The sequence below is a fragment of the Serratia sp. DD3 genome (assembly GCF_000496755.2).
This window is the reverse complement of the sequence record NZ_AYKS02000063.1, coordinates 1-57,671: the sequence shown is the minus strand read 5'-3', so window position 1 is coordinate 57,671 and position 57,671 is coordinate 1. Positions and strand designations below refer to the sequence as shown.

The following is a 57,671-nucleotide window of genomic DNA, read 5'->3' as shown; positions in this document are numbered from 1 at the left end:
TTGGGCGAAAGCGTAAAGTCGGCAAAAGGCCCTGCTTTAGTTTCAACGGCGGCTTTAGCCAACATATTGGTAATCACCGGTACCCGTTGGCAATGGCCGCCGGTATAGGCACTTTTGGCGTCAATCGCCCCGGCGATCAGCTCAATAAAGGCGGCCAACAGATTTTTCTGCTCTTGCAACAGATATTGGGTTTCTATCGCCACCGACAAACTCCCTACCAGGGCGTTGACCAGCTGTATTTTGCTGCTCTCTTCTTCGTTGCTTAATTCATAGGGGCAAAATAGCAGTAAGAAACCCATCAACTGTTGTTCATGCGTTTGCATCGGCACCGCGATATAGCGCAGGGGTAAATGGGGTTGCATAAAATTGAGCAATTGACTGGGGAGGTTATCATTATCAAATACCCCAGCCACGGTTTGGCCAGACAATATCTGCCCAAGCGGGCCTGAATGCTGCTGATCAAGTTGTAGCGGCGCGATGGCTGATATATGCGGGTTTTCACCTGCCCAGTTGAACGCAATAGGGGAAAAATAGCCCAGCTCCTTGTCAGATAAAAAAACAATTCCCCCATTCATTGCGGCGATTTTACTGGTTTCATTAAGCAGCCCTTGCATCTGCTGCGGAAAGTCATCTTTAACCGACAACAGGCTACCCATCGAGATAAACTGTTTTAGTGTCAGCTTCATTTTTGACATGGCGTTATGTAAATCGTCAACTTCTTCAATTACTGACGGCTTTTCTGGCTGATCGTCGAAATGCAGATTACTGATCGCGTCGGCATCTTGGCGCAAACGGATCAGTGGCCTGGAGATATGTAATGAAAAATACCAGACCAGTAGCAGGCTGAGCAGCAGCAAAGTCAGGGCAATTAACGTTGAGCGGTTACGGATAGCGTTAGCATCTGCGGTCAGATAGGCCGATGGGGTAGAGGTGACCAGCATGTAGTGTTTATCGTGCTCATCAAGTTTGATCACCGAGCCATACCAGCTTTGACCTTGGGCAGTAAACAGGATGCTGTTACCGCTATGTTCATCCTGCTGCGTGCTGAGCAACGTTTGTAACACCGGGATCTTGGCAATATCGCGTAATTGTTCACTACTGCTCGCGGCCAACTGTTTCAATGGTGGCTGGCTGGCGAGAATTTCATTGGCAAAATTGATCACCGCCGCTTGGCTATTGGGTGGCAGATTGCGTTCAAGAAACAGGGAAAGTGACGCCAGTGAAACGTCCAGGCCGATAACAGCACCGCTATGTTTATCCTGTATGCTGTAAGTAAAGCCGGTTTCACCGCTAGCTTTAAAGGTGTACAGAGGGGAGGTCACCAGGTTTTGTGTCTGGGCAGCAAGTTGATACCAAGGCCGTTCCCGGGGGTCAAAATGGTTAAACGGCAGGTTTTTCGTCATGATAACCTGCTGCTTGCTATCTAAAAATATTGCCTTGGTTTCCGGCTCACTGTCTAAAAAACGGTTACTCTGCGCCAGCCATTTAGCATTATCTGGTGCCTGGAATAACGTGCGGTTACCGTCATTAAGACGGCGCAGAATAAAAAAGTCCCCATTGGGATAAGCGCTATAAATGGCATAGGCATAATCATTCTGTTGCAGCACCGAGAGCATCAAAGGAATGGTATTGATTCGTTGCTCAAGTGTCGTCGCTTGCATGATGCGAGTACCAGCAAGAATATTGACTGACATCCTCATGCTGCCAGTAATGGAATTTAATTCCGTCGCAATGATCTCACTGGCTTTCTGGTTCTGTCTGTTGGTGCTGGCTTCAGTGAGTTTAGTCAGTTGCTGATGGCTGAAGAAAACGATTGCACTGCCGATTGAGACAATTAGCAAAGTAAAAAGAGCAGCAATTTGGATATGCAAAGGGTAGCGTTTGCTGAATCCGCGCTTCTGTTCTGCCATGGTGCTCGCCTTGGGTGTCAACGTGTATATTGTTTAATCATAGACCAGACAAGGGGAGTTCTGTGAATGGCAATTGAATAACAGGGTATTCGTGCAATATGTCACTTCCATTGAGGTGATATGTCATTTTCATGCGAAATGTCATGGAATCTCACCAAATATGACTATTAAATTAACAAGGTTATAATCTTACTGATACCTGCCTACGCCAGCCATATAAGAGTATAACGTCAATCACTAAGATTGTGACTCAATCACTTTTTAGCCCGGGTCCTCTGTGCCAGGTGCCCCGTTAGCACCCTCTGGTTAATCAACGTTATTGGTCACCAGCCTGAACAAATGATGTTTGTTCCCAATCAGCTTGTTTGGAAGGGATGTCTATGAATCAATTTATCGTTGCAGAATCTGAAGCTTGCATTGGTTGCCGAAGCTGTGAAGTCGCTTGTGTCACAGCACACAACCAGGGGGAATACCCCAGTAAACGGGAGTACTTTACCCCACGGGTGAAAGTTATTCGCGGGGCAAGTGCCAATACCGCGGTGTTTTGTCATAACTGCGAAGATGCACCTTGTGCCAATGTGTGCCCGACCGGGGCGATTGTACAAAGCAACAGCAGCATACTGGTCAGCCAGGAAAAATGCATTGGCTGTAAATCCTGTGCGGTGGCTTGCCCGTTTGGCATGATGACGGTGGTCACTGAAACCGTGCAACCGCCTAATCATCGGCTTGCGGACAGCTATCAAAAAATCGAGGCGCAGAAGTGCGACCTCTGTAATGAACTCAATCATGGCCCGTCCTGTGTGCAAGCCTGCCCGACCCACGCATTACGCTTGGTTGATCAGCAAATGCTGGCGGATCAGCAGCAGGAAAAGCGCTTGCGTGCTGCGGGCTGTAATACGCCAGGCCAACCGTTTGGCAGCAGTGCCAAACAGCAGGGGGGCAGTGCCCAGCCAAAACCGATCCTCGATTTATTGCAACAACCGCGTGCTCCACGCCTGGAAGCCAGCAAAATCCCCCTTGAAGCGCGTAAAACCACCTTTGCCGAGATCTATAAGCCATTTAATGAACAGCAGGTTGAGCAGCAGGCGGAGCGTTGTTTGAGTTGTGGCAAACAGAGCATTTGCTCCTGGACTTGTCCTTTACATAACCAGATCCCGCAATGGATCAAACTGGCGGAGCAAGGGCGCATTTGGGAAGCGGCAGAGTTGTCGCACCAGACCAGTAGTTTGCCAGAGGTCTGTGGCCGTGTTTGTCCACAAGATAGGTTGTGTGAACAATCCTGTACCCTCAATGACCATGGGGGTGCCGTCACCATTGGTAATATCGAACGCTATATTACCGAAACCGCCTTTGAATTGGGCTGGCGGCCAGATATGTCCGCAGTAAAACAGAGCGGCAAGCGGGTGGCGATTATTGGCGCCGGCCCTGCGGGTTTAGGGTGTGCCGATATTCTGGTACGCAATGGCATCAAGCCAGTGGTGTTTGATCGCTACCCGGAAATTGGTGGCCTGCTGACCTTTGGTATTCCGGCGTTTAAGCTGAGCAAAGATGTGATGGTCAGACGGCGTGAAATTTTCAGCTCAATGGGGGTGGAATTCCGGCTGAATACCGAAATCGGTAAAGACATCTCGATGGAAACATTACTCAATGATTACGATGCCCTGTTCCTTGGCGTAGGCACTTATAAGTCAATGCGTTCCGGCCTGGAAAACGAAGACGCGCCGGGGGTTTATGAAGCATTACCTTTCCTGATTGCCAATACCCAACACTTAATGGGCTATGACGACAACCCGAAGAGCCCCTACATCAATATGGCGGGTAAACGGGTGGTAGTGCTGGGTGGTGGTGACACCGCGATGGACTGCGTGCGTACCTCGTTGCGCCATGGTGCGGAGCAGGTGATTTGTGCTTATCGCCGTGATGAAAAGAGTATGCCCGGTTCGAAGAAGGAGGTGAAAAATGCCCGCGAAGAGGGTGCGGAATTTATGTTTAACCTGCAACCGCTGAGTATTGTGGTTGATAAAGAAGGCAACGTGAGCGGTATTCAGATGCGCCGTACCGAAATGGGGGCCCCAGACAGTCAAGGCCGTCGGCAGGCGGTACCTGTGGCAGGGTCTGAGCATATCGTCCCTGCGGATGCAGTGATCATGGCCTTTGGCTTTAGTCCACACCGCATGGGCTGGCTGGCGGAGCATAATGTGCAACTGGACCGGCAAGGGCGGGTGGTTGCGCCAACGGTGGCTGGCTATCCATACCAAACCAGTAATCACAAAATATTTGCAGGTGGCGACATTGTGCGCGGGGCAGACTTGATTGTGACCGCTATTGCTGAAGGGCGCAAAGCTGCGGAAAGCATTGGTTATTATCTTAATGTGCTGTAATGCAGCCCAAGGAGTGACGGGATGAATCAATTTGTTATCGCCGATATGAAGCTCTGTATTGGTTGTCGCACTTGTGAGATCGCTTGCGTTATGGCTCATAGCGATGAGGATTCACTGCCAATGACAGCAGAGAATTTTAATCCTCGCTTGAAGGTAATCAAAACGCATAATGTCAGTGTGCCGATATTGTGCCGCCAGTGTGAGGCGGCGCCTTGTTTGAATGCTTGCCCTAATAGTGCGATTTACCATCAGGATGACAGTGTTCAGGTGCAGCAATTACGTTGTATTGGCTGCAAAAGCTGTGTATCGGTCTGCCCTTATGGTGCGATGGAGGTGGTGGTCTGCGCTACCGCTAACGGTCAGCAACAGGTACAGGCGAATAAATGTGATCTGTGCAAAGACCGCAGTGGTGGCCCGGCGTGCGTCGAAGTGTGCCCAACCGAGGCATTAACCTTGGTCCGCCCGGCAGATTTGCAAGCACTACAGCAGGAAAGGCAATTGCGCGCAGCGCGCGGCGCAACACCAGACCTGCGTTAATAACAGTGAGTGATCGATCCCACTCGGTGACATGCTGAGTGGGATTTTTATTGCCGTAAGGTCAACCGAATCGCGTTTTTTTGTATGTACTCGCGAAGTATGAAAGGCATAATTGAATCTTCGCTGATAACAAGCTTGCGTAAGCAAAGTGAAGTATTTTGGGAGGAGAATTAAAATGAAATAGAATTGAAACAAAAAGAGATTATGATTTCTTTTTTTAAGTGAAATTATTCTATTTTTGTTATTGCAAAGCCCTTATCAAGTTATGATATTATCAGCAGCCAGGGGTAATTCATCACCCTGATAGCAAAACTAATTTAAATTCCAAGACCCCTTAATAATTCGATTTGCCTATAGGCGGCAAGTCCGAGGGGCGCCAAGAGCATAGTCAACTATGGGACTGGTGCGCAAGGATGCAGCCAACAACCAAGCAATTTGAAGTATGACGGGTATAGCTTATTAAGCGAGTGAGACATGAACATACTGAAAAAAATGACTGTTTTCGCCTTTATTATTTCAACTTTGTCAGCTTGTGATTCAGACGGTGGTTCAAGAACAATTTCTGTGGCAGAAGAAGAAAAGACGTCTGAAGAAAAAACAAACCCCGAAGAGAAAGAAAAGACCGATCCGGAAGAGAAAGAAAAGACCGATCCGGAAGAGAAAGAAAAGACTGACCCGGAAGAGAAAGAAAAGACTGATCCGGAAGAGAAAGAAAAGACTGATCCGGAAGAGAAAGAAAAGACTGATCCGGAAGAGAAAGAAAAAAAAGAACCTGTCGTTATATCAACTTATACTGCCGCATCTGAATTTGGTAGTTCTGATGCATCTGGCGCAGTAGCATTAGACAGTAACTATATGATAGTGGCTGACGATGAAGCTAATGTCTTGAGAGTTTATCCGCGTTCTACCACGGAATCTACTCAAGCAATTAATGCTGTTAACGAGTGGGATTACAGTGTATTGACTGGGTTGACTAAAGAGTTAGATGTCGAAGCATTAACTTGGTATCAGCCTGGGAAATTATTGGTTATTGGTTCACATAGTAACAAGCAAGATGGTGGAGAGGCAGTAGCGGATCGTGGGCATCTGTTTGCCGTTAATGTAAAAGGTACGGGCTCAGAAACAACATTTGAATACATTAATAAATACTCAGGATTAGAACAAGATCTTATAAGTTGGGATAACAATAATATACATGGTAAAGGTGTAGGCTATTTTGGCTTTAATCGCTCAGCTGCTGCGGGTAGTGTACCTGAGAGTGTCAGTGGCTTTTCGATTGAAGGTGCGACTATCAATGGAGATACATTGTTATTAGGATTTCGAGCTCCACAGATGGATCAGCGAGCACGTAATAAAGCACTAATATTACCTGTGACCAACTACATGGATTTAATAAATGGTACGGCATCAACAGCGCAATTTGGTGAGCCTTTTGAATTAAATCTGGGTGGTCGAGGGGTACGAGATATTATACGTTGGGATGACTACTATCTTATTGTTAGTGGTCCTTCAGGTATATCCACTACTGAAGTGAAGCAAAACTTTGTCTTATTCAAATGGTATGGTGGTACTGATCAACCCATTATGCTTGATAATGACTTGGAACAGTTAAGGGCGATAAATAAAGGAAGCATTGAGTCTATCGTACAGCCGGTTAGTAAAGAGGATAATTTACAGTTTCTATTAGATAATGGTGATACTATTTGGCCAGGCCGAACAGCTATTTCTAAAGATTTACCTGCCAATGAACAACAGTTTCAAGGGGCATATATGCAGGTAGGCCAACAGTTAGAGGACCAACAAGCACCTAACTTAGTCAAGCAATTCCCAGCCGATGGGTTTGTTGGCGTCAATACCGATACTCGTATTGAGCTCATTTTTGACGAAGGGGTCACTCTAGGCAAGGGTAAATTAGCAATCTACCAAGGCAATCAGTTATTTTCTTCTTACAATAATGAAAGCTCTGAAGTTTCAGTGGTATTTAATCGTTTAGTCATTCGGCCAACAACAAAGCTTGAAAACTCTAAATCGTACTCATTACGTATTGAAGATACATTAGTTAAAGATAGTGCAGGTAATGATTTTAACGGTAAGGAGCTTGGTACTTTCGTTACGGCAGGTGAACCAACAAAACTTGAGGTTGGCGATATTCAGTTTGTAGCAGCCAATGCTGAAGCACCAGATGCGATTGCATTTATGTTGATGAAAGATATCAACGGTGGTACCGAAATTAATTTTACAGATCGTGATTATTATGATGTTAAAAATGCATTTTGGGATAGAAAAAAAGCCAAGCCTGCATTAAATGAAGGTGTGTTCAAGTGGACCGCAGATCGCAATTTAAAAGCAGGGGACATTGTTACTATTCAAACTGATACAGCTTTAAGCCCAATAGCCGATGTAGGCCAGGTGATAGGTTCACCCTCTGGTCTTGGTAAGGAAGAAACTATTTATGCTATGCAAAGCACTGTTGTTGAAGGCTTGGCAGATGGATTTTCTGGTGAAATTAAAGAACCAGGGAAGTTTCTTGCGGCTATAACATTAGGTGGTCAATCAGGCAGTGATATTCCATCTGATTTAACCGGTAAAAACCTAATTTTCATCCCTCAAAGTGGACCGGCTGATCAAACAAATGCCATCTTTGATGTGGAAAAATGTGGTCGTGACCCTATAGATGTACAAGCTAATATTTATAATCAAGGCTGCTGGAAAGTTACCTTTAAAAGTGAAGGGGCTACTGGATTCCCTTTATTTGATAATAACAGTCTCTTTGCAATCCCATTTAAATAGAGCTCAGCCTGGCGTCCAAAAACACGCTATACCAAGCTTTTTTATCAGGCGGATATCGACAGCGCGTAACGGTCGGTATTCTTGGTAAGCAGTTTTTGGGCACAGCGGAACAGTAACAGCGTTAAGTGCCTGTTGAAAACGGCGAGGTGGGCCTACCCGGCCCCTCGCCAGTCCATACCCGGGAAGAAAGCATGGCATAGCAGAAGTGTAGCGGGATCAGGACAGCTATTCCGCTAATCTGCACCCATAGCGTTTTATGGCCCTTCTGATTTATCACATTTGATGTGGTAGAGCGCGCTTGTTTACATCATGATATGCCAATAAAAATAGTTATGCGCAGGCCGTTATCGTCCGGTAATCCTCCCTCGGCTTTACTCCACAACGCTGGAGATCAAATTTTCATTATCTTCTCGCATGAGTTGTTCCAATTCGAAACATAAAAAAGCGCAGGGGTGTTTCATATTGAACACCGGATGCCTGAGTTGCCGCGAATAAAAATACCCGAATAATCATCAGTCAATAACCACTTAATTAAAGTATTACCGTGCATCGGCCTGATCTCGCTTAGCCGAGATCTGGCTCAGCCCTGATCTAGCCAGGGCGGTGGCGGGTATTAACACCTGGAGACTGAAAATGGCAAGAATGAGAGCAACTGAAGCAGCAGTACAAATTTTGAAAAAAGAGGGGATTAGTGTCGCTTTTGGCGTCCCTGGGGCTGCCATCAACCCACTTTATGCCGCACTTAAAAAATTGGGCGGTATTGACCATATTCTGGCGCGCCATGTTGAAGGGGCCTCCCATATGGCGGAGGGCTACACCCGCGCTGCACCAGACAATATTGGGCTCTGCATCGGCACTTCCGGGCCAGCGGGAACCGATATGATCACCGGGTTGTACTCGGCCTCGGCGGACTCTATTCCTATCCTGTGTATTACCGGCCAGGCCCCCGTCGCCAAGCTCCATAAAGAAGATTTCCAATCCGTTGATATTGAATCAATTGCTAAACCCGTTACCAAAATGGCGGTGACGGTGCTGGAAGCGGGGCAACTGCCAGGGACTTTACAGAAAGCCTTTTTTGAAATGCGTTCAGGCCGCCCAGGCCCAGTACTGATTGACCTGCCGTTTGATGTACAAATGACCGAGATTGAGTTTGATATCGATCTCTACCAGCCGATGGTGCCACACCGTCCACAAGCTACCCGTGCCCAGGCAGTTCGTGCCTTGGAGATGATGAACGACGCGGAGAAGCCGGTAGTGATTGCTGGCGGCGGCATCATCAACGCGGAGGCGTCTGATTTACTGCAACAATTGGCGGAAGTGACTGGGGTGCCGGTGATCCAGACTTTACGTGGCTGGGGTTCTATTCCGGACGATCATCCATTAATGGCGGGCCGCATGGGGTGCCAGGCAAACCACCGCTATGGTAATGCCAACTTCCTTGAGTCTGATTTTGTCTTTGGCATTGGTAACCGCTGGGCAAATCGTAATACCGGGGCACTGGATACTTACACCAAAGGGCGCAAGTTTATCCATGTTGATATCGAACCCACGCAGATTGGCCGCGTATTCAGCCCGGACTTAGGGATTGTTTCTGATGCCAAAGCCGCGCTGATACAGTTGGTTGAAGTGGCTAAAGAGATGCAGGCCGCCGGTAAACTGAAAGATCGCAGTGCTTGGGCGGAGTCTTGTCTGCTACGTAAGCGCTCCATGCAGCGCCGTGATGACTTTGATTGCACCCCGATCAAGCCACAGCGTATCTATCATGAAATGAACAAAGCCTTTGGCAAAGAGACGCGTTATATCGCAACCATTGGCCTGGCCCAGATTGCTGCCAACCAGTTCCTGCATGTTTATAAACCACGCAACTGGATTAATGCCTGCCAAGCTGGCCCATTAGGCTGGACATTACCGGCAGCGTTGGGGGTGGTGAAAGCCGATCCTCAGGCGCAAGTGGTGGCCATTTCTGGCGATTATGACTTCCAGTTCCTGGTGGAAGAGTTAGCGGTTGGGGCACAGTTTAACCTGCCTTATATCCATGTGCTGATCAACAACGCCTATCTCGGGCTGATTCGTCAGGCGCAACGGGCATTTGATATCGACTACTGTGTCCAACTGGCGTTTGAGAATATCAATGCACCGGAGCTCAATGGCTATGGTGTCGACCACCTGAAAGTGGTTGAAGGATTAGGCTGTAAAGCACTGCGGGTGTTTGATCCCGCCATGATTGGGCCTGCATTGGAAGAAGCCAAACAACTGCGTGACCGTTATCGGGTACCGGTGGTGGTAGAGGTGATCACTGAAAGGGTCACTAACATTGCGATGGGGCCAGATATCGACAAAGTCACTGAGTTTGAAGAAATCATCGACCTATAAGCGGTTTATTGAGAGGGAAGAACACATGCCTAAATTTGCTGCCAATCTGTCAATGCTATTTACCGAATACCCGTTTATGGCGCGTTTTGCTGCGGCTAAAAAAGCCGGGTTCGACGGAGTGGAATATCTGTTCCCGTATGACTTTTCAGCACAAGAGATTGCTCAGGAGCTGGAAAAACATCAATTGACTCAGGTGTTGTTCAATTTACCTGCGGGTGATTGGGGGCAAGGAGAACGGGGTATCGCCTGCTTGCCTGAAAGGGTTGAAGAATTTCGTAGCGGTGTTGAGCAAGCGATTGTTTACGCCAAAGCGTTGGGTTGCCGCAAAGTGAACTGCCTGGCGGGTAAAAAGCCTGAAGGTTTAAGTGATGAACAGGCCAATACCACCTTGATCAACAACCTGACCTATGCCGCCAATCGTCTGACTGAGCATGACATTGAACTGGTGATTGAAGCGATCAATACCCGGGATATTCCAGGTTTCTTTGTCAACAACAGCAAGCAGGCTGTGGAGCTGATCAAACAGGTGGGTAGAAGCAATCTGCGCTATCAGTATGACATTTACCATATGCAAATTATGGAAGGCGATCTGGCCAAAACCATCGAACGTTATTTCCAGTTTATTGGTCATTTGCAGTTGGCGGATAACCCGGGTCGTCACGAACCGGGTACTGGGGAAATCAACTATCCGTTCCTGTTTAAATTTATTGATGCACAGGGTTATGACGGATGGATTGGTTGTGAATATGTTCCTGCCAATGGCACCGAGGCAGGACTGGGCTGGATGAATAAATAACGCTTCCTGATGGCATAAAGAACAAGGATTGATTATGAAAAATATTGGTTTTATTGGCACGGGCATTATGGGTAAACCGATGGCCCAAAATCTGCAAAATGCTGGCTATACACTGCATTTTTCCGAGCACTTTGAGCCAGCACCCGCTGACATATTGGGTGAGAAGGGCATTGCTTGCCCATCGCTAGCGGCAGTCGCCCAGGCTTGTGATGTTATTTTCATCATGGTGCCAGATACGCCGCAAGTGGAAGATGTGCTGTTCAATGATGAGTATGGCTTAGATAAAGGGCTATCGGCTGGCAAAACAGTGGTGGATATGAGCTCAATCTCCCCGATGGCAACCAAGCGTTTTGCTGCCCGGATAGAGAAAATGGGTGCACATTACATGGATGCCCCGGTTTCAGGGGGAGAAGTGGGTGCTAAAGCAGGCACACTTTCCATTATGGTGGGTGGCGATCAAGCGGTTTTTGATCGCATTAATCCACTGTTCCAGATCCTTGGCAAAAACATCACGCTAGTGGGTGGGCATGGTGATGGGCAGACTTGTAAAGTAGCGAACCAGATCATTGTGGCGCTAAACATTGAAGCGGTTTCTGAAGCGCTACTGTTTGCCGCCAAAGCTGGGGCTGATCCAGCTCGGGTACGTCAGGCGTTGATGGGGGGCTTCGCCTCTTCGAAAATTCTTGAAGTGCATGGTGAGCGGATGGTCAAAGGGACCTTTGACCCAGGTTTCCGTATTGCACTGCACCAGAAGGATTTGAATCTGGCGTTGGAAGGGGCACGGGAACTGCAATTGAACCTGCCTAATACCGCTATCGCGCAGCAACTTTTCAGTACCTGTGCCGCGTTAGGTGGCAGCCAGTGGGATCACTCAGCTATGATCCGCGCCCTTGAGCATATGAGTAACTTCTCTATCCGTGATTAACGGATTTAGCGACACAATCCAGGAGGGGGAAATAACTTTCCTGGATTGTTATCAGTAGCAGAAATAATAAAGATTGTCATAAAGTGGGTGTCGTTAGGTATTATTTAACTCATGGCACCTTGTTAATTCAGTAATAAATAGCATAGTGTGATTACTCATACATTAACTTAAATAAAGTTAGCGCTGGCGTTGGCGCATAGTGTGAACAAACTCGCAAGTTTAACATTTTCTTTCCTATCACCTGTGGTAATAGCAGTTATTAATACGATTGGCTAACGGGAGTATACTCACTAAAACTCACTGATCTAACAAATAAAAAATGAAATTTAAGATGACTGAAAAAATATTAATAGTCTATAAACCCCTACTTTGCAAATCTGGTGGGTGATTTTTGTGCAGGCCATCAAATTTCATGAAATTAATTTGTGTAATATCAGTAGAGACTCCCACAAAAAATATAAAAAATGAAAAGGATTTTAATATAAGCACTTCTTATTAATAAGACAGACCAGAGGTAATAATGGAAACGCAAATAGAACTTAAAAAACGGTGGGACTTTTTTCAAAAACATCATTGGGTTGCACCGGAGTTTTTATCTTCACCGATACTTAAATCCTGGGAACGTTGTTGTAAGCAATCCAGCCCCTATAAGTGGATGAAACCGCATATTGTTTCTGGATATACCTTGAACTCGCTATTGCACCGCCATCGCACCACCATCCTGGTGGCTGGAATCGTGATTGAAGATATCTATGCGTTGGCGGAGCCTGAAGAGATGATCCTGGCGGTAACTGACGACAATGGCTGCATGTTATCACTGGTTGGGCATCCCAATCTGCTTAATGAACTTGCCCAGTTAGGGTTGAAAAAAGGCTGTTTTTGGAATGAGGGGATTATTGGTACCAATGCGGTTAGCCTTTGCCTCGACCAGAATGAGCCAGTAGAAGTGCTAACCGCAGAGCATTACAACAAACATCTGCACCCTTACGCCTGTGCCGCTTCGCCATTTTTCGATTTAAATGGCAAAAAGTGTGGGGCGATCCTGCTACTTAGACGCGCAGAGTGTCACAGTAAACAAAGTTTGATGATCTCTCACGCTTGCGCCCGAGAGGTTGAACTCCGGCTGCATCTTACCAGTGAGCAACTGAGCACGAATAATGTGTTATGTCAGCGCAATGCGGTGCTGGAATGTATGGATGATGGTTTGCTGGCTTGGGATGAAAACATGATTATCACCATGATTAATCCTCAGGCGGCCAAGGCGTTCAATTTACCGGTCAATGACATTATTGGCAAAAATATACATCATGTGATCCGTTTTTCGCCAGTGATCATGGCAGGGATTGAACAACGGGTAAAATTGGTGCGTAAACAGATCACTGTAGAGGTACTGGGGGAGTTTATTGAAGCCCTGGTCACGCTACGCCCATTGAGTGATAACAGTTTTCTGTTGCTCTCGCACCCGCTGGATAAAATCCGTGAGCTGGCTCAGCGGCAAATTGGTCGCAGCGCCAATATCACCTTTGAAAACTTGCCTGCGGCGTCAAAGAAAATGCGCCATGTCATCACCGTAGCCAAACGGGCAATAAAATCCAGAGTACCGATCCTGTTATATGGCGAAGAGGGAGTGGGCAAACTGGGCCTGGCGATGGCAATACATAACGAGAGCGAATTTAAAACCGGGCCTTTTATTACGCTCAATTGTGGCATGTTACACCCCGATAATATGGAAAAAGAAGTCCTGGGTTACGATGAAGACAAAGGGCAGTCTTCAAAATTTGAGCTGGCCCATGGCGGTACACTTTATCTGGAGAATATAGAGTATCTGCCGGCCACGTTGCAGAGTGCTTTGTTGAAAATGCTTAAGACCGGTTTAGTGATGCGCAGTGATAGCCAGCGGTTGATCCCGGTGAACTTCCAGTTTATTGCCAGTGCGCAATCTGATCTTGGCCTGTATGTGTCGCAAAACCGCTTTAGCCGCCAACTCTATTATGAAATTTCTATTCACGAAATTGATATACCGCCATTAAGAAGCCGTAAAGAGGATGTGCACTGTATTATTGAAACGTTGATTAAAGAACATGGTAAAGCCAATAACACCTTTATTTCCATTGACGATAAAGCCATGGAGGCGCTAATGAATTACAGTTGGAAAGGGAATAATTCAGAACTCAAGAATAAAATAGAAAAAATATTGCTGCACCGCAAAGGGCATGTGATCTATTTTGAAGAGCTGCCAGATGAAATAAAAAACAACCTGCACCACGGTGTGGCTGGCTCATTGCCACCGCTATTGTCCCTGGATGAGGTTGAAAGACAGACTATTGAACACGCTTGGGAGCTGTATGGCGGTAAAATGAGCGAGATGGCCAAAGCATTAAAAATAGGGCGGACAACCCTATGGCGGAAAATCAATAAATATGGATTGCAAGGGGCAGTCGCCTAAAGTCGACAGTTAATCGGAACGGTGCCGGGAATAATTGGTACCGTTCCAAATTGAATTGCTACTTTTTTAATTCTGTTCCGATATGAAACTCATTTCGCCGTAATAGGTGAAATTGTCTATGGCCTCACAGAGAACCTCTTATTAAAGCAGAGTAACCGGGCAAGTTGTGTAAGTTATCAAAGTTCCGTTATTGCATCAGCTAATACTGTTATTGCTATTTAAGCGAGCCATTTAATATATATCACATACGGCTGCTAGCAGGAAATAGAGAGAGTCTATGGAAAATAACACCGCCCCCCGGATCAGTCAGGTCAAAATTGACAAAGCGGTATTTTGGCCAGCCACAATAATTACTTTTCTCATGATTGCTATTTTTATTTATACCCCGGAAACCAGTGGGCAGATCCTGGAAAAAATTCATGGGTTTACCACCGGGCAACTGGGGTGGTTTTTCCTGCTGACCACTTTTGCCGTGGTGGTGTTCTGCCTTTTTCTGGCCATCTCCCGCTACGGTAATGTGGTGCTGGGGAAAAAAGGCGAGAAACCTGCCTTTTCTACTTGGGTCTGGTTAGGGATGATTTTTACTTCTGGTACCGGTGGCAGCGTGCTTTACCTGGGAGCCATAGAGTGGATCTACATTATTCAGTCCCCGCCTTTTGGCCTGGCACCACGCTCCATTGATGCTGCCCGTTGGGCTTCCGCTTACGGCATGTTCCATTGGGGGCCATCAGCTTGGGCCTGGTATATCGCTGCTGCGGTGCCTATGGGTTACTTTCTGCATGTGCGCCAACAGGCATCGGTTAAAGTCAGCGAATTTACCCGTCCAGTGCTTGGCAAACGTGCCGATGGCTTGGCTGGGCACCTGGTTAATTTTCTGTTTATGTTTGGTTTGCTCGGCGGAGTGATGACCTCACTCGCCTTGGGAACCCCACTGATCTCCAATGCCATTGTTTATGTTATGGGGTGGCAAAGTAGTAATGCGTTTATTGACACCTTCGTTATTTTCTTATGGACCTTTGTACCGCTGGTTGCCCTGATATTTGGTTTAAAACGTGGCGTGTCGGTATTAAGTGACTGGAATGTCAAAGCGGATGTGGTGATGTTGGTCTGTATCGCGGTTTGTGGCCCACTGGCATTTATTCTTAACCAATCTGTTGATGGTTTAGGCTTAATGCTGCAGAACTTTATTTATATGAGTTTGCAGACCGATGTGATTCGAGAAGGGGGCTTTCCCCAGAGCTGGACTATTTTCTATTTTTCCTGGTGGGTGGTCTATTCCCTACCGTTTGGACTCTTTATTGCCAAAATATCCCAAGGGCGGACTATTCGGGAATTAGTGCTAGGTGGTTTGGTGGCCGGTTCGCTCGGTTGTATGGTGTTTTATATGGTGTTGTCGAGTTTTGGTATTGCACTGCAAATGAAAGGTGGTATTGACCTTATTAGCGTTATGGCGGAGAAAGGCCGGGGTGCGGTGGTCTTCACCATGTTAGAGCAATTACCCCTTGGCTCATTATTTATCTTTGCCTTTGGTTTGATTACCTTGGTCTCTTATATAACCGGGCATTGTGCGGTGGGTTATTCACTGGCAGCGACAACGCAGGAAAAATTGGCACCTGATACCTCTCCTGCCCCCTGGAATATTGCTTTCTGGTTAATTATGGTCGGTGTGGTATCACTCTCACTCTATTTTATTAATCCACATAGCCTCAAACCGCTGCAAACTGTTTCTATTCTAACCGGGTTCCCGTTGTGTTTTGTTATTTATATGGTGGCACATAGTTTTATTAAACAGATTAATCAAGATTTCCCTTGTGGTTTTCCCGTTCCGGCGAATGACGGCAAGGTTTATTTAACCATAACGCCATCAGCTATCAGCAGTGAGCAAGACAATCAAACGGATACCGTGTTCGTAAGAACCCAATCTGAATCTCCTGTTTGACCTTTGAAATTGTGGCTTTCGTTGTAGAGCCAACGATTTTACTTATTGAGAGAATGGAATATGAAAACATTAATTGAATCACCTAAAGAGATCCCGATTATTGCAGAAACAGAAGTGCTGGTCATAGGGGGAGGGCCATCCGGTTTGACTGCGGCGATTGCGGCTGCGCGATGTGGAGCCAAAACCATGATCGTTGAACGCTATGGCTGCTTAGGCGGGGTGCTGACCCAGGTTGGCGTAGAAAGTTTTGCCTGGTACCGCCACCCAGGCACCATAGATTGTGAAGGGATTGGCCGGGAATATGAACTTCGGGCGCAAGAAATGGGTTTTACCCGCCCGGAACCGCAATCCATCAGCCAGGTGATTGACTCTGAAGGTTTCAAGGTGGTGGCAGATAAAATGATCACCGACGCCGGGGTCACACCGTTATACCATTCTTGGGTGGTGGAGGTGATCAAGGAAGGAAATACCATGACTGGGGTGATTGTGGAATCCAAGTCAGGCCGCGGGGCGATTCTTGCTCAACGTATTGTTGACTGTACCGGTGATGCGGATGTCGCTGCAAAAGCGGGTGCTCCTTATTATCAACGCCCTAAAGAGCAGTTGATGGGGGTGACGGTGATGTTCCATTGTTCTGGCGTTGACGTGAAAAAATTCCAGAAGTTTGTCAATGAAGAGCTTAAACCCACCTATGCTGATTGGGGTAAGAACTGGACCATTAAAACCACCGGTAAAGAAGATGATATGTTCAGCCCTTATATGGAAGATATCTTTACCCGAGCCCAGGAAGAAGGGGTGATCCCGGGGGATGCTTCCGCCATTGCCGGAACCTGGTCCAGCTTTACCGATGCCGGTGAGGTGATGCAGCTTAATATGGTCTATGCCTTTGGTTATGACTGCACCAATGTCTGGGATTTGACCAAAGCGGAAATTGCCGGGCGGCAACAAGCCATATGGGCGATTGATGCATTGCGTCACTACGTACCGGGTTTTGAAAATGCCAAATTACGCAACTTTGGTATGACCTTGGGCACCCGTGAATCTCGTCTGATTGACGGCGAAGTGCGTGTTCAGGACGACTATGTCTTACAGCAAGGCCGCTGTGAAGACAGCGTGGGTATCTTCCCTGAGTTTATCGATGGCAGTGGTTATTTGATTCTGCCGACCACCGGTAATTACTTCCAGATCCCATACCGTTGCCTGTTACCGAAAGTGATTGATAACTTGCTGGTGGCGGGGCGTTGTATTTCCGCCGGGGTGATTGCCCATACCTCAATGCGTAATATGATGTGCTGTTCCGTAACGGGGCAGGCGGCGGGCACCGCAGCAGCGGAATCCGTCAAGCAAGGTGTCACGGTGCGGAATATTGATATCAAAGCACTGCAGCAAACCTTGGTTAAGCAAGGGGCACGTATTCACTGATCCGCATTACTGACGGGCACACCCAGGTGTGCCCAGTCTGGTTAGACAACACGCGTTATCCCCATCCTGAAATATTCCCTCTCTATAGTCATTCATCATGTTTTATCCTCGTCTAAAAGTATCACGCGCTAAGATTAATATATTTTCAACCAGACAAAGATGAACTAATTAATGCTTACTATATGAATTTTTTATGAAAAAAAGGATTTTAACCTAACGGTAACTGAATTTTTCATCAGAATTGACAAAAAAATTCATATCCATCATTTTCTAACTGTGTGACACGTCTAACCTGTCTGACCTGTCATGCCACAGAGTAAGGACTCAGTAGTGACGACCAAAATGTCTGTAGTGCAACAAGCTATTCAGCAGATAGAAGCACGGATTGGCGCAGGAGAATGGGCCGTTGGGCAGCGTCTCCCCTCACAGCACGAACTGGCGAAAATACTTCAACTTAGCCGCGCTTCATTGCGTGAAACACTCAGTTATCTTGAGTCACGCGGGCTGGTCAGTATTAAGCCGGGGAAGGGGGTGTATGTCGCCGCACGCACTTCTACGGAACAGCCGCAGTGGGGGTTTGAAAACTACTCACTGGCTGAAGTGCTGGCAATGCGCCATCAGCTTGAAGGTTTTGCTGCCGCTCATGCTGCGGTCAACGCCATAGAAAGCGATATTGTCGGTCTGGAGACGTCGATTGCTGATGCCTATCAGGCGGCAAAACAGGGTGATCTGTTAGTGGTTAAGCTGTGTGACCTGGATTTTCACGCCCAGATCATTCGTATTGCCGGTAATCGTTTGTTGCAAGAGATTATCAAGCTCATTCGTCAACCGTATGAGCAGAGTAAAACACCACCGCACGGCAGTTTTGCGGATATGGAACCGGCGTTAGCGGAGCATAAGCAGATCTTTTTAGCCATAAAAATGGGTGAGCCTCATTTGGCCCGAGAGGCTATGGAACAGCATCTGCAAAATGCCGCCAAACGCGCCAATGTTCAACTCGTACTCAACCCGGCTGGTGTTGCTATCGGGCGATGAGTCTTGGTGAGCAAGACGCCAGCCAGCGATTGGCGAGTCAAATTGGTAGGTAACCGTTTTGCAGGCGGTCAACGGCGAGGCTCAGGGATAAAGCGAGTGTTCGTCTGCGGTCAATCAAAGCGACAGTTTTAAGTCGCCAAGGGATAGTGGGTCTTTTTAATTAACATTTCAGGAGCGATCATGATCAAGAAATTCACGTTGAGTGTCGGGGCTAGTTTGTTGTTGATGGCAAGTATGGCGAATGCTGCCGAACCCACGAAAACACTGAAAGTCTGTACCGAAGCGAGTCCCGATGGCTTTGACTACTCCTTGTATCATGCCAACTCTACGGCTGATGCCTCATCTGAGGCGCTGTATAATCGCCTGATTGACTTTAAACCAGGCACCACGGAACTGAGACCTGCCCTGGCAGAAAGCTGGGAAATTAGCCCAGACGGTAAAACCTATACCTTTCACTTGCGCAAAGATGTGCAATTCCATACCACCCCTTGGTTTAAACCCACACGCAATATGAATGCGGACGATGTGGTTTATAGCCTGCAACGCCAGATTGATCCGAACAACCTATGGTATAAAACCGCGGTACAAGGTTGGTTTTACGCACAGGCCATGGGTTTTAAGGAGATGATCAAATCTATTGATCGTGTTGATGACTACACAGTGCGCATCGAATTAAACCGCCCTGAAGCCCCATTCTTGGCCGATTTGGCCATGGGCTTTACCTCGATACTTTCACATGAATATGCCACGCAATTAGAAAAAGCGAACAAAGTGCGCGATATGGATGTGAAACCGGTAGGTACCGGGCCGTTTGTCTTTAAGCGTTATAACAAAGATCAGATGGTCCGTTATGAAGCCAACCCGACCTATTTCCGCGGTAAGCCAAAAATCGACCAATTGATTTTCAGTATTGCCCCTGATGCTTCTGTGCGCTTACAGCGCCTGAAAGCCGGTGAATGTGATGTGATGCTCTACCCGAGCCCACAAGATTGGTCAGCCATTGAAGCGGATAGCAAGTTTAATTTGCTTAGAGGCCAGGCACTGACCAGTTCTTATTTGCAGGTTAATACCCAAAAGGCACCGTTGGATAATAAATTGGTGCGTCAGGCATTAGCCCTGGCGGTGGATCGCCCTAATCTGATTAAAGTGGTGACCGCCAATGCGGCATCGCCAATGACCAACCCCTATCCGCCTTCACAATGGAGCTATGACTCCGATATTAAGCCCCTTGAGCTGAATATAGAGAAAGCCAAGCAACTCCTGGCGGAAGCGGGTCATCCGAACGGTTTTGATATGGAGATCTGGGTGCGTCCTGGTACCAGTGGTTCTAACCCCAATCCTAAATTAACCGCTGAAATGTTGCAGGCAGACTTCAAGAAAATTGGTGTCAACGTCGATATTAAAACCATTGAGTGGGGCGAATTATTACGCCGAGCGCGTGATGGTGAGCATATGTCAGTGGTATTGGGTTGGGCGTCAGATAATGGTGACCCAGATAACTTCCTGTCAAATAACCTCTCCTGTGCAGGATTGGAAGATGGCAGCAACTTCTCACGTTGGTGTGATAAACCCTTTGATCAATTACTGAAAGATGCACGTGCTGAGTCCAATATTGAAAAGCGGACTGCAATGTATAAACAAGCGCAGGTGATCTTCCAGGAGAATTTACCGTGGATCCCACTTTTCCACCCGCTGAATGCGTTAGCAACCAGCAAGAAAGTCACGGGTGTGGTGGCGAGCCCATTAACGTTGAATAGCTATGCGGATGCAGATATTACTAAATAATATTTATATCCTACCGTAGTTTCTAAACGTTAACGCCTTATTAATCCATCCCCCTTAATCAAGGGGGATTGGATCATCATTGTTAGGAAACAACATGAGCCATACTGCATTAACCGAACAGGTCTCGCGCCTGAGTGATTTGCTGAATGTAATTAATTTATTAAATTGGGATGCCAGCACCGGAATGCCAAATGGTGCAAGCCTGCATCGTGGGCAACAAATTGCCACTCTCAGTAGCTTGGCTCAAAATATCATCCTCTCCAGCGAGTTCGCCGCTGCACTGGCTGAAGAGCAAAAAAATGCCGATTTAACCCTGCACCAGCAGCGTTCACATCAGGCATTAGCTCAGGCAATAGCCCATTATAAAAAAGTACCCGCCAGCCTGGTGATCGAACAAGCACAACTGGTGGCGGTGGCTGAAGTGGCTTGGCGTGAAGCCCGGGCGCAGAATAAATTCCACCTGTTTCAGCCCTATCTGGAAAAGATTGTTGATTTAAAACGTCGCTTTGCTGATGCGGTAGGCTATGAAAACCACCCTTATGAGGCGTTGACCCACGAGTACGAGCCCGGCTTGACCGTACCGGCACTGAAAACGCTGTTTGCCCAGTTGCAGCAACGTTTATTACCGTTGGTAAAACGGGTGCATGCCGCCCCAAAACCAGATAATGCCTTTTTACACCGCCACTTCCCGGTGGCTCAGCAGCGTGAACTGTCCACCCAATTGGCGGCAATGATTGGCTATGACTTCCAACGGGGCCGCCTGGATACCACCACCCATCCATTCGAAATCTCCATCACCCGTGAAGATGTGCGGATTACCACCCGCTTTAATCCGCAATTTATCAACGCCGGGTTATTTGGCACCTTGCATGAAGCGGGTCATGCCATTTATGAGCAGAATGTTTCCCCAGCGTTGACGGGCACGGCATTAACCCTGGATCTGTTTGGCCTGTATGCGGTGGCGGGGGCCAGCTATGGGGTGCATGAGTCGCAATCACGCCTGTGGGAAAACCGCGTGGGCCGCTCCCTGCCGTTCTGGCAAAACCATTATGCCACTTTGCAGCACACCTTCCCCGGGGTACTGGACGATATTTCACTGGAGCAGTTCCACCGAGCCATTAACCGCTCTGAGCCTAGCCTGATCCGTGTGGAAGCAGATGAACTGACTTATGACTTCCACGTTATGTTGCGGGTTGAAATCGAGATGGGGTTGATGGATGGCAGCTTGCGCGTTGCAGATCTCCCCGCGTTCTGGGCAGAAAAAATCCAGGCTTATCTGGGGATAAAACCGACCACCGACACGGACGGGGTACTGCAGGATATTCACTGGTCAAAGGGCATGATTGGTGCGTTCCCTACCTATACCTTAGGCAACGTCATGGGGTCACAATTTATGGCTGCGGCACAGCAACAGCAACCCTCATTAGAGCGTGAATTAGCTCAGGGGAATTACGCGCCGCTCAAGGATTGGTTGACGGAAAATATTCTGCAACATGGACGCACCTATTTACCTCATGAACTATTGCAACGCGTTACCGGAAATGGGCTGGATGCCACCCCCTATCTGGATTACCTGGAACAGAAATTTACCACGCTGTACCCCATTTAACGCCAGCCTATTAAGGTAAGTCCTGCCTGGTGGAGAGGGCGGAGCAGGGAAGTAACCGCTTCACTCCCTCCTTCGCCATCAGCAGAAGGTTAGCCACGTTTAACCAGAGGGAGAAGTAATGAAAATTGCAGACATGAACTGGATGCAGATCGAAAGTTATCTACAACAGGACGACCGCGTTGTGGTGCCGCTGGGCAGTATTGAACAGCATGCTTATTTGAGCGTCGCCGTGGATATGATCCTGGCGGAAAAAGTGGCGCTAGATGCAGCAGAACCGTTGGGGATCCCGGTTTATCCGGCGATACCTTTTGGTGTCACCCCTTATTTTGCGGCTTTCCCCGGTACCGTTTCTTTACGGGTCGAAACCTATGTACGCCTGATCCACGACTTGCTCGATAGCCTGGCCCGTTCGGGTTTCAAACGTATCGTGCTGGTGAATGGCCATGGCGGCAATCAGCCGGCACATAGCGCGGCGACTGAATGGATGCTCAGCAATCCCGACGTTAAAGTGCGCTTCTATAACTGGTGGAATGCGCCCAATACCTTAGCCAAGGTCCGTGCGGTGGATCCGACCTCTTCCCATGCCTGCTGGATGGAGAACCTGCCTTGGACGCGTTTGGCCCATGCACCTTGCCCCGATGCCCGCAAAGCCCCCATTGATTATCAGCGTTTTCATGTGATGAACGCTGAACAGGTTAAAGCCTATCTGGGGGATGGCAATTTTGGTGGCTACTATCAGCGCCCTGAGGAAGTGGAGCAAGCCATGTGGCAGATTGCCGTTGCTGAAACCCGCGAGATTTTGCAAGGGCCATGGCAATGAGTGATTCACCGATTGTGATTTGGGGCGCCGGTGCCATGGGGGGCACGTTGGCTGCCTATTGGATCCGCGCCGGTAAGTCCGTATTGCTGGTGGACAATAATCCCGCGCATGTCGCGGCGATTAACCAACAGGGCTTACGCATTAGTGGTCCGATAGAAGAGTTTGTCGTCAGTGCCAAGGCGGTATTACCGGAGCAGCTTTTTACATCCGGTGCGCAGGGTGAAAGGGTTGCTGAACAATATCCGCGTATCTTCCTGTGTACCAAAGCCCAGCATACCGAAGCGGCCTGCCGCACATTGGCCGCGCATCTGGCACCACTTGGTGAAGTGGTCTCGGTACAAAACGGCTTGAATGAGCTGATTATTGCCGACATTGTCGGTGAATCACGTTGTATTGGCTGCTTTATCAACTTTGGCGCCGATATTCTCGAACCGGGGCATATTCATTATGCCGGGCGCGGCGCGGTGGTGGTCGGCGAACTGAACGGCACCTTGACGCCTCGGTTGGCTGATATTCACCATCTAATGCAGCTATTTGAGCCCAACGCGCAGCAAACGACGCAGATCTTCAGCTATTTATGGGGGAAGTTGGGCTACGGAGCCATCTTGTTTGGCACTGCCTTGACCAATGAATCCATTGTCGATGTGCTGTCACATCCAGATTATCGCGCGGTTTTGATTGCCATTGGTAAAGAGGTTTGCGCCGTTGCTGAGGCCGCCAATATTCCGTTGGAAGGCTTCAACGGTTTTCATCCCCCGGCTTTCCGTGCTGATGCTGCCATGGCCGACAGTAACGCCTCAATGGATGCCATGGTGGAATTTAACCGGCGCTCGGCCAAAACCCACAGTGGTATCTGGCGTGATTTAGCCATCCACAAACGTAAAACCGAAGTGGATCAACAACTGGGGGTGATCGTCGCTAAGGCGGCTCAGCTAGGCATTGCGACCCCATTGTTGCAGGCGGTCATCACCGGTATTCATCAGATTGAACAAGGTACAGCGTTGTCGTGGAGTAACCTCGATCAGGTAGCGGCACTGCTCAATCCATCGTTTTCCAGCAGCACAAGGAGTGATCAATGAAGGCAGATTTTACCGGGCAGACCATCATCGTAACCGGTGCAGCGCAGGGCATTGGCCGGGCGATAGCCCAGTCTTTTGCTGCCGCTGGCGGAAAAGTGTGGGTTTGTGATGTTGACGCCGAGACCCTGGCGGTCACCCAGCAAGCGTGCGGAAGCCAAGCACAGGCTCGCACGGTGGATGTGACGGTTCAGGCCGACGTTAATGCGTTTGTAGCGGAAGTGGGCAAGGTTGATGTGTTAGTCAATTGTGCCGGTGGGGTACGCGGCCAAGAGGGGCAACCCCTGGAGAGCGTGACGGCACAGCAGTGGCATGCCCTGTTTCAGGTCAATGTGGATAGCGCCTTCTGGTTTGCCCAAGCGGTAGCACCCGCGATGAAAGCCGCCAACTATGGTCGGATTATCAATATTTCCAGTGGTGCGGGGCTGGGCGTCAGCCTGACCGGTATACAAGCCTATGCGTCAGCAAAAGCGGCACAAATCGGTTTGACTCGCCAACTCGGTCATGAATTGGGGCCATTTGGTATCACGGTTAACAGCGTCGCACCGGGGTTTGTGCGTTCTAACCCCAGCAGTGAGCGCCAGTGGCAAAAATTTGGTGAAGCCCAACAGCAGGTGATTCTTAATCAAATCGCCACACGCCGTTTGGGCACCGGAGAAGATATCGCTCATGCCGTACTGTTTTTTGCCGCGCCACAATCTGGCTGGATATCTGGGCAAACGCTGTCGGTAGACGGTGGTAAATAAAACGGTGGTAAGTAACACATTGAGCTTCACCCGGTACGGTAGCGCGTCACGCCTGCCGTACCTAGCTAGCAACAGGGATAGCGATGATTAAATTTATTATCAAGCGGTTACTGATGTTGATCCCAACCTTTATTGGGATCACCTTGATTACCTTTATGCTGGTCCACCTGATTCCCGGTGACCCGGTGGAGATTATGATGGGGGAACGGGGCATGGACCCGGCCTATCATGCGGAAATGCTGAAAAAGCTCGGCTTGGATCTGCCGCTACCCCAGCAGTATTTCAATTATCTGGTTAACCTGGCCCATGGTGACTTAGGCATCTCGTTAACTTCCAATGAGACCGTTCTGCATGAATTTTTAACCCTGTTTCCGGCAACCTTGGAATTAGCCACGGTTGCGATGATCCTGGCGATTATCGTCGGTATCCCAATCGGCGTATTAGCGGCGGTTAAACGTGGGTCAATTTTCGATCATGGGGTGATGGGGCTGTCGTTAACCGGCTTTTCCATGCCGATATTCTGGTGGAGCCTGATTCTGATCATGTTCTTTTCGGTACAACTGGGCTGGACGCCAGTATCGGGCCGGATTGACCTGGATTTTGATATTGAACCCCACACCGGGTTTATGCTCATCGACTCCTTGATTGCCCAATTCCAGGATCCCGAAGCCAATCAGGGGGCGTTCCTTAATGCCCTTAAACACCTGATCCTGCCATCGATTGTGCTGGCTACCGTGCCGCTGGCGATTGTTTCACGGATGACACGCTCGTCCATGCTGGAAGTACTGCGTGAAGATTATGTGCGCACCGCTTATGCCAAGGGCTTATCCCCCATGCGGGTAATTTTCGGCCATACCTTGCGCAATGCGTTGATCCCGGTATTAACCATTATCGGTTTAAGCGTCAGCTCACTATTGGGTGGGGCGGTGATGACGGAAACCATCTTCTCCTGGCCCGGCATTGGTAAATGGCTGATCGAAGCGATTGGTCGGCGTGATTATCAGGTGGTTCAGAACGGCATTTTACTGGTAGCGACACTGGTCATTATGACCAACCTGATTGTGGATATTTTGTACGGTGTGGTTAACCCCCGCATTCGTCATGCTTAACAGGACCTGATGATGGCTCAGACTATGTTGAATAATCTCGATGCTACGGTAGAACAGGACGATATTTCTGGTAGCTACCCCTCGCCGCTGAAAGAGTTTTGCCAGAGCTTTTTGTCTAATCGTGGTGCCACGGTAGCGCTCTGCTTTATGTTAGTGGTATTGATTGCCGCAGTTTTTGCCCCGTGGTTAGCGCCTTATGATCCGATTACCCAATATCGCGATCATCTGATGCAACCCCCGATGTGGGAGGCCAATGGCAGCGCCGCGTTCCCGCTAGGGACCGATGAAGTGGGCCGCGATATTCTTTCCCGCCTGATGTATGGCGGGCGTTTATCGCTGTTTATTGGTTTTTGTGCGGTGCTGTTTGCCTTGATTCCAGGTGTACTGCTTGGTTTATTGGCGGCGTTTTACCCCCGGTTTATCGGCGTTGCCGTGATGCGCTTAATGGACATCATGATGTCGATGCCTACGCTGTTGCTGGCAGTCGCCATTATGGCGGTGTTGGGCCCAGGCTTACTCAATGCGATGATTGCCATCGCCATTGCCTCACTGCCCGGCTATGTGCGCTTGACGCGTTCCTCCGCGATGATGGAATTGCATCGGGACTATGTCATGGCGGCCCGCGTCGGTGGTGCAGGGACGTTACGCCTGATGTTTTTCACCGTGTTGCCAAACTGTATGGCCCCGCTGATTGTGCATATGACCATGAGTTTTTCCTCTGCCATTTTAGAAATTGCCGCTCTGGGCTTTTTGGGGTTAGGCATTCAGCCGCCACAGCCTGAATGGGGAACCATGCTGGCTTCAGCGCGTGAATATATGGAGCGCGCCTGGTGGATTGTCACCATGCCGGGTCTGACAATTTTGTTATCGGTGGTCTCCATCAACCTGATCGGTGATGGTCTGCGTGATGCATTAGATCCTCGACTCAAGCAGGCAGGATAAGGTGAACACATGAGTCTGTTAGCTATTCGCAATCTTTCTGTAGAATTTGGGGCGCGGGCCAAACCTTTTCGCGCCGTTGAAAATGTGAATTTAACCGTCGAAGAGGGAGAGATCGTCGGGATTGTTGGGGAGTCAGGTTCCGGTAAATCGGTCACTATGATGGCGATGATGGGATTGCTGGAAAAGCAGGGGCGGGTGTCTGCCGATACCCTGAGCTTTAACGGTAATGACATGTTGCGCATGTCACCCCGTGAACGCCGCAAAATCATTGGCAAAGATATCGCCATGATTTTTCAGGACCCGATGTCATCGCTTAATCCCTGCTATACCGTGGGTCGGCAAATTATGGAAGTGCTGACGTTACACCATGGTTTGAAGGGGAATGCGCTGCTGGAGCGTGCCATTGAATTGATGACCCTGGTGGAGATCCCTGATCCTGAGCGCCGTTTGGCGGCCTATCCGCATCAGTTATCTGGCGGTATGAGCCAGCGGGTGATGATCGCCATGGCCATTGCCTGTAAGCCTAAACTGCTGATTGCCGATGAACCGACCACCGCGCTGGATGTGACCATTCAGGCGCAGGTGATGGAGTTGTTATTAAACCTGCAGAAAACCCAAGGCATGGCGCTGATCCTGATCACCCACGACTTGGCGGTGGTGGCGGAAATTGCCCATAAAGCGGTGGTGATGTATGCCGGGCAGGTGGCCGAAGTGTCGGCGGTGCCTGAGATTTTCCGTCATCCGCACCATCCTTATACCCAAGCGTTGCTGAAGTCGATCCCTGAGCACAGTAAAGGGACCGAGCGGCTATTTACCTTGCCAGGGATTGTGCCTGGGCAATATGACCGCCCAGCAGGTTGCCTCTTGGCTCCCCGTTGCCCTTACGTCAAGGAACAATGCCGCACGCAGCGGCCTGAACTCACGGTTACGGATCACTATGCCGTCAGGTGTCACTTTCCTCTCAGCGCCGAAGGTCAACCATGAAAACAATATTACAGGCCACCGATCTGACTCGTCATTATCAGGTGGGGCAAGGTTTTTTGAGTAAACCTCAGTGTGTCAAAGCCCTTAACGGGGTCAGTTTTTCACTGGAAACGGGCAAAACCCTGGCAGTGGTGGGGGAGTCCGGTTGCGGTAAATCGACCCTGGCGCGCCAGTTGACACTGATTGAACCGCCCACTTCAGGTTCACTGGTGTTGGATGGTCAGGACGTGGTGGGGGCCAATGACGCCCAGCGCAAAGCGATGCGCAGCAAAGTGCAGATGGTGTTTCAAAACCCCTATGCCTCGTTAAATCCGCGCAGCAAAATTGGCACCCAACTGAGTGATCCACTGGTGATCAATACCTCACTCAGTGCTAAAGAGCGTGAAGAGCGGGTGCGGATGATGATGATGAAAGTAGGGTTACGCCCGGAGCATTATCAGCGCTATCCACACATGTTTTCCGGTGGCCAGCGGCAGCGGATTGCCATCGCGCGTGCCATGATGCTCAACCCGAAAATTGTTATTGCTGATGAACCCACCTCGGCGCTGGATGTGTCCATTCAGGCACAGGTGCTGAACCTGTTTATGGATCTTCAAGCTGAGTTTAATACCACCTATGTGTTTATCTCCCATAACCTGTCGGTGGTGGAGCATGTCGCCCACGATGTTATGGTGATGTATCTGGGGAAAGCGGTTGAAATTGGCAGTAAAACCTCGCTGTATGAACAGCCGTTGCATCCTTACACCAAAGCATTACTATCAGCGACGCCGACGATTCATCCAGAAGATCGCAAGATAAAAATCAAGATCACCGGTGAGTTACCTAGCCCGCTGAATCTGCCTTCTGGCTGTGCTTTCCATAAACGTTGCCCATTTGCCGATGAACGCTGCCAGCATGAAGAACCGCAGTTACGCCACTTTGGCAATACGCAGGTGGCTTGTCACCATGTGGAGCGCATTAATTAACTGATTATCGTCAGCGACGGCCAAGAATTCTTATTGTTATTAAGGTGTTAAAATGGATGTTATCAAGCCGGTTATCGTGATTCATGGTGGCGCAGGTACCATTAGCCGCCACGCAGTCAGTGCCGAGAAAGAGCAGGAATACCATGCGGCGCTGCGCCATATTTTGCTGGCGAGCCAGCAAATTCTCACCGCCGGGGGGAGCGCTGTTGAGGCAGTCACCCTGGCAGTGACGATGTTGGAAGATTGCCCGTTATTTAATGCGGGGAAAGGCGCAGTGTTTACCCATGCGGAAACCCATGAGCTGGATGCCGCAATCATGCGTGGCGAAGATCAGCAAGCTGGCGCGGTTACTTGTGTCAGCCATCTCAAAAACCCCATCAAGGCGGCTCGCGCGGTGATGGAGCATAGCGATCATGTGCTGTTTGTTGGGCAGGGCGCAGAAGCCTTTGCCCAGCAACACGCGTTGGAATGGGTAGAAAGCAGCTATTTTTCTACCGAAGCCCGGCGTGAACAGCTTTATCGGGTGAGAGGGAGTCAGGGGGGAAGTGTTCTTGATCATAGTGGCGAAGCGTTAACCGCAGCGCCAGCCCAAGAGGCCAGCCCGATTAATGAAGATAAAAAATTCGGTACCGTAGGTGCTGTGGCCCTTGATCATCAGGGTAATCTGGCGGCGGCAACCTCCACCGGTGGTATGACCAATAAGCAGGTGGGCCGCGTTGGTGATACGCCGATTTTTGGTGCTGGCACCTATGCGGATAATCAGACTGCGGCGGTCTCCTGCACCGGTACCGGGGAATCTTTTATGCGCCAGGTCACCGCCTATGATGTTTGTGCCTTAATGCGTTATGCCGGTTTGTCGCTGGAACAGGCCACCAGCAAAGTGGTGATGGAAAAGCTACCGACCATTGGCGGCGAAGGTGGCCTGATTGCGGTTGATGCACAGGGCAATATCAGCCTGAGTTTTAACAGTGAAGGGATGTATCGGGGCTATGCCTATGCCGGTGAAGAGGATGTTGTCACGGCAATTTTTAAATAGGTCGCGGGCGGGGCCTTAAGAAAACCGTCAGCAAGCAGTGTTATGACAACCGACCAAGCGCGGCCCCCAATAGCTGCGCTTGGTACTCCTTCTGTTTAAACTTCAAATCTAGATGATTGAACTTGGGTATCGCCAAGACATATCACCCTAGTGCGCCAGAATAATTCCGCGCTCGTGAGCCAGTTCACTCGCTTGCTCATCATCAATTTTCTTGATTTTGAAGCCGGTAAAGGCATAAAAGGCAGCGAATAGCATCGAGCAATAGAAGAAGATGCAATAAGGCATATAGCTAAAGGTAGAAACGCCTAAGGTATTGGCCATATACAAACCGGCCGCTGACCACGGGATAATCGGTGCCGTCATGGTACCAAAGTCCTCCAGGGTACGAGCCAATACTAATGGGTGCATTCTCAATTGCAGGAATTTCTTCGACATCAGTTCGGAAACGATAATTTTGTTCAGACCGTCAGACCCGGTAAGAATATTAATCACGATGCAAACGAAGCCACTGGCCATAATGGCGCTGAAGCCATTGGTGATTTTGCTGGTGATCCCGCGCAGTGCCACATCCATCATGCCTGTTCCGGTCAAAATACCGGCAAAACCCATGGCGCAAATAATGAAGGCGATAAAGCCACCCTGATTATTCAGTCCACCTTGCTCTAGCAACTCTTTAACCGAGGGGAGGATCTGGGCAGGGTCAGCACCAATCATCGTCATCTTGAAGCCCGCCATGGTGGATTTGACGCCTTCAATCAGCGGGAACCCTTGATACAGCCAACCGACTAAAACAGCAACCAATGCACTGCTCAGCAGCGCAGGTACCGTTGGCAGGCGGAAAAAGGTAAAAGCCAGAATGATCAGCATGGGCAACAGCGGCAAGAGACCAAATTTGAACAGACTTTGGAGCTGAACCAGCAGTTGCAAGCTGTCGGCAGAAATGGTGCCTTGACTCGGTTGGTTAAAGCCGAGGAACAGAAAGAACACAATACTGATCACGGTGCCAGGGAGGGTGGTCCACAGCAGGTATTTAATCAGGTCATACAGTTTGGTTTGTGTGACCGCGGAAGTCAGGTTGGTGGTATCAGACAAGGGGGAAAGTTTATCGCCAAAATAAGCGCCAGTGACAATCGCTGCCGCCAGAATGGGTAAATTGGTGCCCAACCCGGTGCCGATGCCAATCAGTGCCACACCGATTGAGGCAACAGAACCCCATGAAGCACCGGAAACGTAAGACAAAATAGCATTTAAAATAAAGGCAATGGCGAACAGATAAGCCGGGTCAAGTAACTGCATACCATAATAAACCATCATGGGTAGAGTACCGGCATAACTCCAGGTGGCGATCATAAAGCCAACAAAAATAACGATCAGTACCGGAGGCATGACGGCGGCAATTTTGTCGACAATAAATTCCTGAATGTTATCCCAGTTATAGCCCAAGCGAATTACCGCAATGGCCCCAGTAAATGCGGCGGATAATAACAGGCAGACACTGGCAGGCCAACTTAATACCCCAATCCCTACGGATAAAACCAGAACCATAAATAATATAGGTAGTAGAGACTCGGTAAACGTCGGCGTTTTATATTGATGCTCTTTTTTCATTTTTTTTGTCCTATAATGAAAATACTGTTTTCATCCCAGATGGATTTTAGAAAACCTTCACTCCATTCCCTTCAAGAACCGCTTGCACTTTTTGAATATTTACCGCAGAAACTGGCGTGTTATCTTTAATTGAGACCGCAGCAGCAACGCCTGCACCTTCGCCAGTAACAAAACAACACCCCATATTTCTGATGGTGGCATAGGCAAATTTATCGGCATCAATGGCGCGGCCACAGACCAATAAATTCTCCACCCCTTGAGGAACCATGCAACCAAAGGGAACATGGAAATAGTGGGGCTGTAATGGCAATTTCAATTGACCATTGCCATCAATAAACTCGGGGAAAATACCGATGCTGTCGGGGTAACGGCCTTGGTGGCAAATATCATTTTCCGTCAGGCGAGTGCGACCAATAATATGGCGAGATTCGCGGACACCCACAGTCATACCAAAGTTTTTCAGTGTGGCTTTTTCAAAGCCTGGTTGGAACTGGCGCAGTGTTTCGATGGCATACAGCGCCTGTTTACGGCCATCAATTTCAGCGCGGGTGAGGTCGAGAACATCGGTACAGTCTACTTTAGGAATACTGACCACATTCATATAGTTGGCATCGCCGAACTCGGTGACGGTACTCCAGCTACCCCCTAAGGTGACTTCTTTAGGGACCAGACCGGCTTTCTTGCCTTTGGCAAAGACTTTGCCCAGATAGGGGCTGAACATCTCTTTGCAGGAGTCATCAATTTCGTATGACCAGTTCTTGTTTTCTTCGTCTCTGCCCCAGTCACCGTATTTAGGTTTGGTGACTTCAATATCAGCCATAAAACGGTTTTTGTTGACATTGGAACAGCTAAAAACGGTGGTGACACTCATCACACTGTCTTTATCCGGTTGCTCAAAAGGGGCACCAGCAAAGGCAGCAATATCGGCATCCCCAGTACAGTCGATAATCACCTTGGCCAGAATGACCTGCCGACCCGATTTACTTTCAGTAATGATACCGGTTAACTGATTACCTTCTTTGATAACGCCGACAGCGGTGATATGCAACAGGCGATCAACACCAGCATCTTCCAGCATCTGGTCGGCAACAATTTTAAATCTTTCCGCATTGATTGCCTGGCTGATGGACTGTGGCTCCGGGCTAGTGGCGCCCATGGCTTTAGCCGTTTCTTCGATCTCTTTTGCCAGCCCACCGGATTCCACGGTATTTTTATGGCGCCACCAAGCTACGGATTCCACACCCGCAGTGGTGATCATGCCGCCGAAACAGCCAAATCTTTCCATTAATACGGTTTTGGCACCCGCACGAGCGGCACTTAATGCAGCAGCAATGCCGGAAGGGCCACCACCGACTACCAGAACCTCTGTTTCTACAAAAATAGGCAGTTGTTTGGCGGGTTCAGTGTAAAATTTCATTTTCTACTCCTTAGAATATAAAAGACTGTTAAGCAACCGGATTGAATAACAAGCACGTTGTGTTATTGGTTATTGAAATTAATTATTTCATTTGGCTGCAAATATTAAGTGCAGCCGAGTCCCTATCATGATTTATAATATTTATAGGTTGAATTAATTCCCTGGTGCGGAAGTCAATTAAACCTTATGTGTCGCCATACGCTTCAGTAGTCATGACGATGGAATAAATTATTTTTTAATTTAAATGATGTTAATCGCATGAAGTGGAAAACTTATCACCCCCTAGATATAAGATTGAAAATAGGTCTGGGGGCGAAAAATAACCGTTCTAAATGCGTATTATTAAATATTCTCCTGTAAAACAACACTTTCACGTACCTGAGCTTTGAGTGCGGGTAACATGGCCGCACTGGCACTTAATTTGCTCAGCCCCAACTGCAGTAATAATTCCGTTACTGCGGTATCCCCAGCCATTTCGCCGCACATACTCACCGGGATGCCAGCAGATTGCCCCGCTTGGCAAGTGAGTTCTATTGCCTTAAGCACTGCGGGCTCATGGTAGTTAACCAGGGTTGCCACCGCACTATTACCGCGGTCAGCAGCCATCACATATTGGGTTAAATCATTGGTCCCGATAGAGAAGAAATCCACCTCCCGAGCCAGAGCATCGGCATTGAGTACCGCCGCAGGCACTTCTACCATAATGCCCAGCGCCAATTTGGGTTCTAACGGTAACCTGAGCGCCAGGCGTGCCTGTTCTAGCAAGGCTTTTACTGCTCGAAACTCTTCAACGGTGGCAATCATCGGGATCATCAACTGAATATTGGGCTGTTCAGCATGAGCGCGTAATACCGCACGTAACTGAGTCAGCAATAATTCAGGGTGAGCCAGGCAGAGGCGAACCCCGCGTAAGCCGAGGAACGGATTCTCTTCTTGCGCCATCGGGAAGGCAGCCAGTGGCTTGTCACCGCCCACATCCAGGCTGCGAATGGTCAAGGGTTTATCATCAAAGGCAGCGGCGATATCACGGTAGATTTGATACTGCAACGCTTCGTCTGGTAGGGTCTCGTGAGCCTGGAACAAGAACTCGGTACGGAACAGACCCACCCCTTCGGCACCGGCACTCAGTGCGGCACTGACATCCTCCGGGCCACCAATATTGGCCAGGACTTGCACGGCGAGACCATCTTTGGTGATGGCTGGTTGCATTGCGGCTTGTTGCTGAATGCGGCACTGCTCCAGCCAATCGATGCGGCGGCGCTCCAACTGATGAGTGGTGGCCTCATCAGGGGCGAGCCAGAGCAGACCACTAAAGCCATCCACAATCACTTCTTGCCCATTTTGCACCTGTTCCAAGCAGCCTTGCGCTTTCACTACCGCCGGGATCCCCATGGCACGGGCGAGAATCGCGCTATGGGAGGTTTTTGCGCCTTCGCTCAGGCACAGTGCGATCACCTGGTCTTTATCCAGGTTGGCTACATCGGAGGGCATCAGGTCCTGCGCCAACAGCACGCAGGGTTGAGTCAATGCTAAACGCTGCGGCCCACAACCAGTTAATTGACACATCACCTGGCGCGTAATATCCCAGACATCCGCTTCCCGCTCACGCATATACTGGCTATCAGCCTGCGCATACTGCTGTGCCAACAGTTGCAGGGTGTGCATCCAGGCGGCGGGGGCCGTCTCCCCCTGGGCGATAGCGCTTTGTGCCCGGGCCAGTAACTCTGGGTCTGCCAACATCAGAGAATGGGCATTGAAAATATCCCCATGTACGCCCTGCGCTTGCTGCTTTAGATGCTGTTGTACTTGATTTATCGCCTGTGTGAGCGCTTGTGATTCATTGGCCTGACCGCGATAGGGGCGCTCAGGGATAGCTGGCATCACGGCGGTGAAAATCACTGCCGGGCCACGGGCGATACCCCCATTCACCGCGATACCTTTGATGGCACCAGCAATTTGCTGGTCAGGTAAATATTCTGCTGTCGTCTCTGGCTGTTTGGCGGTTTCAGTCAGCAGATGGGCTTCGCCAAAATGGTTCTGCGCCAACGCATTGAAAGCGCTAACCGCTTCAGCGGCTTGCGGGCCAGCGCTAATAAAGGTGATAACGTCACCGAGCTTGACCGAGAGTTTGGCAATGCTATTCAGGCTGCGGGCATTAACTCGCTGCCCATGGCGCTCCAGCCAGACATCGGCCTCCAGACCTGCCAGGGAGCCGACAATGGCGGCGGCAGGGCGAGCATGGAGACCATGGGGGTTGGCAACCCGCCATTCAGTCTGCAGCGATTCACCGCTGGGTTCCATGGTTGCGCTGTCGCTCGCGGGCAGGCTCGAGGGCGTGAGCCCCAGGTGGTCCTGCTTGGCCTCCAGTGCAGCAGCAGCTTCCTGCAGCACTTGCTGGGCATTCAAGCCAGCGGCGGCGGCCACCACTGCCGCCATTGTGCCTTCCACCAGCGGTGCAGCTGACATAAACACCCGGCTGCGTATCTCATCATCCAGCAATTCCAGCGCCATCTCGGTACTGAGTAACGCACTGCCTAAATCCATCAGCACCACCACGCCATCGTCGTGATAAACCGCTTCGATAGCGTTCATGATAGCGATAGCATCGGTACCGATAGGGTTCTCAGGATCATTGACCCCCGCCGCCACGGCAAGCGCCGCTTTACCTTGCGTCATTTGTGTGGCCAATTCCGCCACACCTTCAGCCAACCGCAGGCTATGAGAGACGATAACTATTCCCACCATGAGGTTACTTCCTTTTGATTGCCTGGTGCAGCGATTTGAGCATCAGCATGGTTGAGGTCGCCCCAGGATCCTGGTGACCGATACTGCGCTCACCCAGATAGCTGGCACGGCCTTTTTTCGCCTGCATCATAATGGTACTGACCACGCATTCATCCGCCGTGGTGTCGATCAGGGCCAGAACCTGTTCGGGTTCCATGCCGTTGGCCAGTGCCTGCTTGGCCTTTTCCAGCACTGGGATCCAGACGTCACAGAGGGTTTTGTCCCCCAGGTTGGCTTTACCCCGAGCCACCACGCCTTCAACACCGACACTCATGGCGTCCAGTAAATCTTTCAGACTTAGCGCGGTGCGGGCACCCACCGCTGAAGCGGCGCGGATAAAAAAGGTACCGTACAGTGGACCACTGGCCCCACCGACGCTAGATAGCAGTGTCATCCCGGTATTTTTAAAAATGGTGCCAATATCGTGGCGCTCAATGGTGGGCAATAACTCGGCAACATGTTGGAAACCGCGGTTCATGTTCAAACCATGGTCAGCATCACCGATATCACGGTCCAGTTCAGTCAGAAAGTCCATTTGCTCGGCATAAGTGGCGGCACACAGTGCTAACCAGGCCTGAATATCACTTTTCTCAATTAGCATCGCTTTCTCCTCAACAACCCCAACGTAATGCCGGCGTATTGACTGGCGCATCCCATAACATCAACATTTCCTGATCCGCCTTTAGCAGCGTGATTGAGACGCCTTCCATATTCAGCGCAGTACAATAGTTACCGACCAGACAGCGGGCAATACGGAAACCCGCCTGCTTACAATTCTGTGCCACGCGGCGATACACCCCATACAACTCGGACTCTGGTGTCGCCCCCAGGCCATTAACCAAGACAATATATTCTTGCTGCGCTTCAAAGGGGGTATTGGTGACTTCAACCTCATTCCATTGCGCCGTGGCCCGATCCCAAAGGCGGTGATGACGGGTATAAGGGGTGTTGTCCACTAACTGTGCAAACATGTTATCCACCAAGGTGTCGGCATTGGTAAATTTGCTCAATTCAATGCCTGGCTCACCATGAATACCCACACCAAACTCCACTTCATCATCAGCCAGAATGAACGAGGGCTTACCGGCTGCCGGTACGGTGCAAGCAGCAAGGGCGGCACCAAAGGAGCGAGTGGCATTATTGACCCGGCGCGCCAGTGCTTCGCATTCTGCCAGGTTATAACCTTTGTCTGCGGCAGCACCGACAATCTTCTCAACCAGCACGGTACCGGCGACACCGCGCCGCCCAGCGGTATACAGGCTGTCTTTTACGGCGACGTCATCATCAATCAATACCGAACCTACCGGAATATCATCGGCATGCAGCAGTTCCACCGCGGTTTCAAAGTTCAGCACATCGCCGGTATAGTTCTTGATAAAAAATAGCACCCCTTCACTGCTGCCGAGCTTATGACCACATTCATACATTTGGTCGGGGGTGGGGGAGGTAAAAACTTCCCCTGGGCAAGCACCGGTTAACATGCCACGGCCAATAAAGCCAGCGTGCAGCGGCTCATGACCACTGCCACCACCAGAGATCAACGCCACTTGCCCGGGCGATTGCTCATGCCACATATAACGAGGTTGGTAGTTGATTTTTAATTCGGGGTGGGCCAACGCCAACCCTTCCATTTGTTCTTTAACCAGGTCCTCAATTTCATTAATCATTTTTTTCATTATGTGCCTTGAATAAATGCCAGGAAGTGAATAGATAGCTTCGATAATATTTTTGTAAAATACGCTTAGCAATCACTAGGGTTAATGGTCCGAAATGAAACGCCATTACCAGGCGGATGTTTCATAATGGAAAACTTTCTATTTTTTGCCTGCCAGAATGTGATCTTCCCCATAATCTGCTTAAAACAGTGGTTAAAAGTTGAGAGTTATGTTGCGGTAATCATGCTTCATACATTCAACAAGGGACGGGCAGTGGTAAATAATAAGCGCCAGAGTATGCTGCCTTCACGCCATCTCTCCATCCATTGGTGCCAAGAGAGAACTGGCGAAAACTTCCAAATAAACTTATATATGGACGGTATCCATGGATAAAATCATTATTAGCCCAAGTAAATATGTACAGGGCGAGGGTTTGCTCAGCAATATTGCTCACTATATTAAAACCATGGGAAGCCAACCGCTGGTGATAGCTGATGATTTTGTCACTGGGTTGGTGGGTGAGACGGTAAAACAGAGTTTTAAACAGCAGGATTTGCCGTTGGCGATGGAAATTTTCCATGGGGAGTGCTCACGCCCAGAGATTGAACGCATTATCGATATCTGTGCACAGAAAAAAGCAGATGTGATCATCGGTATTGGTGGCGGTAAAACGCTGGATACCGCTAAAGCCGTCGGCTATTACCGTAAGATCCCGGTGGTAGTGGCGCCCACCATTGCCTCTACTGATGCCCCAACCAGTGCGCTTTCGGTGATCTACACCCCCGAGGGGGAGTTTAGCGAATACCTTATCTACCCGAAAAACCCTGATATGGTGATGATGGACACCAAAATTATTGCCGGTGCTCCGGTTCGCTTGCTGGTTGCCGGTATGGGGGATGCGCTTTCCACCTATTTTGAAGCGCGTGCCAATAGGCTTTCAGGCAAAACCACCATGGCCGGTGGCGCACCGACCCGTGCAGCCCAAGCGTTGGCCAAACTGTGCTATGAAACCTTGCTGGAAGATGGCTTGAAAGCCAAAGTGGCGGTAGAAAATGGCTGCTGCTCAAAAGCGGTAGAAAATATCATTGAGGCCAATACCTACCTGAGCGGTATCGGTTTTGAAAGCAGCGGTCTGGCGGCGGCTCATGCGATCCACAATGGGTTGACCAAGCTGGAAGAGTGTCACCACTTATATCATGGCGAGAAAGTCGCCTTCGGTACCTTGGTCCAACTGGTGCTGGAAAATGCCCCGATGAGCGAAATTAACACCGTGTTGGATTTCTGCCGTTCCGTGGGTTTACCTACCAACCTGCATATGATGGGGGTAAAAGAGTTGAATATGGCCAAACTGCAGGAAGTGGCGCAAGCGTCCTGTGCCGAAGGGGAGACCATTCACAATATGCCATTCCCGGTGGCGGCTAAAGATGTGCTAGCGGCGATAGTGACCGCGCATCATTTGGGTTGTTAAGCGCCGCCTGTTATCACTCAAGCTGCGGTGCAGCTTGGGTGATAATAATTCGCTAAATCATTATTGCTGTTTCAATTTGAAATTAATCTGTGCCCAATCAGTTCAAAACGGAACATGTTTTTATCTTGTTGTCAGGATTTGTGATTTATTGCAACTTAATGCGATTTACTAAAGTAACAAAGATCGTTATTTAGTCCAGTGTCATATTTTTCATCATAGTAATGGCAAGGTGATAGGCGGCGGGTTACGTATTTAGATAGTATTGAATCACGCTGAGTTTATTCAAATTATTGAGAGAACTAATTTTAATAAATTTTGTGAAAGCGGCTGACTAACATTGTCAGTCAGTTATTGTGCGTTCGGAATCTATTAGCAGCAATATTCAATGGGCAGCATAAGTTTAATCGCTGCATTATCAGTGAACACAGGCTAACGACCAGATTATTATTAAGGACGTTTGGAGGGGAAATGCAAAACGATTGGAAAAAATGGATCTCATTGATCCTGTGTGGTGTGGCGGGGAGTGCTATTTATAAGCTTCCTTACTTGCGTGAAACTTATTACGACGCGCTGCAACAGGCGACAGGGGCCACCAATGCCCAGTTAGGTTTTTTGATGACAGCGTATGGGTTGGTCAATTTCATCTTGTACTTACCGGGCGGTTGGGCAGCTGACCGTTTTTCTGCACGTAAACTGATGACCTTCTCTCTGGTTTCAACCGGGATCTCAGGGTTCTATTACGCCACTTTCCCCTCTTATATGATGATTGTACTACTGCATGCATTGTGGGCGGTGACGACGGTATTCACCTTCTGGGCGGTTTGTGTGCGCATCATCCGTACCCTGGGGGATAGTGCCGAACAAGGGCGTTTGTATGGCTACTGGTTTTTGGGCAAAGGGTTAACCTCCATTGTGTTGGGGTTCTTGTCGGTACCGCTATTTGCCAAGTTCGGTGGCGGTGTTGAGGGCTTGCATGCCACCATTATTTTCTACTCGATAGTGACTATATTGACCGGTGTGGTTGCCTGGTTTGTCTTTGATGACGAAGCCCAGGCCGGTGAGAAATCCAACTTCCGCGTCGCTGATATGGCGTTTGTGCTGAAAATGCCGACCATGTGGCTGGCTGGCACGGTAACCTTCTGCATGTGGTCAATCTACATCGGTTTTGGCATGGTGACCCCCTATCTGACCCAGGTATTTAATATGGGGGGGACCGAGGTGGCAGTGGCCAGCGTTATCCGTGCTTATGTGCTGTTCGCGTTAGGGGGCTTGATTGGTGGGCAATTGGCTGACCGTTGCAAGTCGCGCACTCGCTTTATGATCTATGCCTTTATGGGCATGATCGTCTTCACGTTGGTATATGTCTTCTTGCCAGGGGATGTGAAGTTTATTGGTCTCGCCTTGGCAAACATGATCGCACTGGGGGTATTTATTTACTCAGCCAATGCCGTGTTCTTTTCAATTATTGATGAAGTCAATATACCAACCAAAGTCACCGGTACTGCAGCAGGCTTTATTTCCCTGTTGACCTATTTCCCAGAAATATACTGCTACACCATGGTGGGTAATATGGTGGATAGAAAACCCGGCATTGCCGGTTATCACGATGTGTTTATGTTTATGCTTGGCTGCGGGGTGGTTGGCTTGGTGGCCGCCTTGGTCCTGCAACGGATGAACAGAACCACATTGGCAGAAAAACGAGCGCTGGAAAAAACCGCTGAACATCAAGTTGAAGTGGTCTCTTGATCACTGGGGAACGTGCAATGGAAAAGGAACGTATCATTCAGGAGTTTGTGCCAGGGAAACAGGTGACGTTGGCGCATTTTATTGCACACCCGGGTGATGAACTGGCTAAAAAGATCGGCGTTCCTGGCGCAGAGGCAATCGGCATTATGACGCTGACGCCAGGGGAAACCTCAATGATTGCCGGTGACCTGGCAACCAAAGCCGCTAATGTCAATATCGGTTTTCTCGACCGCTTTACCGGTGCATTAGTGATTTATGGATCGGTAGGTGCCGTGGAGGAAGCATTGAAGCAAACGGTCAATGGGTTGAATCAGTTGCTCAATTATTCCGTCTGTTCCATTACCCGGAGTTAAATAATGCGACGCGCTATTTTCGTCGGCACGGTAGGGGCCGGTAAAACGACGTTGTTTAATCGTTTACAAGGGGATGATTCCCTGGCGCGCAAAACGCAGGCGGTGGAATTTAATCAGCTGGGGGATATAGACACGCCGGGTGAGTATTTCAGCCACCCGCGTTTATATCATGCGTTGATCAGTAGCTTGGTGGATTGCGAATTATTGATCTATGTCCACGCGGCTAACGATATGCAGTGCCGAATACCCAGTGGATTATTGGATATTTATCCTAATCAGCAGCGTATTGCGGTGATCACTAAAGTGGATCTGGCGGATGCCGAGGTAGAAAGGGTTTATGCCCTGTTGCTGGCTAATGGTTTTAAGCCGCCGATATTTGTCGTTAATAGTTTTGATGCCAGTAGCTTGACGGAATTCAAGGCTTTTCTGGCTGGGTTGGGTGGTCCGCAAGAGGAATAGGCCAATGAAAAAACTGATCACCGCCAATGATGTACATAATGCGGCGGCACAGGGGCAGCAACAGATTTGTGTGGTATTGCGAGAGTGCATTATCACCCCAGAGGCTCGCACGGTTGCCGAGCAGTTAGGTATCCGCATTGATGAACAGACCAAACTTGATGTAGCGCCAGAGGCGGCAACGGGCCATACGGCTGAACGCCAGCGCATCCGTGAACATATTCTTGCGCAATTACCCGAAGGTAGCGTAACGGAAACGTTGTTAGCGCAATTGATCGACAAGGTTGAGCAACAACAGCGTTCACAGGCCAAGCCGGAGACTGTCAGTACGGCCTCAGCCAGTTACCGTTCCGTTACGGGTAAAGGTGGGATCAAAGTGGTGGAGGGGGCCTCGGTGAATTTTGGCCGTTTTAATGGGGCGACCGATCATCAGGTTGGGCTGAGTGACCTGATTAACGCCAGTGATGGCAGCAGCATGGCGGCGGGATTGATGTGCTGGGAGAAGGCGTTTTTCCCTTGGACACTCAATTACGACGAAATAGACATGGTGCTGGAAGGGGAGTTGCATATTCGGCATCAGGGGGAAACCCTGGTGGCTAAAGCGGGGGATGTGGTTTTTATCCCTAAAGGGTCGAGCATCGAATTCGGTACACCTGGTCAGGTGCGTTTTTTGTATGTGGCCTGGCCAGCAAACTGGCAGGAATGCTGAGATGAGCAGCATGTTGATTGAACGTTGCCAGCATTTGGCGCAGCGCCAGCTGCATCGGGTGGTGTTTCCTGACGCTTTTGACGCGCGTGTGTTGCAAGCGGCCAGTCATCTACTGCATCAAGGTGCGGCACTGCCGGTTCTGCTCGGCAATCCGTTTTCCTTAAGACACTTTGCCCATAGCCAGCGTATGACTCTGGATGGTCTGACGGTAATTGACCCGGAAAATGCCAGTGATTGGTGTGGTGAGTTTGAACAACACCTGCGCCAGCGTCTTGGGAGCAAAGCACCTGAAAACAGTGCCGAAAAATTGCGGCATCCGTTGTGGTTTGCGGCGGCAATGTTGGCAGCGGGTAAGGTCGACCTCTGTATTGCAGGCAATCTTTCTTCTACCGCCGCCGTTCTGCGTGCCGGGTTAAAGGTAATTGGCCTGCAGCCGGGGGTAAAAACACTTTCTTCGCTGTTTCTGATGTTACCGCCAGGCCCCGGGGAAGTGTTGGGGTTTGCTGATTGCAGCGTGGTGCCGCAGCCCACAGCAGCACAGTTAGCGGATATTGCGCTGAGTAGTGCGGCGACCTATCAGGCGATTATCGGGCAGCCTGCACGTGTCGCCATGCTCTCTTTTTCGACCTGGGGCAGTGCCAAGCATCCTAATGCGGCTTTTGTGCAACAGGCAACGGAATTGGTACGTGCCCGGGCGGCGGAGCTGTGTGTTGAAGGCGAATTGCAATTTGATGCGGCATTTTCGCCCGATGTGGCGGCGCAGAAAGCGCCGGGCAGTCAGGTCGCTGGACGCGCTAATGTGATGGTCTTTCCTTCCCTTGAAGCGGGCAATATTGGTTACAAAATCGCCCAGCGACTGGGAGGCTATCGCGCTATCGGGCCACTGCTACAAGGGCTAAATGGCCCAATGCATGATTTATCGCGCGGGTGCAGCGCTCAGGAGATCATTGAACTGGTCTTGGTGGCACAAACCCAATGCCAAACGGTGTTATCACCGTTGGCAGCAGGGGAATAACAGATTAAAGCCAGGTTTAGGCGAGTCGCAGGAGATTGGTGGTGACTGGCAGCAACCTGGGTAGACAAATCGGTCCCAATTCGGGATCCAACAACGAGGAATACATCATGGAAGCATTGGGAATGATCGAGACCAAAGGGCTGGTGGCATTGATTGAAGCATCAGATGCCATGGTCAAGGCGGCACGGGTCAAATTGGTTGGCGTTAAACAGATTGGTGGTGGGTTGGTCACTGCCATGGTGCGTGGTGATGTTGCTGCCTGTAAGGCAGCCACTGATGCTGGTGCAGCGGCGGCACAACGTATTGGTGAGTTGGTTTCTGTGCATGTGATCCCACGTCCTCACGGTGATTTGGAAGAAATCTTTCCAATTAAAATGTCCAGCGACAGCCTTATTGACTAATGCGTTGGTGAGTGTGGTTCTTTCTGCGTGGCATCGTTGATAGACCTGGCTTGAATTCACTTAGGTATCGATGTCACGCCTGAATCATCGCGGCCACCTGCCGGGTGGTTAGCGTTTTTATCGCAAAGCGCAAGGAGGTGAACATGAAACTGGCCGTGGTAATAGGGCAGATTGTGTGCACCGTAAGGCATGCTGGCTTGGAGCATGACAAATTACTGCTGGTGGAAACCATTAATCGCCAGGGTGAACCGAGTGGTGAATGCGCGGTAGCGATTGACAGCATTGGCGCTGGCAATGGCGAGTGGGTGCTGGTGGTCAGTGGCAGCTCTGCACGCTGTGCAAATCATAATGCATCTTCACCGGTTGATCTGAGTGTTATCGGCATTGTGGATGAAGCCGTAATGGAAAATCAGGTCATTTTTCGTAAATAGGGCAGTGACGGGGGCAAAGGGTGAGTATTGACCAGAAAGAGATTGAGCAAGTGGTAAGAGCGGTGTTGGCCGGTATGGGTGCCTCATCGCCAGCCGCTTCCGTGCCGCAGTGTCAGGGTAGCGGCGTATTTACCTCGCTGGATGACGCAGTGGCTGCCGCCACCCAGGCGCAAAAAAAATTACACAGTGTGGCCATGCGACAATTGGCGATAGCGGCCATTCGTCAGGCTGGGGAACAGCATGCACAGCAATTGGCGGAGCTGGCGGTTGAAGAGACCCGTATGGGGCGAGTGGCAGACAAATATGCCAAAAATGTGGCACAGGCGCGGGGAACGCCGGGTGTTGAATCTCTGCATCCTCAGGTGTTGACCGGGGATAACGGCCTGACCTTGATTGAAAATGCTGCTTGGGGCGTGGTGGCGTCGGTTACTCCCTCTACCAATCCTGCCGCCACGGTAATCAATAACGCCATCAGTATGATTGCTGCTGGTAATTCGGTGGTATTTGCCCCCCATCCGGCAGCGAAAAAAGTCTCGCAGAAAGCCATTAGCCTGCTGAATGAAGCAATCGTGGCAGCGGGGGGGCCAGCGGATTTACTGGTCACAGTGGTGAACCCAGATATCGAAACCGCACAACGGCTGTTTAGATACCCTGGCATCGGCCTATTGGTAGTGACGGGCGGCGAGGCGGTGGTGGAAGCTGCGCGCAAACACACCGACAAACGGCTGATTGCTGCCGGGGCTGGTAATCCCCCGGTGGTGGTTGATGAGACGGCGGATATCCCCCGGGCGGCGGCAGCGATTGTGCGCGGAGCCTCATTTGACAACAACCTGATTTGTGCGGATGAAAAGGTACTGATCGTGGTGGATAGCGTGGCGGATGCTCTACTGGCTGAAATGCAACGTCACCAGGCAGTACTGCTGAGTGCGGCACAAACGCAGCAATTACTCCCGGTACTGCTGAAAAATGTTGATGAAAATGGCAAGGGGCAAGTTAACCGTGATTGGGTCGGTCGCGATGCAGCGAAAATTGCGGCGGCTATTGGCTTGAATATCTGCAACGAGACCCGGTTACTGCTTGCCGAGACCGAGGCTCGCCATCCCTTTGCAGTAACTGAGTTGATGATGCCGTTACTGCCGGTGGTCCGTGTGGCGGACGTACAGCAAGCCATTGCGCTGGCGGTGAAGCTGGAGGGCGGCTGCCATCATACGGCGGCAATGCATTCACGCAATATCGAACATCTCGACCAGATGGCCAATGCGATTAATACCAGTATTTTCGTTAAGAATGGGCCATGCATCGCCGGCTTGGGTTTTGGTGGTGAAGGTTGGACCTCAATGACCATTACCACCCCAACCGGTGAAGGGGTGACATCGGCACGCACTTTTGTCCGTCTGCGCCGTTGCGTCATGGTGGATACACTGCGCATTGTCTAACAGGAGGGGCCATGTCTCAGGAACATACATCAGCCGAAACGCTGCAAACCGCACTCTATCAGGCTCTGGACAGGGTTAATGCCCGCCAGGTCAAGGAGTTTGCTGTTCCGCCAGTGACACTGATGGGCGCCGGGGCGGTGGCTCGTAGTGGGGCTGCGCTGGCAGATCGTGGCATTGAGCAAGTCTTTATGATGGTTGATGCTCACTTGCATCTTGCGGGTGTGACTCAGGGGATATTACGCAGCTTGCAACAAGCAGGGGTAACTTACGATGTCTGGTCCTGCCCTGCCGGCGAACCAGTAGAGCGTGATGTACTGGCGGCAGTACAACAGCTACGGCAATCAAACAGTGACAGTATCCTGGCATTTGGCGGTGGCTCGGTACTGGATGCCGCCAAAGCGGTGGCGGTGTTGGCGGCCAACCCAGCATTGAAACTCTCGGCGTTAGGCCCAGAGAGCCGTATAGCGCCACGCTTACCCTTGATTGCCATACCGACTACCGCCGGAACCGGTTCTGAAGCCACCAACATAGCGGTGATTATCTCTGACACGGCACATCATAAACAGGTGTTACTGCATAGCGCATTACTGCCTGACTTGGCGATTATTGATGCCAATTTAACGGTGGGTGTTCCTGCACAGATCACCGCAGCAACCGGCATTGATGCTTTGACGCATGCCATCGAAGCCTATGTGGCCTGCAACGCTACCCCACTGACGCGCAGCCTGGCTTATCAGGCCATTCATTTGATTGGTGAAGCACTCCCGCTGGCGGTGGGGCAAGGGGGGAATATTACCGCCCGCGAAGCGATGATGCAGGCTTCTTATATGGCAGGAATGGCCTTTTCCAACGCGGGGCTCGGCGTATGTCATGCTTGTGCGCATCAGATTGGTGCCGCCTATGGTATTGCCCACGGTTTGGCTAACGCCATTATGTTGCCAGCCGTGATGAAATTTAACCGCCTGGTGTGTAAGCAAACCTATGCTGAAATCGGTTATGCGCTGACTGGGCGGCAGGGCAGCGATGTTGATGCGATTGATGCGGTAGAACAATTAATCGACAGTGTCGATCTCAATGTTGATTTAGCCGCACTGGGTGGCAAGGCGCTGGACTTTGCTGGTTTTGCCAAGGCAGCTATGCAGGATGCCTGCATTCGCACTAACCCACGTACCCTGACGGAACAGCAGATTGTCACGCTGTACCAGAATTCGTTAGCCAATCCCCGGCAAGCAGCCGGATCAAGGGGATGATAATGGGGGCATGGTGGTGAAGATCCAGCAACTACTGAGTGTCGGTATTGATGTAGGCACCACCACCACTCAAGTAATTTTTTCACGCCTGTCATTGGTTAACCGTGCTGCGGTCTCTCAGGTGCCATGCTACGAGTTTGTAAAGCGCGAAATTCTCTGGCATAGCCCGGTGTTATTCACCCCGGTCGATGGCACGGGTTATCTGCAGGAAGATCAACTATTGGCGCTGGTATTGGCACAATATCAGGCAGCCGGCATCGAACCTGCCAGTGTCGATAGCGGGGCAATTATCATTACTGGCGAAACTGCCAAAACCCATAACGCCCGCCAGGCGGTAATGACGCTATCCCAGCGTTTGGGGGATTTTGTGGTCGCCACAGCCGGGCCACATCTGGAATCAGTGATTGCCGGTTTTGGCTCTGGAGCCCAGACACTGTCTGAACGTAAATTGGCGCGGGTGCTCAATATTGATATTGGTGGTGGTACTGCCAACTATGCGCTATTTGATGGTGGGCATATCCAGGCAACCGCCTGTCTTAATGTCGGTGGCCGCCTATTGGAGACTGATCATAATGGGCGGGTTATCCGTGCTCATCCACCCGGGCAGTGGGTGGTTGATTCGTTGTTTGGCCAGGCTACCGAGGTGCAAGCTCTCACCCTGGCCCAACTCAGGCAGGTAGCGGATCGCATGGCGCAACTGTTATGGGAAATTGTGGTAGGCCAACCCTCAGCATTGGCTAAGCGTTTGCTGATGACCGAAGCCTTACCTGATTGCAGCAACCTGTATGCCATCACGTTATCCGGTGGTGTTGGGGAGTGTTTCCGCAATGTGCAGGATGAAGCCGGGTTTCGTTTTGGTGATATCGGCCCATTGTTGGCGCAGGCGATCCACCGTCACCCTGGGTTTGCCACGCTACCGCTGCAGATCCCTAGTCAGACAGTGCGCGCGACAGTGATCGGTGCCGGGGCGCATACGTTATCGTTATCGGGCAGTACCATCTGGTTGGATGAGGTGGCGCTGCCAATGCGCAATATTCCGGTGGTCCATCCACAAGGCAACGAAACCGAGCCATTAGTGACGCGCTGGCAACAAGCCTTGTTACTGATGGATCTCAATGCAACTGCCGATCTTTATGCATTGGCATTACCCACCTCTTTGCCAGTGAATGCGGCGGCGGTGCAACTTGGCATCAGCGCGCTACAGGATTTTACCCAGCGTTACCCTAATCCGCACCCACTGTTGGTGTTAGCCCGTCAGGATTTTGGCAAGGCGTTAGGCATGTTGTTGCGACCATTAATGGCACCAAGAAAACTGGCGGTGATCGATGAAGTGATCACCCGCACTGGCGATTACATAGATATTGGTACTCCATTGTTTAATGGGGCGGTAGTGCCAGTCACCATTAAATCACTGGCATTTCCTTCCTGAGGGAACCTAATTATGAAGCTGAAAACACAGCTATTTGGACAGTCGTATCAGTTTAAAGATGTTAAGCAGGTATTGGCAAAAGCCAACGAACTGCGCTCAGGTGATCTGTTGGCGGGGGTGGCGGCGGCAAGTGCGCAAGAGCGTGTGGCTGCCAAACAGGTACTCTCGGAAATGAGTGTGGCGGATATTCGCATGAACCCGGTGATCCCCTATGAAGAGGACTGCGTCACGCGCATTATTCAGGATGATATTAATGAAACCGCTTATGCCAAGGTTAAACATTGGTCTATTGGTGAATTGCGCGAATATATCCTGCGTGACGAGACCAGCGTGGATGACATTGCCTGGCTACGCAAAGGCATCAGTTCCGAAGTGGTAGCGGCGGTAGCCAAAATATGTTCCAACGCCGACTTGATTTACGGCGGTAAGAAAATACCGGTAATTAAAAAAGCCAATACCACCCTTGGCCTACCGGGGACCTTCAGTGCGCGTCTTCAACCTAACGACACCCGGGATGGTGTACAGAGCATTGAGGCTCAAATCTATGAAGGGCTGGCTTTTGGGGTCGGTGATGCGGTGATTGGGGTTAACCCGGTGACAGACGATGTGGATAACCTGAGCCGGGTGCTGGATAGCCTGTATGGGGTGATCGACCGGTTGGCTATTCCGACCCAAGGTTGTGTACTGGCCCATGTCACTACACAAATCGAAGCTATCCGCCGTGGGGCCCCTGGGGGATTGATCTTCCAGAGCATCTGCGGCAGCGAAAAAGGACTAAAAGAATTTGGGGTTGAACTGGCAATGCTGGATGAAGCACGCGCCGTAGGTGCCGAGTTCAACCGGATTGCCGGAGACAACTGCCTCTATTTTGAAACTGGCCAAGGGGCGGCGTTGTCTGCCGGCGCTCATTATGGGGCTGACCAGGTGACCATGGAAGCCCGGAATTACGGTCTGGCACGCCACTATGATCCCTTTATGGTCAATACCGTGGTGGGCTTTATCGGGCCGGAGTATCTGTATAACGATCGTCAGATTATTCGCGCCGGGTTGGAAGATCACTTTATGGGTAAATTAAGTGGTATCTCGATGGGATGCGACTGCTGCTATACCAACCACGCCGATGCTGATCAAAACCAGAATGAAAACTTGATGATCTTGCTGGCGACGGCGGGTTGTAACTTTATTATCGGCATGGCCATGGGGGATGACATTATGCTCAACTATCAGACCACCGCCTTTCATGATACCGCCACCGTACGCCAATTATTGAACTTGCGACCAGCACCAGAATTTGAACGCTGGTTAGAGCAGTGGGGGGTGATGGCCAATGGCCGGTTAACCGCTCGTGCTGGCGATCCATCGCTGTTCTTCTGAGGTAAATCACCATGGATCAAAAACAGATTGAAGAGATAGTGCGTAATGTCATGTTGCAGATGGCACAACCGTTGACAGAGCAACAGACCACCGATAACTCAACCCAGACTGCTGCTGAAAGCGCCAGTGAAAGCGCGGGTTGCACGCTGGATCTGGGTTCCGCCGAAGCAAAACAGTGGATCGGGGTCCAGGAACCTTGTCATCCAGAGGTGTTACAAGAACTGCGCAATAACACCGCCGCACGGGTCTGTATCGGTCGTAGTGGTCCACGGCCAAGAACCTTGGCGCTACTACGCTTTCTGGCGGATCACTCCCGAGCTAAAGATACTGTATTGAAAGAAGTGCCGCAGGAGTGGGTACAAAAACAGGGGTTGTTGGAGGTGCAGTCGGAAATTGACGACAAAAATCTCTATCTTACCCGCCCTGATTTGGGACGCCGCTTGAGCAGTCGTGCGATAGAAATCTTGAAAGCGCAATGCAAAGCTAACCCGGACGTCCAGGTGGTGATCTCTGATGGTTTATCCACCGACGCCATTACTGCCAACTATGAAGAGATTTTGCCCACCTTGTTGCAAGGGTTGGAGTTAGCGGGCTTGAAGGTGGGAACGCCCTTCTTTGTACGGTATGGCCGGGTGAAAATTGAAGATCAGATCGGCGAGTTACTGGGGGCCAAAGTGGTGGTGTTACTGGTAGGGGAGCGCCCAGGGCTGGGGCAGTCAGAAAGCCTGTCATGCTATGCGGTGTACTCGCCAAAGGTAGCTAGCACCGTAGAGGCGGACCGGACCTGTATTTCCAATATTCATCGCGGGGGAACGCCCCCGGTGGAAGCGGCGGCAGTGATTGTCGATTTAGTGCAGCGCATGCTCAAACAGCAGGCGTCAGGCATTCATCTTAACCGTTAAAAGGAGGTCAGCGTGCCAGCATTAGATCTGATCAAACCGAGTGTCAGGGCGATGCGGGTGATTGCTTCTTTACATGAGGATTTTCGCCGTGAGTTGCAGTTGCCGGCCAGCATTCGCAGCCTGGGGTTACTCACTGCTGATGCTGATGATGTGGCCTATATTGCCGCTGACGAAGCCACCAAACAGGCGCAAGTGGAGGTGGTGTATGGGCGTTCACTCTACGCCGGAGCTGCTCATGCGCCTTCCCCCAGTGCTGGTGAGGTGTTGATTATGCTCGGTGGCCCTAATCCGGCAGAGGTCAGGGCCGGGCTGGATGCGATGCTCAATACCATTGAGCGGGGGCCGGCTTTTCAGTGGGCTAATGATAGCGAAAATACCGCTTTCCTGGCCTATCTGGTGTCACGCACCGGCTCTTATCTTTCTGCTACTGCGGGTATTGCGCAGGGGGATCCGCTGGCTTATCTGGTGGCCCCGCCGCTGGAGGCAACTTATGGTATCGATGCCGCGTTAAAAGCGGCGAATGTCAGGTTGATGAACTATGTTGCCCCGCCGTCGGAAACCAACTACTCATCCGCCTTGATGACGGGTAGCCAGGCGGCATGCCATGTGGCCTGTCAGGCATTCAGTGCTGCGGTACTGGATATTTGCTGTTGCCCAATACAATACAGCTAACGGAAGCGAGCCATGATCAATACGTTGGGATTACTTGAGGTTTCTGGCCTGGTGGCTGGGGTTGATGCGGTTGACGCCATGCTGAAAACCGCGCCAGTCAAGCTACTCAATCACCAGATAATGACACCGGGAATGGTGACCCTGGTGGTGGAGGGGGATTTGGCGGCTTGCCGTGCAGCCGTAGAGGCCGGTGTGGTGGCGGCCAACCGCCGTGGTACGGTGATCAGTCATCACGTAATCGGGCGACCAGATCCAGATACCGAAACACTGGTCACTCATCTACTCGGTTCAATGTGCGCTTTAAGCTCAAATGACCCTGCTTCCAGCAAACTGCAACCACAGCAGTTGTTGGCAATCGTCAGCCAAGCGGTGCGCGGCATGACTGCCGGTGAAGTTGCCGCACAGGTGGATTGTTCGCTGGAACAGGCGCGTCTGGCATTGGAAAAACTCTACCTTAGCGGTCGATTACGCAAGCGTAGCAGCCGTTATCGGCTGAAATAACAGGAACAGTAACCGGTCTATCCAAAGTCTGTACCAATAACTTCCAGTGCTATATCCTCTTGCCTTATCTCCGTTGCCCGTCAATCTATAATATTGTTGGATAACAAGCATCAAAGATGCCTCACCACTATCCCCGTCAAGGCGTAGGGCAGGCTTGGATATTTACACTGTTGACAGTTAAAGAAGACTTAGAGATGGCTTGCCACGGCGGAAATAAAATAAAGTTACTGATGTTACTTCTGTTGTTATTCACTTCTAGCGGGGTATGGGCGGAAGTGCAGAGCCAGGATGTTATTTTGACTGAAGCGACGGTTTTTACTCGTGGTGCCGAGCTGGTTAGCCGCAGCCAAATCAGGCTAGCCCAAGGGGAAAATGAGGTGATATTCACCAATATCGCCGATGGGCTTGATGAAAAAAGCCTGATGGTGGATGCTGATAATGGTGTGGTGGTGCAATCTTTTGGTATCAAACATTATTTTCTCTCTGACATTGAATCACCGGAAATGATCAGTCTAAGCCGACAGATCGAGGCTGAGCGCTATGAGCAGCGCAAATTGGCGGCGCAGCGCCAAGTGATTAAAATGCAGCTAGCGGTGCTGGAAAGTAACCGCAAACTGGGAAGTGAAAAAGAAGATGTTGCTATTGAGCAAATGAACCCGATGCAGGAGCTGGTGAACCAACGTAGTAGCCAACTGCTGCAAGCAGATGTTGAACTGAATGGCAAAATCATCGCGATTGATCAAAGAATAGAAAAGCTAACTGACCAATTCAATGACGCAGAACGGCATTATGCACAACAAAACAGTGCCCAATTTGCTAATCAACTGGTAGTAAAATTTTACGCACCGCAAGCGGTCACCAGCAATATCAAACTGTCATATGTTACTAACAATGCCAGTTGGGAACCGGCATACGATGTGCAGGTAGAGAGCATTAATCAGCCAGTTAAGTTGAGCTATAAAGCTACTATATTTCAAAATAGTGGCATCAATTGGGACAACGTCAAGCTGACACTTTCCACTATTAACTTGAGCGATAGGGCGCAAACACCGCATTTATCGCCTTGGTCTATCGAGTTGTATAATGCGAACAGTAAACGCTCATTATCTTATTATGAGATTAGCGGTGCTAATAGCTTATACACGCGCTTTCGTTTACCTATGCCTTGCAACATTGCTACTGGTGGTAAAGGTCAGGTGGTGTTGATCAAACAGTCAGAAGTGTTGGGTGATTATCGTTATGTGGTGGCGCCGAGAATCGACACCACAGCCTTTTTACAGGTTCAGGTAAAAAATTGGCAAAAACTGAATCTGTTGCCGGGTAAGGCGAGTATTTTCTTTGCTGGCTCGTATGTGGGTCAACAGCGCATTGATACTACTGATGATCAAGACACATGGGATCTGTCATTGGTTCGAGATGACAAGATCATGGTGAGTCGTAAAAAAGAGAAACACCTTACCAGCAAGGCGGGTTTTTGGGGTAACCGCATTCGTCAGCAGTACTCTTACGTTACCCAGGTTAAAAATACCCACAATGAACCGATTAGCTTAGTGGTATTTGACCAAATTCCACTTAGTTCTGATGAAGCGATAACGATAGCTGGGCTCGACTATGGCGGTGGCATTTACGATAGGAACAGCGGAGATGTGCACTGGAAGGTCAACCTGGCAGCGGGGGACAGCCAACAGTTTACGCTAGGCTATACGGTAAACTCACCGAAAGATAAGCAGATAACGGGCTTGTAACCCAGTAGATGCCGGTCGCCAATGAAGTTACTGGGGGCTGGGGTATTCTCGTGCGGATCGGGTTAATGATAATGCTGTGGGTTGTGCCACATTCAGTTTTAGGATAGACGGTAATCACTGAACAAATCGGTGATTGCCGTCTCTCTGTATCTTCAGTGACACGAAGTAGAACATTACTGGCAATGTTTATCATCGGGCCTAAATTGAACACGAGGCTCGGCATTTTGCGTGAGAGCAATATTAGTACCATCTGCCAGGCACAAGATGGCAAAGGAGAGTTCAGGGACACCTTTAGCTAAGTCGGTAACGGCCATCGCGCTGGCTTTTTCACCTTTCAATTTAACCAGGTAGTGTTCACAATCGCCATTACATTGAGACGAGGCTGCATACTGACTGAGTCCAAACTCTTCGATGGTGACGTTACCAAGATAAGACTGCACAATACTATTTTGGTTAAATGCTTGGGTAGCATCTTGTTTCAGGCCATACCAAGCCCAAGTGAACAGCCCTGCGGCCACAATAGCAACCACGACCAAAGTTAACAGCATTTTGCGAATCATTGGGTTCATCCCTACCTCATCACTCCTGAAAAAGAAAGAGGACATTATTAGGTTCGACACAATAAAAAGTAAATATACCGCTCATACTGTAAAGTGCATGCAGGCTAGCTACACTGACATATTCGGATTTATCTGGGCGATTTGTCTCACCAGACTTATCATTCTGCTCACAGCGTTAGCTATGCTCTGAGGGATTAATCAATCACATGCATGAGACACCCCTTTTAATTCGGAACAGCGTAAATGCTGTTTAAAACGTAGTGCGTTTTATCAACTAATGTGATTGAATTTGGGTATATTCCAGCTAATAGTTAAGGAAAATTTTAAAATGGCACACCTTTGTGGAAATAGAATAAAGCGTGGCAATAGAATAAAGCGCCTGACGTTTTCCCTGTTATTGGCTTGTTCTAGCCAGGTGTGGGCAGAGGCCCAGATACAGAATGTTACCCTGACTGATGCCACGGTTTTTATTCGTGGGGCTGAGTTATTTAACCATAGCCAAGTGACCTTACCAGCGGGTGAAAGTGAAATTATTTTTACCAATATCGCCAGTGAGCTCAATGAGCAAAGCCTGCTGCTTGATGCCGATAATGGTGTGGTGGTGCAATCCTTTAGTCTAAAACGCGATTTCTTGGCGGAGAGCGACTCGGCAGAAGTGCAACAACTGACTAAACAGATTGAATCAGCCCAGAGTGAACAGAGCAAACTGAATGTACAACGGGAAGTGATCAAGTCGCAGCTTGCGGTGCTGGAAAGCAATCGTAAACTGGGCGGGGAAAAAGAGGGTGCTACCATTGAGCAAATCAATCAGATGCTGGAGTTGGTCAGCCGCCGGGGGAATGAGTTGCTGCTGGCGGATGTCGAACTGCAGGAAAAAATCGCTGTGATTGACAAAAATATCGCTAAACTGCAAAGCCAACGGGATGATGCACAAGAAAAAAGTGGTGAGGCGGTTAATCAGGTGGTGGTGAAACTTTATACCCCTAAAGCCGTCACCAGTAATCTCAAGTTATCCTATGCCATCCCTGATGCCGGTTGGATGCCGACCTATGATGTGCGGGTTGATAGCATTAATCAGCCAGTCAAGTTGAGCTATAAAGCCAATGTGTTTCAGAATAGTGGCATCAATTGGCACAACGTCAAACTGACACTCTCCAGCGGTAACCCTAGCGAGGGGGCACAAGCGCCCACGTTAGCCCCTTGGTATCTCGATTTGTATCCGGACTACTCTGCCAGCAAGGTGAGTGAGTCGGTTCAAATGGAAGCTCCGGTTGTTGATATGGCGGTGGCAAAGTCTGCGCCAGCCCCAGTACTGGCCAAACGTGCATTGTCTGATTATGTGGTGACAGATACTGGCGGTATTAATAGCCGTTTTACCATTTCCCTGCCTTATAACATTACTTCTGATGGTAAAGGTCATGCGGTATTGATCAAGGAAGCACAGGTGCAGGGGGATTATCGCTACGTGGTGGTGCCGAAAATTGAACCGGAAGCCTTTTTACAGGTTCAATTAAAAGAGTGGGAAAAATTGAATCTGCTGCCAGGCAAATCGAGTATCTTCTTTGAAGACTCCTTTGTCGGCCAGGGATATATCAATGTAGCTGATGCCAAAGAGACGCTGGATCTTTCATTAGGGCGAGACAAGAAGATAATTGTTAACCGCGAAAATGATAAGCAATTTACCGCTAAGCCAGAGTTTTTTGGTAATTCGGTGAATAAACAGTATGCCTATATCACCACAGTTAAAAACACCCGCACAGAACCGGTTAAATTGGTGGTGATGGACCAGGTGCCGCTTAGCCGTGATGCGGCCATTACCGTTGAAGGGCTGAAGTACCCGGGCGCTACCTACGATAAAGACACCGGTGATGTGCAGTGGCTGGTGGAACTGCCGGCGAATCAGACACAAAAATTCACCCTGGATTATACGGTTAAATATCCGAAAGATAAGCAGGTCGCCAATTTGTAATCAGCTGGGGTTATGGTAATAGCCATAACCCCGTTTGAAAATTTTTATTAAGTCGGGATGATAAAGCATCCGCCATTTCAGATGGCGTTGTCGTAAAAGAGTTGAAAATAGCCGAGCGAAAATCTCACTTGTTGGCAAAGTAACGGTTATTCCATGCACGCTAGTGCATCAACTTTCATAACCGTTTGATGGGATTCAGGTTGGCGTTGTAAGGGAGAAAAAGATGCAATTTAATATATGCCTATTTTAGCTGCGGCAAGGTGAGTTGCCCGGATGTTTATACCCGATACGCTAGATTTAGACACCGCGCCGGTTATTCGTCATCACAGCGAACCTAAGGTAGTCACTATCGATAACAGTGGTGCCAACACCGCGGCTTTGGCCACGCTCAACACCGACAAACCCGTTGAGAAAACGATGATGATGAGACAGAGTAAATACCTGAACAACCGGGTTGAGCAAGACCACTGAAATATCAAACGCCGGATACGCTCGATGCTGGGATTTAACTCCTTTCGACGAGTCCAAACGGTCTTGGCAGGGATCGAAGTGGTCACCATGATACGCAAATGACAACGTAAGCGTCCGGAAGGGGAAGGCTTATCCCTGGCAGAGCAGTTTTATCTCCTGGTCGCCTGAAAAAACCACTCCACTTCCGTTTAGCTTCTTAACCTTAATGCGACACAACTCCTTTATTTTCCTACGCTCACTGGGATGCCCATAGCTCTGAATTGCGTGAGGTAAATATAAGGCGAAGCAAAGGGTGGATCGACAATGAAACGCACGTAGCTGGCATTGGTGGGTGGTATTTTATGCGTTGTTCTTATAAGACCATTGTCTGTTACTGTGACTACATTGTCCCATTCTACGCCATCTAGACTTATTTCTATTCTATAGGCCGGGCTGTTCGCTGTAAAACTGTCATCGAGGCTCAATAATGCTGGAGGAGAGGCAGCATGATTCACATCAAAATAACTCAGTGTATAAGTGCCTTGCAAATCTATCTCTAATGTTTGAGGCCCTTCTGTTGGCAAACGAACCCAAGATGGACCATCACTCGTCTGACCATTAAAAACGAAATTTGGTAGTGACCCATTAACCGCATTATTTGGAAAAGTAATGTCAGTTCCGTTTCCAGATGTATTGGCTGTTTTTCCTTGTGCAGCATTTGTTAATACGTTAGTGTTGTTGCATATGCCTTGCTCTACTAATCCGTTAAACCAGTTTTTTGCATATTTTCTATTGCCATTTAAATTGGGGTGTAGGTTGTCAAAAGTGTCAGCGCCTAACTCCATGGTTGGATTATGGTTGATCGAGTGGTCGACAAAAGTAATGGGTGTAGCGTCAGTATTTTCCTCATTTACAAGCGTCTCTATCATATTGTTCATGGTGATGAAATTTTTATATACATCAGGATTAACCAGAAAATTCCCATAAGCATTTTTAGTAAAGTTTGGATATTTCCCAACTAATATCCGAATTTCTGGATTGACGCTGCGCATTTTTTGAATAATGCTACCAAGGCTGTTTATTACGGCTTGAGGTTCACGTGTGGCAAGGCCAATATCATTAACCCCCAACAACAACAGTACGACATCAGGTCTTCCTTGCTGCATCCAATCATTGATCCAGTAATTATCTACTGTATCAGCAGTAACCCCACTAATGGCGGCGTACATCGAGATAACTTGAGGAGATTGGCTTATCATGGGTATATTATAAGCACTCCCTCCCACAAATTGAATATCACAGCCAACCGAACGTGCTAATTCAGCAAGTTGACCACGATAATTATCATAAACGGCCCCATATCCAACCGTGATCGAATCACCCACCGTCATTACTCGTATTGGTGCTGCATATGTAGCTGTCGTTAATAGAAAAAATAGAGTAAAACAAGAAATATTACGCATAAAGAAATTTATAAACATCATAGTAAACCCTCTAATATTATATTCAGTTAACTTGAAGATGCATTTTCCAACGTCTGAAAATTATCATTAATACGAACGACGAGTCAATGTTCCTGCAATTGCAGGCAATGTATGACCAAAAAATTCATTTATTGCGGCCCTGAAGGCTTTTGCAGTGGCGAAGTAACAATTATTTCTTACCTCTTCGTTCATCACCTTCCTTAGTCGTTCTATTTGAGGGGGCGTGGCGG

Annotated in this window: 45 protein-coding genes and 2 pseudogenes (1 of these 47 running past the window's edge); 38 read left to right on the top strand and 9 right to left on the bottom strand. The window is 49.6% G+C overall.

Annotated elements, in window-relative coordinates; translation table 11 throughout:
• Positions 1–1,910 carry the 5' portion of an HD domain-containing phosphohydrolase gene (locus IO95_RS11240; protein ID WP_023491733.1) on the bottom strand. It extends 1,012 nt beyond the left edge of the window, so 1,910 of the gene's 2,922 nt are visible here — the first part of the coding sequence; its start codon is at positions 1,908–1,910; its stop codon lies off the left edge, out of view.
• A 380-nt stretch (positions 1,911–2,290) separates the two neighbouring features.
• Between IO95_RS11240 and aegA the strand changes: the two genes are divergently transcribed.
• The 20 genes from aegA to IO95_RS11140 all read left to right on the top strand — a co-directional run bounded on the left by aegA (position 2,291) and on the right by IO95_RS11140 (position 29,626).
• The gene (aegA, locus tag IO95_RS11235; RefSeq protein WP_023491731.1) at positions 2,291–4,291 is read left to right on the top strand and encodes a formate-dependent uric acid utilization protein AegA; all 2,001 of its coding nucleotides are present in this window, start codon (positions 2,291–2,293) and stop codon (positions 4,289–4,291) included.
• 21 nt (positions 4,292–4,312) lie between these two features.
• On the top strand, positions 4,313–4,828 hold the full coding sequence (locus tag IO95_RS11230) for a 4Fe-4S dicluster domain-containing protein (protein ID WP_023491730.1): 516 nt from the start codon (positions 4,313–4,315) through the stop codon (positions 4,826–4,828).
• A gap of 474 nt (positions 4,829–5,302) precedes the next feature.
• Complete coding sequence (locus IO95_RS24755) at positions 5,303–7,618, top strand: DUF3616 domain-containing protein (protein WP_051791210.1); 2,316 nt, start codon at positions 5,303–5,305, stop codon at positions 7,616–7,618.
• A gap of 633 nt (positions 7,619–8,251) precedes the next feature.
• Positions 8,252–9,991, top strand: a complete 1,740-nt coding sequence (gcl, locus tag IO95_RS11220; RefSeq protein ID WP_023490248.1) for a glyoxylate carboligase — start codon at positions 8,252–8,254, stop codon at positions 9,989–9,991.
• A gap of 25 nt (positions 9,992–10,016) precedes the next feature.
• Positions 10,017–10,787, top strand: coding sequence for a hydroxypyruvate isomerase (gene hyi, locus IO95_RS11215; RefSeq protein ID WP_023490249.1), 771 nt, complete (start codon positions 10,017–10,019; stop codon positions 10,785–10,787).
• A 34-nt stretch (positions 10,788–10,821) separates the two neighbouring features.
• A complete protein-coding gene (glxR, locus tag IO95_RS11210) occupies positions 10,822–11,712 on the top strand; it encodes a 2-hydroxy-3-oxopropionate reductase (RefSeq protein ID WP_023490250.1) in 891 nt (296 codons plus the stop codon).
• Between the two features lie 520 nt (positions 11,713–12,232).
• Positions 12,233–14,158, top strand: coding sequence for a dihydroxyacetone kinase operon transcriptional regulator DhaR (dhaR, locus tag IO95_RS11205; RefSeq protein WP_023490251.1), 1,926 nt, complete (start codon positions 12,233–12,235; stop codon positions 14,156–14,158).
• 277 nt (positions 14,159–14,435) lie between these two features.
• Entirely contained in the window at positions 14,436–16,097 is a 1,662-nt protein-coding gene (locus IO95_RS11200) for a BCCT family transporter (protein ID WP_023490252.1), read from the top strand.
• Between the two features lie 60 nt (positions 16,098–16,157).
• Positions 16,158–17,519 (top strand): FAD-dependent oxidoreductase, encoded by a 1,362-nt coding sequence (locus tag IO95_RS11195; RefSeq protein ID WP_023490253.1) that lies wholly within the window; start codon positions 16,158–16,160, stop codon positions 17,517–17,519.
• Between the two features lie 330 nt (positions 17,520–17,849).
• Complete coding sequence (locus tag IO95_RS11190; RefSeq protein ID WP_023490254.1) at positions 17,850–18,554, top strand: FadR/GntR family transcriptional regulator; 705 nt, start codon at positions 17,850–17,852, stop codon at positions 18,552–18,554.
• 180 nt (positions 18,555–18,734) lie between these two features.
• Positions 18,735–20,339: an ABC transporter substrate-binding protein gene (locus IO95_RS11185; RefSeq protein ID WP_023490255.1), complete on the top strand. Its 1,605-nt coding sequence runs from the start codon at positions 18,735–18,737 to the stop codon at positions 20,337–20,339.
• A 94-nt stretch (positions 20,340–20,433) separates the two neighbouring features.
• The gene (locus tag IO95_RS11180; protein ID WP_023490256.1) at positions 20,434–21,948 is read left to right on the top strand and encodes a carboxypeptidase M32; all 1,515 of its coding nucleotides are present in this window, start codon (positions 20,434–20,436) and stop codon (positions 21,946–21,948) included.
• A 118-nt stretch (positions 21,949–22,066) separates the two neighbouring features.
• Positions 22,067–22,768, top strand: coding sequence for a creatininase family protein (locus IO95_RS11175; protein WP_023490257.1), 702 nt, complete (start codon positions 22,067–22,069; stop codon positions 22,766–22,768).
• Entirely contained in the window at positions 22,765–23,847 is a 1,083-nt protein-coding gene (locus tag IO95_RS11170) for a ketopantoate reductase family protein (RefSeq protein ID WP_023490258.1), read from the top strand. The genes IO95_RS11175 and IO95_RS11170 overlap by 4 nt, the downstream gene beginning before the upstream one ends.
• The gene (locus tag IO95_RS11165; RefSeq protein WP_023490259.1) at positions 23,844–24,590 is read left to right on the top strand and encodes an SDR family NAD(P)-dependent oxidoreductase; all 747 of its coding nucleotides are present in this window, start codon (positions 23,844–23,846) and stop codon (positions 24,588–24,590) included. The genes IO95_RS11170 and IO95_RS11165 overlap by 4 nt, the downstream gene beginning before the upstream one ends.
• Before the next feature lie 83 nt (positions 24,591–24,673).
• Entirely contained in the window at positions 24,674–25,699 is a 1,026-nt protein-coding gene (locus tag IO95_RS11160; protein ID WP_023490260.1) for an ABC transporter permease subunit, read from the top strand.
• Positions 25,700–25,723: 24 nt separating this feature from the next.
• A complete protein-coding gene (locus tag IO95_RS11155; RefSeq protein ID WP_037385388.1) occupies positions 25,724–26,641 on the top strand; it encodes an ABC transporter permease in 918 nt (305 codons plus the stop codon).
• A gap of 9 nt (positions 26,642–26,650) precedes the next feature.
• Positions 26,651–27,625: an ABC transporter ATP-binding protein gene (locus IO95_RS11150; protein WP_023490262.1), complete on the top strand. Its 975-nt coding sequence runs from the start codon at positions 26,651–26,653 to the stop codon at positions 27,623–27,625.
• Positions 27,622–28,590: a peptide ABC transporter ATP-binding protein gene (locus tag IO95_RS11145; RefSeq protein ID WP_023490263.1), complete on the top strand. Its 969-nt coding sequence runs from the start codon at positions 27,622–27,624 to the stop codon at positions 28,588–28,590. The genes IO95_RS11150 and IO95_RS11145 overlap by 4 nt, the downstream gene beginning before the upstream one ends.
• A gap of 52 nt (positions 28,591–28,642) precedes the next feature.
• A complete protein-coding gene (locus IO95_RS11140; protein WP_023490264.1) occupies positions 28,643–29,626 on the top strand; it encodes an isoaspartyl peptidase/L-asparaginase family protein in 984 nt (327 codons plus the stop codon).
• Between the two features lie 147 nt (positions 29,627–29,773).
• On the opposite strand, the gene nhaC is transcribed toward IO95_RS11140, so the two are convergent.
• The 5 genes from nhaC to dhaK form a co-directional block, all read right to left on the bottom strand.
• Positions 29,774–31,234 carry a Na+/H+ antiporter NhaC gene (gene nhaC, locus IO95_RS11135; RefSeq protein WP_023490265.1) on the bottom strand — a complete coding sequence of 487 codons (1,461 nt, stop codon included), beginning with the start codon at positions 31,232–31,234 and terminating at the stop codon, positions 29,774–29,776.
• A gap of 46 nt (positions 31,235–31,280) precedes the next feature.
• Positions 31,281–32,651, bottom strand: a complete 1,371-nt coding sequence (locus tag IO95_RS11130) for an FAD-dependent oxidoreductase (RefSeq protein WP_023490266.1) — start codon at positions 32,649–32,651, stop codon at positions 31,281–31,283.
• Positions 32,652–32,993: 342 nt separating this feature from the next.
• Positions 32,994–35,396 carry a phosphoenolpyruvate--protein phosphotransferase gene (gene ptsP, locus IO95_RS11125; RefSeq protein WP_023490267.1) on the bottom strand — a complete coding sequence of 801 codons (2,403 nt, stop codon included), beginning with the start codon at positions 35,394–35,396 and terminating at the stop codon, positions 32,994–32,996.
• 4 nt (positions 35,397–35,400) lie between these two features.
• On the bottom strand, positions 35,401–36,036 hold the full coding sequence (gene dhaL / locus IO95_RS11120) for a dihydroxyacetone kinase subunit DhaL (RefSeq protein ID WP_023490268.1): 636 nt from the start codon (positions 36,034–36,036) through the stop codon (positions 35,401–35,403).
• Positions 36,037–36,046: 10 nt separating this feature from the next.
• Entirely contained in the window at positions 36,047–37,111 is a 1,065-nt protein-coding gene (dhaK, locus tag IO95_RS11115; protein WP_023490269.1) for a dihydroxyacetone kinase subunit DhaK, read from the bottom strand.
• Between the two features lie 364 nt (positions 37,112–37,475).
• Between dhaK and IO95_RS11105 the strand changes: the two genes are divergently transcribed.
• The 16 genes from IO95_RS11105 (at position 37,476) to IO95_RS11030 (ending at position 52,978) form a co-directional block, all read left to right on the top strand.
• Complete coding sequence (locus IO95_RS11105) at positions 37,476–38,558, top strand: glycerol dehydrogenase (protein ID WP_023490271.1); 1,083 nt, start codon at positions 37,476–37,478, stop codon at positions 38,556–38,558.
• 468 nt (positions 38,559–39,026) lie between these two features.
• Positions 39,027–40,304, top strand: a complete 1,278-nt coding sequence (locus tag IO95_RS11100) for an MFS transporter (RefSeq protein ID WP_023490272.1) — start codon at positions 39,027–39,029, stop codon at positions 40,302–40,304.
• 17 nt (positions 40,305–40,321) lie between these two features.
• Positions 40,322–40,657 carry an ethanolamine utilization microcompartment protein EutS gene (gene eutS / locus IO95_RS11095; RefSeq protein ID WP_023490273.1) on the top strand — a complete coding sequence of 112 codons (336 nt, stop codon included), beginning with the start codon at positions 40,322–40,324 and terminating at the stop codon, positions 40,655–40,657.
• 3 nt (positions 40,658–40,660) lie between these two features.
• Positions 40,661–41,116 carry a EutP/PduV family microcompartment system protein gene (eutP, locus tag IO95_RS11090; RefSeq protein WP_023490274.1) on the top strand — a complete coding sequence of 152 codons (456 nt, stop codon included), beginning with the start codon at positions 40,661–40,663 and terminating at the stop codon, positions 41,114–41,116.
• A 4-nt stretch (positions 41,117–41,120) separates the two neighbouring features.
• The gene (eutQ, locus tag IO95_RS11085; protein WP_023490275.1) at positions 41,121–41,822 is read left to right on the top strand and encodes an ethanolamine utilization acetate kinase EutQ; all 702 of its coding nucleotides are present in this window, start codon (positions 41,121–41,123) and stop codon (positions 41,820–41,822) included.
• Between the two features lie 10 nt (positions 41,823–41,832).
• Positions 41,833–42,837 (top strand): phosphate acetyltransferase, encoded by a 1,005-nt coding sequence (locus tag IO95_RS11080; RefSeq protein ID WP_037385382.1) that lies wholly within the window; start codon positions 41,833–41,835, stop codon positions 42,835–42,837.
• Positions 42,838–42,944: 107 nt separating this feature from the next.
• Complete coding sequence (eutM, locus tag IO95_RS11075) at positions 42,945–43,238, top strand: ethanolamine utilization microcompartment protein EutM (RefSeq protein WP_023490277.1); 294 nt, start codon at positions 42,945–42,947, stop codon at positions 43,236–43,238.
• Between the two features lie 143 nt (positions 43,239–43,381).
• On the top strand, positions 43,382–43,669 hold the full coding sequence (gene eutN, locus IO95_RS11070) for an ethanolamine utilization microcompartment protein EutN (RefSeq protein ID WP_023490278.1): 288 nt from the start codon (positions 43,382–43,384) through the stop codon (positions 43,667–43,669).
• A 26-nt stretch (positions 43,670–43,695) separates the two neighbouring features.
• Positions 43,696–45,105 carry an aldehyde dehydrogenase family protein gene (locus tag IO95_RS11065; protein WP_037385379.1) on the top strand — a complete coding sequence of 470 codons (1,410 nt, stop codon included), beginning with the start codon at positions 43,696–43,698 and terminating at the stop codon, positions 45,103–45,105.
• 11 nt (positions 45,106–45,116) lie between these two features.
• Positions 45,117–46,355, top strand: a complete 1,239-nt coding sequence (locus IO95_RS11060; RefSeq protein ID WP_023490280.1) for an iron-containing alcohol dehydrogenase — start codon at positions 45,117–45,119, stop codon at positions 46,353–46,355.
• A 16-nt stretch (positions 46,356–46,371) separates the two neighbouring features.
• Complete coding sequence (gene eutA, locus IO95_RS11055; RefSeq protein WP_152554934.1) at positions 46,372–47,784, top strand: ethanolamine ammonia-lyase reactivating factor EutA; 1,413 nt, start codon at positions 46,372–46,374, stop codon at positions 47,782–47,784.
• A gap of 12 nt (positions 47,785–47,796) precedes the next feature.
• Entirely contained in the window at positions 47,797–49,158 is a 1,362-nt protein-coding gene (locus tag IO95_RS11050; protein WP_023490282.1) for an ethanolamine ammonia-lyase subunit EutB, read from the top strand.
• An 11-nt stretch (positions 49,159–49,169) separates the two neighbouring features.
• Positions 49,170–50,060, top strand: a complete 891-nt coding sequence (eutC, locus tag IO95_RS11045) for an ethanolamine ammonia-lyase subunit EutC (RefSeq protein ID WP_023490283.1) — start codon at positions 49,170–49,172, stop codon at positions 50,058–50,060.
• Positions 50,061–50,072: 12 nt separating this feature from the next.
• Positions 50,073–50,732, top strand: coding sequence for an ethanolamine utilization microcompartment protein EutL (gene eutL / locus IO95_RS11040; RefSeq protein ID WP_023490284.1), 660 nt, complete (start codon positions 50,073–50,075; stop codon positions 50,730–50,732).
• A gap of 12 nt (positions 50,733–50,744) precedes the next feature.
• Positions 50,745–51,233: a BMC domain-containing protein gene (locus IO95_RS11035; protein WP_023490285.1), complete on the top strand. Its 489-nt coding sequence runs from the start codon at positions 50,745–50,747 to the stop codon at positions 51,231–51,233.
• A gap of 170 nt (positions 51,234–51,403) precedes the next feature.
• Positions 51,404–52,978: a DUF4139 domain-containing protein gene (locus IO95_RS11030; RefSeq protein ID WP_160165616.1), complete on the top strand. Its 1,575-nt coding sequence runs from the start codon at positions 51,404–51,406 to the stop codon at positions 52,976–52,978.
• Positions 52,979–53,151: 173 nt separating this feature from the next.
• Here IO95_RS11030 and IO95_RS11025 read toward each other — a convergent pair whose 3' ends face one another.
• Positions 53,152–53,547, bottom strand: a complete 396-nt coding sequence (locus IO95_RS11025; RefSeq protein WP_023490287.1) for a hypothetical protein — start codon at positions 53,545–53,547, stop codon at positions 53,152–53,154.
• Positions 53,548–53,866: 319 nt separating this feature from the next.
• Here IO95_RS11025 and IO95_RS11020 point away from each other — a divergent pair, with 319 nt between their 5' ends.
• Together IO95_RS11020 and IO95_RS24750 are read left to right on the top strand one after the other, a co-directional pair.
• Positions 53,867–55,507, top strand: a complete 1,641-nt coding sequence (locus IO95_RS11020; protein WP_023490288.1) for a DUF4139 domain-containing protein — start codon at positions 53,867–53,869, stop codon at positions 55,505–55,507.
• A gap of 315 nt (positions 55,508–55,822) precedes the next feature.
• Positions 55,823–56,146: pseudogene (locus IO95_RS24750) on the top strand (DDE-type integrase/transposase/recombinase); the annotation flags it as partial.
• Positions 56,147–56,199: 53 nt separating this feature from the next.
• On the opposite strand, the gene IO95_RS11010 reads toward IO95_RS24750, so the two are convergent.
• Together IO95_RS11010 and IO95_RS26065 are read right to left on the bottom strand one after the other, a co-directional pair.
• Positions 56,200–57,441 carry a GDSL-type esterase/lipase family protein gene (locus tag IO95_RS11010; RefSeq protein WP_037385343.1) on the bottom strand — a complete coding sequence of 414 codons (1,242 nt, stop codon included), beginning with the start codon at positions 57,439–57,441 and terminating at the stop codon, positions 56,200–56,202.
• A gap of 26 nt (positions 57,442–57,467) precedes the next feature.
• Positions 57,468–57,671, bottom strand: a pseudogene (locus IO95_RS26065) (IS630 family transposase); the annotation flags it as partial.

Coding starts and splice junctions, on each gene's coding strand:
- IO95_RS11150 (WP_023490262.1), top strand. CDS start 26,651: ATGAGTCTGTTAGCTATTCGCAATCTTTCTGTAGAATTTGGGGCGCGG.
- eutM (WP_023490277.1), top strand. CDS start 42,945: ATGGAAGCATTGGGAATGATCGAGACCAAAGGGCTGGTGGCATTGATT.
- IO95_RS11020 (WP_023490288.1), top strand. CDS start 53,867: ATGGCACACCTTTGTGGAAATAGAATAAAGCGTGGCAATAGAATAAAG.
- IO95_RS11155 (WP_037385388.1), top strand. CDS start 25,724: ATGTTGAATAATCTCGATGCTACGGTAGAACAGGACGATATTTCTGGT.
- IO95_RS11195 (WP_023490253.1), top strand. CDS start 16,158: ATGAAAACATTAATTGAATCACCTAAAGAGATCCCGATTATTGCAGAA.
- eutP (WP_023490274.1), top strand. CDS start 40,661: ATGCGACGCGCTATTTTCGTCGGCACGGTAGGGGCCGGTAAAACGACG.
- IO95_RS11230 (WP_023491730.1), top strand. CDS start 4,313: ATGAATCAATTTGTTATCGCCGATATGAAGCTCTGTATTGGTTGTCGC.
- gcl (WP_023490248.1), top strand. CDS start 8,252: ATGGCAAGAATGAGAGCAACTGAAGCAGCAGTACAAATTTTGAAAAAA.
- IO95_RS11060 (WP_023490280.1), top strand. CDS start 45,117: ATGTCTCAGGAACATACATCAGCCGAAACGCTGCAAACCGCACTCTAT.
- IO95_RS11080 (WP_037385382.1), top strand. CDS start 41,833: ATGTTGATTGAACGTTGCCAGCATTTGGCGCAGCGCCAGCTGCATCGG.
- IO95_RS11105 (WP_023490271.1), top strand. CDS start 37,476: ATGGATAAAATCATTATTAGCCCAAGTAAATATGTACAGGGCGAGGGT.
- ptsP (WP_023490267.1), bottom strand. CDS start 35,396: ATGGTGGGAATAGTTATCGTCTCTCATAGCCTGCGGTTGGCTGAAGGT.
- IO95_RS11035 (WP_023490285.1), top strand. CDS start 50,745: ATGATCAATACGTTGGGATTACTTGAGGTTTCTGGCCTGGTGGCTGGG.
- IO95_RS11100 (WP_023490272.1), top strand. CDS start 39,027: ATGCAAAACGATTGGAAAAAATGGATCTCATTGATCCTGTGTGGTGTG.
- eutS (WP_023490273.1), top strand. CDS start 40,322: ATGGAAAAGGAACGTATCATTCAGGAGTTTGTGCCAGGGAAACAGGTG.
- IO95_RS11010 (WP_037385343.1), bottom strand. CDS start 57,441: ATGATGTTTATAAATTTCTTTATGCGTAATATTTCTTGTTTTACTCTA.
- IO95_RS11170 (WP_023490258.1), top strand. CDS start 22,765: ATGAGTGATTCACCGATTGTGATTTGGGGCGCCGGTGCCATGGGGGGC.
- nhaC (WP_023490265.1), bottom strand. CDS start 31,234: ATGAAAAAAGAGCATCAATATAAAACGCCGACGTTTACCGAGTCTCTA.
- IO95_RS11025 (WP_023490287.1), bottom strand. CDS start 53,547: ATGAACCCAATGATTCGCAAAATGCTGTTAACTTTGGTCGTGGTTGCT.
- eutQ (WP_023490275.1), top strand. CDS start 41,121: ATGAAAAAACTGATCACCGCCAATGATGTACATAATGCGGCGGCACAG.
- IO95_RS11165 (WP_023490259.1), top strand. CDS start 23,844: ATGAAGGCAGATTTTACCGGGCAGACCATCATCGTAACCGGTGCAGCG.
- IO95_RS11130 (WP_023490266.1), bottom strand. CDS start 32,651: ATGAAATTTTACACTGAACCCGCCAAACAACTGCCTATTTTTGTAGAA.
- dhaR (WP_023490251.1), top strand. CDS start 12,233: ATGGAAACGCAAATAGAACTTAAAAAACGGTGGGACTTTTTTCAAAAA.
- IO95_RS24755 (WP_051791210.1), top strand. CDS start 5,303: ATGAACATACTGAAAAAAATGACTGTTTTCGCCTTTATTATTTCAACT.
- dhaK (WP_023490269.1), bottom strand. CDS start 37,111: ATGAAAAAAATGATTAATGAAATTGAGGACCTGGTTAAAGAACAAATG.
- aegA (WP_023491731.1), top strand. CDS start 2,291: ATGAATCAATTTATCGTTGCAGAATCTGAAGCTTGCATTGGTTGCCGA.
- IO95_RS11200 (WP_023490252.1), top strand. CDS start 14,436: ATGGAAAATAACACCGCCCCCCGGATCAGTCAGGTCAAAATTGACAAA.
- IO95_RS11050 (WP_023490282.1), top strand. CDS start 47,797: ATGAAGCTGAAAACACAGCTATTTGGACAGTCGTATCAGTTTAAAGAT.
- IO95_RS11160 (WP_023490260.1), top strand. CDS start 24,674: ATGATTAAATTTATTATCAAGCGGTTACTGATGTTGATCCCAACCTTT.
- eutC (WP_023490283.1), top strand. CDS start 49,170: ATGGATCAAAAACAGATTGAAGAGATAGTGCGTAATGTCATGTTGCAG.
- IO95_RS11180 (WP_023490256.1), top strand. CDS start 20,434: ATGAGCCATACTGCATTAACCGAACAGGTCTCGCGCCTGAGTGATTTG.
- IO95_RS11185 (WP_023490255.1), top strand. CDS start 18,735: ATGATCAAGAAATTCACGTTGAGTGTCGGGGCTAGTTTGTTGTTGATG.
- IO95_RS11145 (WP_023490263.1), top strand. CDS start 27,622: ATGAAAACAATATTACAGGCCACCGATCTGACTCGTCATTATCAGGTG.
- IO95_RS11140 (WP_023490264.1), top strand. CDS start 28,643: ATGGATGTTATCAAGCCGGTTATCGTGATTCATGGTGGCGCAGGTACC.
- IO95_RS11175 (WP_023490257.1), top strand. CDS start 22,067: ATGAAAATTGCAGACATGAACTGGATGCAGATCGAAAGTTATCTACAA.
- dhaL (WP_023490268.1), bottom strand. CDS start 36,036: ATGCTAATTGAGAAAAGTGATATTCAGGCCTGGTTAGCACTGTGTGCC.
- glxR (WP_023490250.1), top strand. CDS start 10,822: ATGAAAAATATTGGTTTTATTGGCACGGGCATTATGGGTAAACCGATG.
- hyi (WP_023490249.1), top strand. CDS start 10,017: ATGCCTAAATTTGCTGCCAATCTGTCAATGCTATTTACCGAATACCCG.
- eutN (WP_023490278.1), top strand. CDS start 43,382: ATGAAACTGGCCGTGGTAATAGGGCAGATTGTGTGCACCGTAAGGCAT.